A 55,917-nucleotide genomic window follows, 5' to 3' on the forward strand; every position below is an offset into this window, starting at 1 on the left:
CCCGCCGAGTTCCGGCCCTTCTGCCTGGCCCACGCCGACGGGCTCGAGGCGCTTCGGGCCGAAGGCGCCGCGCTGGACTGGGTGTATGTCAGCCCGGTCGGCGACTTCGACCATGAGGGGGAGCGCACCGGCCGTTATGAGATCCACGAACACGGTGACCTCGCGGCGCGCATCTCCTACGCGGACTTCGCCCTCGTCCTGCTCGACGAGGCCGAGACCCCACGGCACCACCGCAGCCACCTGGCCGTGACATGACGACCGCGACCTGGTGACACCCCCGGATGCTCGGCCGGAGTCACCGATCTGCCTGGGCGAGGTTGCCGTGTGCCTCGGCGGAGAGGTCCTGCCAGTCGGCCCAGGTCTTGAGCCGGTCGGCGTAGGCCTGCCGGAGCATCTGGTAGAAGCCCTGGCCGAAGAGCACGCGCAGGGGCGGGTTGTCGGAGTCGACGATCTTGAGGAGTGCCTGGGCTGCGGCGGCCGGGTCGCCGGAGGGCTGCTTGCCCATGACGCCGGCAAGGCGCCGGCGGAGGCTGTCGTAGACCGGGCTGGGCTCGGACATGTGGCCGTTGGCGAGGGGATCGGGGTTCTTGCCGTCCCTGGTGGCGAAGCCGGCGGGCTCGATGACGGTCACCTTGATGCCGAAGCCGGCGACCTCCTGGGCGAGGGTTTCGTTCAGGGCTTCGACGGCCCACTTGGAGACGTGGTACGCGCCGCCGAGCGGCATGGCGATGAGCCCGGCCGCCGAGGACAGCTGGATGATGTGCCCCGAGTCCTGCTCGCGCAGGTGGGGCAGCGCGGCCTGGACGACCCACACCGCGCCGAACAGGTTGGTCTCCAGCTGGTCGCGCAGATCCTGCTCGGTCAGCTCCTCGATCGCGCCGATCTGGGCGTAGCCGGCGTTGTTGACGATGACGTCGAGACGGCCGAAGTGCTCCTTGGCCCGCTTCACGCTCTCGAAGACGGCGGCCTTGTCGGTCACGTCCATCGGGAGCGGGAGCACCGCGGCGCCGTACGTGGAGACCAGGTCGTCGAGGCTTGCGGTGGTCCGGGCGGTCGCGGCCACCTTGTCGCCGCGGGACAGGGCGGCCTCGACGAAGCAGCGGCCCAGGCCGCGCGAGGAACCGGTGACGAACCAGATCTTGCTCACGATGTCGTTCCGTTCTGTCGTTGGTGGCTGCTGCACCAGGTACGTGATTGCCCCTGAGACACCGGCGATCCGATCCCTGTGACAGCGCACCTGTGTGACGCGCGCCATAGGCGGGTGTCGGCGGCCGGCCGTGGTTTTGGTCAGCTGGCGGAACGGGCCGAGGAACCGGCCGCACGCGCTGCCAACCGTGACCTGATGACCTGGCTGAACCGCTGACCCGCCAGGCGGGAAAACCCTTGGACCAACACGTGTCGATCCGGCACCCTCCCCGGCATGAGCACGCCCGTCTTCATTCCCGGCCTGGAGCTCTCCCGCCGCTTCTACCTGGAAGCCGTACGTCCCGTGCTGGACGAGGCGGCCCCGGGGGTGGCGCACTCCGCCGCCCGTCTCGGCAGCGGCTCGGAAGTCCTCGGATTCGACACCGCCCGCTCCGCGGACCACGAGTGGGGTCCCCGCCTACAGATCTTCCTGCCCCCGCAGGACGCCACTCGCCACGGCGAGCGGCTCAGCGCACTGCTCGCCGAGCGCCTGCCGAAGACCTTCTGCGGCTACCCGACCCACTTCGCCTCCACAGGCGAGGTGGGCATCGGGGTCATGCAGGTGACCGACGGGCCCATCCACCACCGCGTCGACATCACCGACCCGGCCACCTGGTTCACCGCGCACCTGGGCTTCGACCCGCGCAAGGACGTCACCCTGGCGGACTGGCTGGCCACACCCACCCAGCGCCTCGCCGAGGTCACCGCTGGTGCCGTCTTCCACGACGGGCTCGGACAGCTCGCCCCGGCCCGCGCCAACCTCGGCTGGTATCCCCACGATCTCTGGCTCTACCTGCTCGCCTGCCAGTGGCAGCGCCTCTCCCAGGAAGAAGCCTTCGTCGGCCGCTGCGGCGAAGTGCGCGACGAACTCGGCTCCGCTGTCGTTGCCGCACGGCTGGTGCGCGACCTGATGCGGCTCTGCCTGCTGATGGACCGCCGCTACCCGCCCTACAGCAAATGGCTCGGCAGCGCGTTCGCCCGCACCCCCCAAGCGGCCGCCCTCACCCCGCACCTCACCGCCGCCCTCGCCGCCACCGACTGGCACACCCGCGAACAGCACCTGGCCTACGCCTACGAAGCCCTCGCCGCCCTGCACAACCAACTCGCCCTCACCGACCCGGTCGACCCGGCCACACGGCCCTACCACGGCCGCCCCTTCCAGGTCCTGCACGCCGAACGCTTCACCGCCGCCCTGACCGCCCGCATCACCGACCCCACCGTCCGCGCCCTCCCGGTGATCGGGACCATCGACCAGTTCATCGACAGCACCGACGTCCTCAGCCGCCCCGAGCTGACACGCACCGCCGCCCACGCCACGCTCAGGGGGTAGCAGCGTGCCCATATGACGACGGCCCCTCGAATCTGCCATCCCAGGCCGCTACCGCACTGCTACGGCTGTTGTCACCGCCGTCGGCGGCGGAGTGCGTGATCGCCTCCGCCGCGGCGTTCCGCCCAGTCTCCGGCCCACCGGACGGCCACGGTGCCGACATGGTGCGGTCCTACGTCGTGGCCGACGAACAGCGGAGCGAGGATCGCCCGCGGGTGGAGTTGGTGCGTGCGCCGCACGGGATGGTGGTGATCCGGTGACCGCCGACGGCTGGATCAGGCCCGTCCCGTCCGCCGGAGCCGAAGCCCTCGACCTGGCCGACGCCGCGCCGGAAGAACTGGCCTACCACCTGGGCGCGGTGAAGCGGAGCCTGTACAGCCTGCTCCAGCTCTACGTGCTGGTCGGGGGAGAGGAGGGCCGCTGATGGCCGACAACCAGCCGGACCGGGACGAGCGGCCGAAGATGAACGACGCGCGTCTACACCATGGCGCACGACGGGATCGTCACCGCGCGGCGCGCGATCGTGACCGTCCTCGCCGCGGGCTGGGGCTGGACGGTCCCGTCGCCGGGTCGCTCCCGGCCCCCTTTACGACTCGTGGGAGCAGCAGTGGAAAGAGCAGCGTGAGCCTCGTCCGCATCGGCGACGTCGAGTCCGTGTGGGATGACCTGGTGGGCCTTTACAAGGAGTGCTGGGCGCACAAGCTTCACCTGCCCCACCACGCCCCGGAGACGTTCGGGCCGGAGCGGATGACCGCTGGTGGCACCGCACCCGCCCGGAGCCCGAGCCGACCGTCACAAGGGCTTCTACGGTCGCGGTCAAGAGATGATGGTTCGCCGGCAGTGGCGCAGACAGGGGTTCGCCCGCAGGCTGCACGACGCGCTTTAGGCCGGGTGGCCCGAGAAACAGGTGTCCTTGATGGTGAACCCGCTGAACCAGGACGGGAAGGTGCAGGCCCTGTACGCGTCGTGGGGATACGCGGTGGTGGGCACTGCGCGGTCTTCGCCGGAGGCGCCGGTCCTGACGGTGATGGTGCGCCCTGTGCGGCCTGAGACGGCCGCCGGGTAGCGCACCGCAGCAGCGTCAGTCAGCCGCCACCGGTTTCCGCCTCGTCGGCCGCCTGGCAGCCCTGGTGAGGGATCCGCGCAGCTTGTGTGCGGCACGGGCGCAGCCGTCGCCGACGCGGGCCAGGAAAGAGGTGGGCAGGAAGACGGCGTCGCAGACGATGATGGTCAGCGACATGAAGGGGATACCGATGAGGATTCCGATCCCCGCGTGCTCCAGCGTCAGGAGCACCAGCATGATGTTCTTGGCTCTGCGGTTGAGCAGGGTGAAGGGGAAGGATGCCTGCACCAGCACCGTGCCGTAGGTGAGCAGGAAGACCACCAGCATGTTGGACGAGAGCAGGTCGCTGAGCCACGGCCATGGACGGTAGTAGTCCAGGTGCAGTGCGTAGTAGACGGCGGTGCCGTCCTGCCAGCGGGAACCCTGGATCTTGTACCAGCTCGACGTCAGGTAGATCAGGCAGATCTGGCCGGCCACCACCAGCATGGCGCAGTTGTGCAGCATGGCGGTGGCGCCGTTCAGCAGGGCGCGGGTCCGGTGCCAGGGGAACCAGCGGTTCGCCGCGTACCACAGCCCCTGGGCGCCCCAGAGCGTCCAGAAGAACACGGACCAGGCTTCCGCCCGGGTTCCGTACACCCAGAGCAGCAGCAGTCCGAGCAGCTGCCACATCGCCACGCCTGCCCGCCGGCAGCGGGCCTGAGGTCCGTATCGCCGATTGCGGCGCGCGTCGAGTGACCAGACCGCCCCGCAGCGGACGAACACCAGGTAGATCGCCAGGAGGTGGACGGCGTTGTCGCCGCCGTCCATGACGAAGGGGTTGCGGGCATGAATGGAGAGGACGCCGACCATGAACAGCACGGATGTTCCGCGGGTGTGCCAGCCGAGCATGAGCAGCACGGCCACGATGATCGTGGCGTGGTAGACCAGTTCGAACCACCACCGCCCGTCCCACCAGATCAGCACGGAGAAGGCGTGGTTCTCGGCGAGCACCGAGCCGGCCATGTCCCACGACCAGGGGCTGCGGTCACCGAACAGCACCCGGCGGTGGGGCCACTCCCGGAGCAGCCCGGCGGCGACGACGAAGGCGAGCCCGATCCGCAGCACCGCGGCCTGATGGGGCACGTGGACCCGGGCGGCCCAGGCGACGAGTGCCGCCAGCCGACCGGGGAGACCCGTGTCGGGCGGGGCGGCGGCATTCCCGGGCAGGGCCGCGGGGGCGGTGGGGCCGGGGACCCGGGCCGGGCCGGAGGGTGCGGGGAGGGCCGAAGCCCTGTCAGTGGTCTCGGAGTGCACGTCAGAGCCCTTGATAATCCTTGCTCTGTACCCGCCACCAGGGCAGCACCTTGGTCGCGGGTCGGTTGGTGGTGGTGGTCGGGGAAGCCCAGTGCGGCGGTGGCACGGGGTCGAACCGGAGCCGCAGCTGCAAGCCGGTGATCTGCCGCCCGCGCTGCCGAGGCACGAGGCGTTGCAGAGCGGTGCGCTTCAGGTTCGCGGCCATCAGCCGGGCCTGCCGGGGGTGCCCGGTCAGCCGGTCGTGCCAGAGCGTGTAGTAGTCCCAGGCGTAGAGGAGAAGGTCCTGGTCCGCGCGGCTGGGCAGCAGATTGCTCCGGAGGGCGGCGACGTCGGGGGCCGTGAGGTCGGTCCAGCCGCCCGTGTGTCGGGCACCTGTGCCGTTCACCGTCCTCACCCGGGCCTCGATCTCTGTGTTCGTCTGCGGTGGTTCCGGGGCGAACAACTTCCAGTTCTGCTCCAGCTCCGGGTGGATGTGGTCGGCGATCCACTGCGGATAGTGCCTGCTGAGCGAGTTCGGCGGCGCGACGCTCAGCGAGACCGCTGCCAGGTGCCACGCGGCGGCGCCGATCAGCGCGGTGCCGAAGGCGACGAGCACGGCCATCGAGGAACGGGACCACGCCACCGGGGCGCGGTTGTCCTGCTGCTTCACCCTGCTCCCTGAAATCTCTGCTCGCTGCTTCAGACCGGCTTCGGCACCGGGACGGGCCCGGGCTTGCCTCCTACGGGCGAGGGAACGCTGCTGCGGCTGTCGCAGTCGTTGCGCTGGAGCCCCTCGTCGGAGTTGACGTTGGCGCAACGTGAGCCGACACCGCTGGTGGGGTCGTGGGTGGGGAAGGGGGAGAAGACGGTGCCCGCTCCGGAGAAGGGCCACCGGTATGTCTCGGCGTGACTGGCGACGCCTCCGTACGCCAGCGCTCCTACGGCTACGACGAGTGCACCCAGCACACGGAAGTACTTCTTCATTGGACAGCCTCTTGTCGGGAAAGGGGGAGTTCTGCCGTCGTAGCCTCCACTTGGCAGGCGGCCAGGCGGGGGATCGACACCTGAGGGGGCGGTGCGTTCGCCCGGACGGCGGTACGGGGCCGGTCGCGTGGCTCCCTGGCGGCTCACAACCGCTCGTGGTCCCGGTCCCGCACCGGCCACCAGGGAAGTACCCGGTAGTCGGGGCGGCGAGCCGTGACCGGCCCCCTGTCCCACGGCGGCGGTGGCACCTGGTCGGTCCGGCACCGGACCTGTAGGCCGGTGATCTGCTCTCCCTTGTACCGCCCCATCAGGCGTTGCAGCACCGCCCGTTTGAGATGCGTGGTCGACAGCCGGCCTTCCGAGCCCAAGGGCTTTTCGTGCGGGGTGTGCCACACCTGGTAGAAGGACCATGCCATCGGAAGGACGTCCTCGTACGCGTGGCTCGGCAGCGTGCCCCTCATCGCCGCCAGGTCGGAGGCGCTGAGGTCCAGCCACCGTCCCGTTCGGGCAGGGCCCTCGCCTCCGGTCGTCCGTACGCGGGCCTGGACCCGGATGGTCTCCTGGGGCGGATCGGGTGCGAAAAGCTTCCAGTTCTGGTCCAGCTCGGGATCGACGTAACTGCTGACCAGCGGTGCGTAGCGGTGGCTGACGTGGTTCGGGGGCACGGTGGCCAGGATCACCGCGGCAAAGTGCCAGCCCACAGCACCGAGCAGGACGGCTCCGAACACCACCAGCGCGGCCAGGGACGAACGATGCCGTACCGCCGGGGCACGGTCGGACTGCTGCACCACGATGCTCCTCGCCGTCTCCCACACCAGTGGACATGCTGCGCCGGTAGCTTTCCCGCGATGGGCACGGTCGGCCGGGCGACACGTCCCCAGTCGCCCGGATTGCTCCGATTGGAGCAGTGCGGGTGATGATATGGCCGACCGCGGGGTGGCCGGGCAAATGGCGAGGGCTGTCAGCCGACCGAAGGGCCCTTGTCGCCTCGTGATCGCCGCCGCCCCCGGCCACTGACCGTGACTCCGGGTGTTGGTGAGTGCGCATCAGCGCCCGTCTCGGCGCGTTCGTCGGGATCTCGTCCGCCGATGACGACAGCGGCCGCGTGCAAGCCGTCGAAGGAGGTCACAGCGCTGTGAGCGGAAACGCTCGAGGGCAACACCGCACCCCGGAAAACAATATCTGTGGTCGCGGGGTAAGAAATGGACACGGCGCGCGAGAAATATTCCTGAGGCGGCAGGCGGCGTGGAATTGTTCACCGCGCAGGGTCGATGGTGACGTGCTACTGTCGGCATCAGTTGCAGGTGTGGTTGCCAGAAGATTTTTTCGACGGCTGATCATCACGGCGACACGGAATCCGCACAGTGCGTATTCCTGATACCGCCTCCGAAGGAGAAATCAAATGGCTACTGGCACTGTGAAGTGGTTCAACGCGGAAAAGGGCTTCGGCTTCATCGAGCAGGACGGCGGCGGCGCCGACGTCTTCGCCCACTACTCGAACATCGCCGCCCAGGGCTTCCGCGAGCTGCGGGAAGGCCAGAAGGTGTCGTTCGACATCGCGCAGGGCCAGAAGGGCCCGACGGCCGAGAACATCGTTCCCGCCTGACGCACCGGCACTGACGCATACTTCGCCGTTGGGGCCCGCACCTTGGGGTGCGGGCCCCAACTGGCTTTATTTTGAGGGTGATTCAACCCTGCCATTTCCGGCTCGTTCTCGCGATTCTCTGCGCCGCTCGGTTTGCTGCGGAAATTCCTTGATACGTGCCCACGTCGAGGAAGGTCCCGTATGAACCGCACCCGCACCACTCGCACATATGACCGCTTCGGAGGAAGCGCTGCCGCAGGCCGCTCCGGCGTTCCGCGCCGTTCCAACGGTTACGGAAGCCGACAGGCCGCGCAGGGCGAGTTCGCGCTGCCGAAGGCGGTCAGGCCCGCGTTGCCCGCTGTCGAGTCGTTCGCCGATCTCGTCATGCCGGCGCCGTTGCTGACCACGCTCGGCCAGGAAGGCCTGACCGTACCGTTCCCGATCCAGGCGGCGACCCTGCCGAACTCCCTGACCGGCCGTGACGTACTCGGTCGCGGCCGCACCGGGTCGGGCAAGACCCTCGCCTTCGGCCTCGCGGTACTGGCCCGTACGGCGGGTCGGCGCGCCGAGCCGCGCCGGCCACTGGCGCTGGTCCTCGTCCCCACCCGTGAACTGGCCCAGCAGGTCACCGACGCGCTCGCTCCCTACGCCCGCTCCGTGAGACTGCGGCTCGCCACCGTCGTCGGCGGAATGTCCATCGGCAGGCAGGCCGGGGCGCTGCGCGCCGGCGCGGAGGTGGTCGTCGCGACGCCTGGTCGGCTCAAGGACCTCATCGACCGGGGCGACTGCCGCCTCGTCGACGTTGGCATCACGGTTCTCGACGAGGCCGACCAGATGACCGACATGGGCTTCATGCCCCAGGTCACCGCCCTGCTCGACCAGGTGCGCCCCGAGGGGCAGCGGATGCTCTTCTCGGCCACCCTGGACCGCAACGTCGACCTGCTGGTCCGCCGCTACCTGACCGACCCGGTGGTCCACTCCGTCGACCCGTCGGCCGGTGCCGTCACCACGATGGAGCACCACGTACTCCACGTGCACGACGCGGACAAGCACCGCACGACCACTGAAATCGCGGCCCGGGACGGCCGGGTCATCATGTTCCTGGACACCAAGCACGCCGTGGACCGGCTGGCCAAGCACCTGCTGAACAGCGGTGTCCGCGCCGCGGCCCTGCACGGTGGCAGGTCGCAGCCGCAGCGCACCCGGACCCTGGCGCAGTTCAAGGACGGTCACGTCACGGTCCTGGTGGCCACCAACGTCGCGGCCCGTGGCATCCACGTCGACAGCCTCGACCTGGTCGTCAACGTGGATCCGCCCAGCGACCACAAGGATTACCTGCACCGTGGCGGTCGTACGGCCCGCGCCGGCGAGTCCGGCAGCGTCGTCACCCTCGTGACCCCCAGCCAGCGCCGAGCCATGAGTCGGCTGATGGCTTCGGCCGGAATTACCCCGCACATCACCCCGGTCCGCTCGGGCGAGGCGGAGCTGAGCCGCATCACAGGTGCCCAGGCGCCCTCCGGCGTCCCGGTGGTCATCGCCGTGCCGGTCGTGGAACGCCCCCGCCGCGCGTCTTCACCCTCCGGAGACCGCCGGGGCCGCACCGGCAAGGGCGGCCGACCAGTCGGCGTGGGGGTGCGCCGCAGGGCACAGCGGAGGCCCGGCAACGACTCGGCTGCCTAGGCCCGGCGCGGTCCCCGGGGCCACCGTGGTCTCCCTGGAACCACCGTGGTCTCCCTGGGGCCGCAATGGCCGCCAAGCCGACCAACCCTTACCGCAGGAGGCACCCTTGACGCCGACTCAGACGCAGTACCGCATGCCGGACCCCGCCCCCGTGACCGTGGTCGACGACATCGAAGCGTACGGGCCTCGGGTTTGTGACGACATGACCGTCGAGGTGGCTCTGGCCGTCATGGCGGGTGCCCGTGTCGAGTACCTGACCGTGTGCGACAGGGACGACCAGAGCACGGGCTTGATCACCCTGGTCCGGCTCACCGTTCTCCGCGACAGTTCCACGTACACGGACCGGATCCGTCTGCGGGACGTCCTCGGCGGATCGCTGCCCTCGCCCTCTTCCACCGATCCGCCCCGCCCGTCGGACAGCCCGTTCTCCTTTTCTCCGCGACTTCTCTCCTGTGAGGCATCATGCGCTGTGTCATCGCCCGGTATCCGTTCGACCTGACCAAGGCCGGGGTGCTGGCCTCGATGAAGGGCGTCAGGCCCGAGCTCGTCACAGGTGAGTCCGTGACCATCGGCCGCCGCCGCTACCCCGTCATGCAGGTGGGCCAGGTCATCACGCGACAGGACCGCCGTGACTTCACCGTCGGCGAAGTCACCCGGGCCTTGGCGCGCCTCGGCTTCACCTGCCACGACCGCCCCGAGGCCGCGCCCGTGGGCGTGGGCACTCCGCTCGGGACCGCGTCGGCACTGTTCGGCGGCACCGGTTCCGTGGGCGTATGAGGACGGGCGGGAAACCGCCTTCAGGATCTTGGTGGGGCCCTGCCGACGCGCGTCGGCAGGGCCCCACCGCTGTGTCGTCGTCCGCTCGGGAACTCCTGGCCGGGCAACGGGGCAAAGACGGCGCCTCACCGGTCGAAGTAGCTGAGATCGCCCACGGTCCATGCGCTGACGTCCTTGATCGCGACTCGGTACATGCCGCCCGTCTCCGGGATCCCGAGGCTGCCCTGCAGGATCCGGGCGAGATGAAAGTGCAGATGCGTGGGAGCCTCGCCGCGACCGGGCCGGTTCTCTCGCGGGCCGCGGGCGAAGACGTCGGAGAACGGGCCGAGACGGTCCGAGTCCTCGAGGACCTCCGCCACCCGCTCCCTCCACACGGCCTCGGGAGCCAGCCGACCGGTGATGACAGCACCACCGACGACGACGGTCAGCGACATCTGATTGCTTCGTTCGGACTCCACCGCGGCGGAGATGGCGACGAGCAGCTCATCAGTGTTCGACATGGCAGCACAGCTTATTCAGCCGACTGCCCCTGAACCGCCCCGCGGGGCGTGAAGTGGTTGCGCGGGCGACAGAAGGCGGCTCCCGATCGAGCGGTGAGGGCCGATCCGCCGCCGCATCGCCGCGCACGACGACCTGCGCGAGTCATTGCCGCAGGTGGCAAAGTTCTTCCTCCCCCGGAAAGGTGAAATCTACTCTTGGCAGAGTAGACATTCGTTTCCGGCATGGTTACGCTTCATCTCGTAGACACGGTCGAATGAGACCCGCCAGACACGAACTGGCGGGTGGCTGAACACGAAGTTCGCAGGTCAGTGCGGCTCTCGAGCCTCGAAGCCAAGGTTGTTCCCAGAACGGTGACGGGACTGAGAGCCGCACTGGGCGGCTCGCATGTCGAGGAGCCGCCAACAGCAGTACCGATTCGCACAGTGGTTGGTTCGGAGAGGAACGGAGGAGCAGACGCCATCAGGATCGCCCGGTCCGAGAAGCACTCGGCCCGGGTACCGCAAGACCCCGGAATGGATGGTGGTCCCCGGTCACGCAGCTGCGATCCCCCGCTTCCTCCCCCTCTGCCGGGCCGAGGTAGCGGAAACAGAAGGTCGGCACAGCAGTAGGGCCGACAGATGGTGTTGAATTCCCTTCGGGGCCCTGGTGCCGTACGGCACCAGGGCCCCTCGACGCGTTGCACAGCGAGGTGACATGACAGCGGATAACCCTCTTAGTGATCGTCTGGACGACGACGACTACCCCGCGTACACGATGGGCCGGGCAGCCGAGATGCTCGGCACCACCCCAGGCTTCCTCCGAGCCATCGGTGAGGCTCGTCTGATCACCCCGCTCCGCTCGGAGGGAGGACATCGCCGGTACTCCCGCTACCAACTGCGGATCGCCGCTCGCGCCCGCGAGCTCGTCGACAGGGGGACCCCGATCGAGGCTGCCTGCCGCATCGTCATCCTTGAGGACCAGCTCGAGGAAGCTCAGCGCATCAACGCCGAGTACCGCCGTGCCGCGAGCGAGGCGGCGGACAGTTCCGGTTCCGGCTGATCACGCGGGCGCGAGCCGTATCCGGAACGCCTTGTTGCGGCCGAACGAGAACGCGGCCCGGAAGTCCCGCCGGCCGGGGCGAGGACAGTGTCGGTGTCGTAGTCGGCCCAGGTCTTGAGCCGGTCGGCGTATGCCTGCTGGAACATCGGGTGGAAGCCCTGGCCGAAGAGCACCCGCAGGGGCGGGTTGTCGTAGTAGACGATCTTGAGGAGTGCCTGGGCGCGGCGGCCGGGTCGCCGAGACAGCGGCGACCGGATCCCCGTGACAGCGCGCCTATGTGACGCGCGCCATACACAGGGGCCGGCGGCCAGTCGTATGTGCGGTCAGCTGACCGCGGGGCCCTCGTCGCGTTGGGGGGCTCGGGGGGCGGGGATGGGCCTTGCCATGAGCAGGGCGACGCACCGCTCGGCGAGATCGCCGGGCTCGGGCGGGCCGAGTAGGGCCCCGAGCCGGCCGTCGCCGGGGTTGCCGGGGTCGGGGAGGCCGACGCAGACCGGCCCGGCCGGGCCCGTGGCGCCGCTCAGGGAGCCGACGAGGACGCAGGGCCGCCCCAGCCCGCGCAGCAGCGGCAGGGGGGCGTCGTGCGGACGGGCGGCCACGATGATGATGCCGTCCGCCATCGCGCTGTCCGCGACGCGGCGCAGCCCCTCCTCACCCTCCTCCTGGGTGAGCAGCAGAACGTCGTGGTCGTGCCGCCGGGCGGCGGTGACGACGTGGGCGGCGAACCGCATCGCGGCCGTGACGTCGCCGCCCTCGCGCAGCGGGGTCACCAGCGCCAGGACCCGGGTGCGGCTGCTGGCCAGGGCGCGGGCTCCGGCGTGTGGGCGGTAGCCGAGTTCGCGGATGCTGGTGTGGACCCGCCGCCGGGTGGCCTCGGAGATCGGCCGCTTGCCGCTCAGCGCATAGCTGACGGTGCTGGGCGAGACCCCGGCGTGCCTGGCCACATCCGTGATCCTGACCATGGAGCCCCCTCCTTGGCGGGGTTCATTTGACGGCGCCCACGGCGATGCCGCGGGCCAGCGTCCGCTGGAAGATCAGGAAGAACAGGAACGCGGGCAGAACACCGAGCAGGGCGGCCGCGTTGGTCATGGTGGCATCCATCAGCCGCTGGCCCTGGAGGACGCCGAGGGCCACCGACACCGTCTGGTTGTCGTTGGAGATCAGCATGACCAGGGGCAGCAGAAACTCGTTCCAGGTCCAGATGAAGAAGAAGACCAGCAGCACCCCGATCGTGGGCCGGCTGACCGGCACCACGACCCGCCACAGCACCTGCCACTTGTTCGCACCGTCGATCCTGGCCGCCTCGATGACCTCCTTGGGAAAGGCGCCGAGGACGGAGGAGAGCAGATAGGTGCCGAAGGCGGACTGGATGACGGTGAAGACGAGGATGACGCTGAGCCGGGTGTCGTACAGGCCCACCTCCTTCAACAGGTAGTAGATGGGGTAGACCAGCGCCTCCTGCGGCAGCATGTTCGCCAGTACGAAGAAGGCCAGCACCCAGGGGCGGCCCTTGATCCGGCCGATGCCGATCGCGTACGCGTTGAGCACCGACAGCACCACCGCGAACACCGCCACCGAGCCGGAGATCAGCACCGAGTTGAGCAGCTTCTGGCCGAAGTCCACCCGTTCCCAGAAGTCCTTCAACCCGTCGAGATACAGCCCGTCGGGCAGGCTCAGCGGTCCGTGGGCGGAGTACTCGGTGGGTGACTTGACCGCGTTGAGCGCGACGATGACGAACGGCGCCACCATGAAGAGGGCCGCCACGACCAGCGCGGCCAGTACCGGGTATCGCGTGACGGCCTTCACCGGTCCTGGTCCTCCGCCCGGGTCTGCAGGCTTAAGCCCACGAGGGCCAGCGCCAGGATGAGTACGGTCAGCACGGTCGACACCGCGGAGCCGTAGCCGACCTGCGTCTTCTCGAAGAAGCTCTGGAAGGAGAAGTACGAGGGCACATTGGTGGCCCCGCCGGGTCCGCCCTTGGTCAGTACGTAGACGGCGCCGAAGACCTTGAGCGCGGCGATGGTGCACCACAGCAGCACGACGTAGATCTCCGGGCGGATCTGCGGCAGCGTCACATGCCACAGCCGCCGCCACCAGGAGGCCCCGTCCAGCTCGGCGGCCTCGTGCAGGGCCGGGTCGGCGCGCTGCATTCCGGCCATGAAGACCACCAGCGGAAAGCCGAGCTGGACCCACACCATCACGCCCATCACGCTGTAGAGCGCGAGATCCGGGTCGCCCAGCCAGTCGTGCCGGAGGGAGCCGAGGCCGACCGCGTCCAGCAGCTCGTTCAGGGCGCCGTTGTCGGGGGCGAGGATCCAGCTCCATACGATGCCGGCCACCGCGATCGGCAGCACCTGCGGCAGATAGAAGCACGCGCGCAGCACGGTCGCGACGCGGGTGCCGATGTGCTTGGCGATGTAGTCGAAGAGCGCGGCGGCCAGGACCAGGCCGAGGGCGGTGGGGATCACCGCCATCGCCAGGACCATCGCGAGGCTGTGCCGGAAGGACTCCCAGAAGGCGGAGTCGTCGAGCAGTGTGCGGTAGTTGTCGAGCCCGGCCCAGGAGGGGGTGCCGACGCCCTGCCAGTGGGTGAAGCTCAGCCCTGTGTTCATCAGGAACGGGACGACGATGACGACGAGGAAGGCGAGGGCGCCGGGGATCAGGAAGAGCGCGTACGGGTACTCGCGGGGCGGCCGCCCCGCGCCTTTCGTGGTTGCGGCGGGGTTTGTGGTTCCGGCTGTTCTCGCGCCATCAGCGGATTTCACGCTTTCGGCGGGTTTCATGTCTTCGGTGCGCCAGAGTCGTACGCTGTCTTCAGCGCGTCCAGATAGTCGTCGGGATCCGTGCTGTCGTTGATCAGCTTCTGCGTCTCGGAGACGAGGGTGTCGTAGAAGCCGGAGACCGGCCAGTCCGGGTAGAAGGCGAGCCCGTCGTCCTTGGCGAGCTTGTCGAAGTTCTCGATCAGGCTCTTGGACTGCGGGTCGGTGATCGCCGAGGAATCGGCGGCCACGGGTACGCCGCCCTTGTTGCCGAGGACGTTCTGGATGCCCTTCTTCATCGTGATGTCGATGAAGTCATAGGCGAGCTTCTTGTTCTTGGCGCCCTTGGGGACCACCCACAGATTGCCGCCGGAGCCGAGCGTCAGCTTGGAGCCGGGCCACAGGAAGGTGCCCCACTGGTCCTTCATCTCCGACTTGAAGCGGCCGAACCACCAGCTGCCGGAGAAGAACATCGGATACTTGCCCGAGATGAACGCCGTCCCCGCGTCCTCGGCCTTGGCGCCGCTGGTGCTCTTGGCGATATAGCCCTTCTTCACCCAGTCGGCGAAGGTCTCGGCGCCGTATGTCCAGGCCGCGTCATGGAAGTTGGGCTTGCCCTTGTAGAGCTCGTACGAGTCCACCCAGGAGCGGTCCGCTTTGCTGAGCGCCAGTTGGTAGACGTACTGGTGGGCGGGGTATTCGGCGCCCGCGTTCGCCAGCGGGGTGACGCCCTTGGAGGTGAAGGTGTCCAGGGCGGCGGTGAATTCCTCGAAGGTGGACGGGACCTTCACCTTGTACTTGTCGAAGAGGTCCTTGTTGTAGAAGACCATCGTGTACTCGGCGTAATTGGGCACCCCGTACCAGTTGCCGGAGCCCATCACGCCCTGCGCGTCGTACCGGCTGGTGGTCTGCACCCCGGCGCTCAGCGGTTTGTCCCAGCCGCGCTTGGTGACTTCGGGCGTGAGATCGGTGAGCAGGCCCTGCTTGGCGGCCAGACCGGCCGTGGCGTTGCCCTTGTTGTACTCCAGGACGTCCGGGGCGTCGTTGGAGTTGAGCACCATCGAGGCCGTCTTCTGGATCTGTTCGAAGCCCTTCTCCTCGAACTTCACTGTGACGCCCGGGTGGCTCTTCTTGAACTCCTCGATCGCCTGCTTCCAGGCCGCGCCCATCGCGCCGTTCGGGGCCTCGTAGTGCCAGAGCTTGAGCGTCTTGCCGTCGCTGTCCCCGCTGTCCGAGCCGCACCCGGTGAGCGCCGCGGCTCCCACCAGGGCGGCGGCCAGGAGGGCTGCCGTCCGTTTCCGTGCCTTCAACATCCGCTGCCTCCGGGAGGGTTGGAGGGGTCACGCACGATCGTCGAAGCGCTTCGATGGAGGAAGGTAAGGGGGTCCTATGGGTACGTCAATGGCGTTGACAAAATGACTGGGTGTATCTGGGCTGTCGTCTTCCGAGCCGGTCGGGATCCGTACGAACCGTATTGGCCGCGTGTCACCCCCACGCAACGCGAAAACGCATGCGCGGCGTCAGGCCCCGCCTGGCGACCGCCGCAGCCGCCCCGCGCCCCCCGCCGCGGCCAGCAGGGCCAGCGCCGCCGCCGTCGCGGGGGCCGTGTAGCCCGCGGTTGGGCCGAGGTGGTCGACCGTCCAGCCGGCTGCCGCCGCGCCCGCCGAGATGCCGATGAGGAGGCCGGTGTACGCGGTGGTCATGCCCTCGTTGAGGCGGGCGGGCGGGGTCAGCCGGTGGACGAGGGTCATGCCGCTGATCATCGTCGGGGCGGTCGCCATGCCCGCGACGAACAGCAGCGGTGCCAGCGTCGCCAGCCCAGTCGCCGTCAGCAGGGGGAGGATGGCCACGGCCATGGCCGCCACCCCCGCCAGGAAGCGCGTCACCGCCGACCCGCGCATCGGCAGCGCGCCGAAGACCAGGCCCGCCGCGCAGGAACCGGCCGCCTGCAGCGCGAGGACCGCGCTGCTCGCCGAGCCGTGGCCGTACGACTCCACGGCCGCGACCGTCGCGACCTCCATCGAGCCGAAGACCGCGCCGGTCGCCAGGAAGGTGATGACCACGATCCGCAGGCCCGGCGAGCGCAGCGGCGATCCGGCCGCAGTGTCCGTACGCGGCTGCGGCGGGGGTTCGGTGCGGCGCTGCGCCGCGAAGAGCAGGGTGCCGACGACCAGCAGCACCGCCGCCGTCGCCAGCCCCGCCTCCGGGAACACCGCCGTGCACAGCACCATCGCGAGCGCCGGACCGGCCATGAAGCAGACCTCGTCGACGACCTGCTCGAAGGAGTTGGCGGTGTGCCGTGCGGCCGCGTCGTCGCGGTGGACGTCCGCCCAGCGGGCGCGCGTCATCGAGCCGAGGCTGGGTACGCCCGAGGAGCCCGCCGCGCAGACGAACAGCGCCCACGCGGGCGCCCCGTAGTGGACGCACAGCAGTGTCGCCGTGGCCCCCAGCGCGAACACGGCGACCGCCGGAACCGCGACCCGCGCCTGCCCGTGGCAGTCCACGAGCCGGCCCAGCAGCGGCCCGGTCGCGGCCGTCACTGCGAGGCCGGTGGCCGAGACCGCGCCCGCCAGGGCGTACGAGTCCCGGACGGTGGCGATCATGACCACCATGCTGACCCCCAGCATCGCCCCCGCCACCCGCCCCGCGAGCGCGGCGAGCGTGAACGCGAGCGCCCCGGGCGCGGCGAACAGCCGACGGTAGGGCGCGAGGAACGGGCGGCGGGGCGGGCGGCGGCCGGGGCCGCGATCATCCGTTATTTGTTGTGCGGGAGCGGGCGTGCCGTCCACGGTGCGGGGCGCCGGGCCGGGGCCGGAAGCGGCACCCGTGCCGCGCGGTCGGCCGAGCGCGGTGTCCGTCGTGGTACGGGGCGTGGGGGCGGCGCCGCGCGCCGCGCCGCTCTGCGGACGGCGGACAGTCGGGACCACGGGCCGGGAGGCGAGGAAGAGGATCACCGTTCTACGGTCGTGGGCGGGCCCGCGGCCGGTCCAACACCTGATGCGCGGCCATTCACGCACCCGTGTTGTAAATCCCGTGCATGCGGTTGACTGCACCGTATGCCCCAGGACATCGAGCCGCGCCTGCTGCGTGCCTTCGTCGCCGTCGCCGACGAGCTGCACTTCACCCGCGCCGCCGCGCGGCTGTACGTCGCCCAGCAGGCGCTCAGCCGTGACATCCGGCGGCTGGAGCGCGAGCTGGGCGTGGAGTTGTTCCTGCGGACGACCCGCCAGGTGGCGCTGACCGCCGAGGCGGAGCGGCTGTTGCCCTACGCGCGGCGGGTGTTGGCGGCGCAGGAGGAGCTGGTTGCCGCGTTCGGGGGTGGTGGAGCAGGGACAGAAAGGCCGTTGGTCGTGGATATCAGTGCGCCGATGTCCACCGGGAACGAGGTGCTGGCCGAGGCGCGCGGGCGGATAGCGCCCGAGGGGGAGCTCGTGGCGCACTTCCACAGTGGGCTGACCGGGGCCGCCGCCGAACTGCTCGCGGGGCGGCTGGATGTGTCGTTCGGGCGGGTCGGCGGGCTCGACCCGGCCGTGCTCGCACGCCTGGACCACCAACTGGTCCGCTACGAGCGGATGGCCGTGGTGCTGCGCGAGGACCACCCGCTCGCCCGGCTCCCCGAGGTCCCGCTGGACGCGCTCGCGGGGGAGACGCTGTACGCGGCGGCGGGCAACGCCGCCACCGCGGAGTGGACGGATCTGGCCGCGCAGCTGTTCGCGGGGCGCGGCATCGTCATGGCCGAGCCGTTTCCGCAGATCGAGGGCGCCGAGGAGTTCACCCGGGTGGTGGCCAAGCGGCGCTGGTCGGTGCTGGCGAGCACGGTGTTCATCTCGATGCCCGGCACCGTGCTCCGGCCGCTGACCGGCCCCGTGCCGCTGTCGCCCGTCTCCATGGTCTGGCGGCGCGGGCTGCGCCACCCGGGTCTGGACGCCCTGCGGGCGGCCGCGGCGGCGCTCGGGGCGGCCGGGGGCTGGCTCGACGCCCCGCCCGGCAGCTGGCTGCCGAGCCCGGAAGCAGCGGCGGAGGCGGCGGAGGCGGCGGAGGTCGTCAAGTCAGCGGGCGTGACCAAAGTTACACGCGGGGCGGAGGCGGCCGGGATCGCCGAGCCGGCCCAGGTCGAAACCCTCACCGCGCCCCGCGCTCCCGGGTGAGAGCAAGGTTTCGTCGGTGTCACGTGCCGCCACAGCCCGGAAATCCATCATTTCTACGGTCGTCGGACAGCGAAACTGCGCACCAGGGCTACACCCGACAACTGTGGAGGCGTGATGACCGCTCCGACCACCACCCCCGCACGCAGGGGGGGCCACTGGATAGAACAGTGGGACCCGGAGGACGAGACCTTCTGGAACGAGAAGGGCGAGAAGATCGCCACCCGCAACCTTGCGTTCTCCATCCTCTCCGAGCACATCGGCTTCTCCATCTGGAGCCTGTGGTCGGTGATGGTCCTGTTCATGGGGCCGGAGTACGGGGTGGACCCGGCCGGGAAGTTCTTCCTGGTCGCGATGCCCACCCTGGTCGGCGGGATCCTGCGCGTTCCCTACACCTTCGCCGTCGCCCGCTTCGGCGGCCGTAACTGGACGATCGTCAGCGCGCTGCTGCTGCTGGTGCCGACCGTCGTCGCCGCCGTGGTGATGAAGCCCGGCACCTCGTACACCACCTTCATGGTCGTCGCGGCGCTCACCGGCGTCGGCGGCGGAAACTTCGCCTCCTCCATGACGAATATCAACTCCTTCTACCCGCTGCGGAAGAAGGGCTGGGCGCTCGGCCTCAACGCGGGCGGCGGCAACATCGGCGTACCGGTCATCCAGCTGATCGGCCTGCTGATCATCGGCACGGCCGGCGCGGCCCATCCGCGTGTGGTGCTCGGCGTCTACATCCCGCTGATCGTGGTCGCCGCGCTGCTCGCGGCCCTGTTCATGGACAACCTGGCGCCGGTACGGAACGACACGGGCGCGGTGAAGGAGGCGGCCAGGGACGCACACACCTGGATCATGTCGTTGCTGTACATCGGCACCTTCGGGTCGTTCATCGGCTACAGCTTCGCCTTCGGGCTCGTCCTGCAGAACCAGTTCGACCGCACCCCGCTGCAGGCCGCCTCGCTCACCTTCATCGGCCCGCTGCTCGGCTCCCTCATCCGCCCCATCGGCGGCCGTCTCGCCGACAGCTACGGCGGCGCGCGGATCACGCTGTGGAACTTCGCCGCCATGTCCGTCGCGGCCGTGGTGGTCGTCTACGCCTCCGCGGAGAAGTCCCTGGCCGTCTTCCTCGTCGGCTTCATCGCCCTGTTCGTCTTCAGTGGGCTCGGCAACGGCTCGACGTTCAAGATGATCCCCGGCATCTTCCAGGCCAAGGCGGCCGCGCGGGGCCTTACGGGCGAGGCGGCCGCGACGTACGGGCGGCGGCTGTCGGGCGCCTCGATGGGGCTGATCGGCGCGGTGGGCGCGCTGGGCGGGCTCGGCATCAACCTGGCCTTCCGCCAGTCCTTCCTGAACGCGCACACCGGGACCCCGGCGTTCGTGTCCTTCCTGGCCTTCTACGCCCTGTGCTCCGCCGTGACCTGGGCCGTATACCTCCGCGGCGCCCGGCCGGCCGGCCGCATCGCCGCGGCGGGGGCGGCTGAGCCGCATGGCGCGCGGCAGGCCGCGTACGCGGACGTCTGAGCCGAGCCGCCGAGGCGGAAACGGCCCTGGACGGGGCCGGTCGGCCGGGGAGCGTACGGCGCACAGGGCGCGCGCTCCCCGGCCGTACGCTCCGTTACACCCGGGAAACCTCCGCGAACCGTGACCGTCACCGGGGGGCCACAGGATGGCCGCCGAGATGAGGTCGCGGAGGGCGCCCATACAACAGCGGATCGGGACGAGAACCATGCACCGAGACCACAACGCCGCGACCACGGCCTCGACGGAGTCAAGGGGAGCGAAAGAGCCGGAGGAGTCGAAGGGGACAGGGGCATCCGGCCTGGCCATGCCCGGGTCCACGCCTACGCCTGCCGCCCCCGCCGCCACCACCGGCCCCGCCACCCCCGCGCCCGCCCCCATCGGGCCGCTCGCCGGGTTCACCGTCGGCGTCACCGCCGCCCGCCGCGCCGACGAGCTCGCCGCGCTGCTGCGGCGGCGGGGCGCGGCCGTCATGCACGCGCCCGCGCTGCGCATCGTGCCGCTCGCCGACGACGCGGAACTGCTCACCGCCACCAAGCAGCTGCTCGACCACGCCCCCGACTTGGTGATCGCGACCACCGCCATCGGCTTCCGCGGCTGGGTCGAGGCCGCCGACGGATGGGGCCTCGGGGACTCGCTGCTGGCCCGGCTGCGCGGCGCCCGGCTGCTGGCGCGCGGGCCCAAGGTGCGGGGCGCGATCCGGGCCGCCGGGCTGACCGAGGAGTGGTACCCGGCGTCCGAGTCGCTGGCCGAAGTGCTCGACCGGCTGCTGGAGGAGGGGGTCGACGGCAGCCGGATCGCGGTGCAGCTGCACGGCGAGCCGCTGCCCGGCTTCGTCGAGTCGCTGCGCGCGGCGGGCGCGGAGGTGGTCGGCGTACCGGTGTACCGGTGGATGCCGCCCGAGGACATCGGCCCCGTGGACCGCCTCCTCGACGCGACCGTCGCCCGCGCCCTGGACGCGCTCACCTTCACCAGCGCCCCGGCCGCCGCGAGCCTGCTGGACCGGGCCGAGCGGCGTGGCATGCGCGACGAGCTGGTGGACGCGCTGCGCCATGATGTGCTGCCCGCCTGCGTCGGGCCGGTCACCGCGCTGCCGCTCGAGGCCCATGACATCCCCACCAGCCAGCCCGAACGCTTCCGCCTCGGCCCGCTCGTACAGCTGCTGACCCATGAACTGCCGGGCCGGGTACGGCCGTTGCCGGTCGCCGGGCGCCGCCTGGAGATCCGTGGCCACGCGGTCCTGGTGGACGGCGAGCTGCGCGCCGTACCGCCGGCCGGTATGGCGCTGCTGCGCGCCCTGGCCCGCCGCCCGGGCTGGGTCGTCGCCCGCGCCGACCTGCTGCGCTCCCTGCCGGGCGCGGGGCGCGACGAGCACGCCGTCGAGACGGCCATGGCCCGCCTCCGTACGGCCCTCGGCGCCCCGAAGCTCATCCAGACGGTCGTCAAGCGCGGCTACCGGCTGGCGCTGGATCCGGTCGCGGACACCAAATACGCCGACGTATGACCGGCTACTGATCGGCCGCTGACCGGCCGCCGGGGCCGAACTCCCTTGTCTTCATGGGGTGATGGGCGGGTCCGCGGGGTTCCGGGCTCGGGCCGGGACGGGCACTCTGGGACTGCGTGCATGTCCATGTGACCGCTCAGCCCCGAAGGAGTGACAGGAACATGGCGTCGGCGTCGGCCTACGACCTGCGGTTCGACTCCGGGCGGCTCTGTCTGGACCTGGTGGCCACGGTCGGCGGGCGGCTGAGCGAGGCGCCGGTCGAGCGGCTGGACGGGGTGGACCGGCTGAAGGCGTGGCTCGTCGACGCCGGTCTGGTGCCCCGCGGCACCGCCCTCGACATCGTCGACGGCGCCTGGCTCGCCCGCTTCCGCGCCGCCCGCGATCTGCTCCACCGCATCGTGCACAACGAGGTCGAGGGCCGCGCCGCGGGCGCCGACCTGGAGCGGGTGAACGCCCTGGCCGCCACCGCCCCGCCCGCCGTACGGGCCGTACGCGCCGCCGACGGCGCCCTCGTGCGCAGGCTCGCCACCGTGCCCGACTGCGGCGCGCTGCTGGCGCAGGTGGCGCGGGACGCAGTGGAACTGCTCACCGACCCGGTGGCGCGCGGGCAGCTGCGGCAGTGCGAGGGGGAGACCTGCTCGCTGGTCTACCTCGACACCTCGCGCGGTCGCCGCCGCCGCTGGTGCTCCAGCGAGGTCTGCGGCAACCGCGAGCGCGTGGCCCGGCACCGCCGCCGCGTCACCCGGGCCTGACCGAAGCAGCTGCCCGAGCCATCTGATGCCGCGTCAGCCCAGGTCAGACTAGCGGACATACGCGCGACAAGAATGCTGTATAGCGCAATTGAGCACACCTCGCGGCGTTTTTGTTGAACCTGGAAGTGTAACCGCACGTACCCCCTCGACCGCGCGGTGGAGATTACGCAAAGATGCTCCCGTGACCGAGAGGACGACACCGGACGACGCGCTCATGCGCGCGCTCTATGAAGAGCACGCGGGCCCGCTTCTCGCCTTCGTCCTGCGCCTGGTCGCGGGCGACCGGCACCGGGCGGAGGACGTGGTCCAGGAGACGCTCCTGCGGGCCTGGCGCAACGCTGACCAACTGCGGACCACCGGCGGATCGCTGCGCCCCTGGCTGGTGACCGTGGCCCGGCGCATCGTCATCGACGGTCACCGCGGCCGCCGGGCCCGCCCCCAGGAAGTGGACGCCGCACCGCTGCACGCCGTGCCCGCCGCCGACGAAATCGACCGGGCGCTGCGCATGATGACGATCTCCGACGCGCTCGCCGATCTCACCGATGCGCATAGGGAGGCGCTGGTCGAGACATACTTCAAGGGGCGTACGGTGAACGAAGCGGCTGAGGTGCTGCGCGTACCGCCCGGGACCGTCCGGTCCCGGGTCTTTTACGCGCTGCGTGCCCTGCGGCTCTCGCTGGAGGAACGGGGGGTTACGGCATGATGCCGGCAGCGGAGGATCAGCAGCACACCGCCGTCGGCGCTTACGCCCTCGGCGTCCTGGACCCGGCGGAAGCCGCCCGCTTCGAGGAGCATCTGCTCGGCTGCGACCGATGCGGCGCGGAGCTGGATCAGCTGATGGGCATCCCGCCGCTGCTGGCCGAGTTCGCCACCTCCGACGACGGCCGGACCGTACTGGACCCCGCCACCATCACCGCACGCCCCGGACCCGAACTGCTCGGCCGGCTGATGGACGACGTCGCCACCAGCCGCCGCGGGCGCCGCAAGCGCCGGCTGTACCTGGTGGCCGCGGCCGCCGCCCTGATCATCGGCGGTCCGTTCGCCGGTGCCGCGCTGACCTCCGGCGACGGCGATGGTGGCGGCGGGGGTGACGGCAAGGTGGTGGCCAGCCCCGCGAAGGCGGCGTTCGACCAGGGCCAGAAGACCGGCTCGGTCGACCCCACCACCAAGGTCGACGCCACCGTCTCGCTGCAGGCGAAGGGCTGGGGTACGTCGGTGGCCCTCAAGCTCGGCAATGTGAAGGGCCCGAAGGCCTGTGACCTGGTCGCCATCGGCAAGGACGGCCATGAGGAGACCATCACCACCTGGGCGGTGCCCAGCACCGGCTACGGCATCAAGGACGGCGACGCGTCCCGCTGGAGCAAGGACCCGCTGTTCGCCCTGGGCGGCGCGGCCATGAACCCCGACGAGATCGACCGCTTCGAGGTCCGCACCCTGGACGGCCAGCGGCTGGCGGTCGTGAAGGTCTAGGCGCTGCACGAAGGTCTGGCCGGTGAAGGTCTGGAGCGTGTTGTGAAGGTGTACGGTTGACGGCTGCCCTACGCACACAGAAGGGGGCTTGGGTGGCCGCGCACAACGCCACGCACGCGAGCCGGAAGGCGAGACCGGACGGGGCCGGCGAAGCCGGGAAACCCGGCGGAGCTGAGAAAAGAGACGCCGGGCCGCGGGACGCGCGAAAGCAGGACGCCGTGGACGGGATCCGCGAGCGGGAGATGCGGATCGAGCAGGCGCATCTGGACCGCGTGTACCGCCGCCTCGAGGAGAAGATCCACGAGGCGGAGTTCCTGATGAACGACGCCGCCAAACACGTCCAGGTCGGCACGCCCGGTGCGCTCGCAGAGCGGGACGCCCAGGTCTTCCGGGCCGGGGTGCACCTCAACCGGCTCAACAGCGAGTTCGAGGACTTCCTCTTCGGCCGCATCGACCTGCTGCTCGGCAAGGACGGCGAGCGCGGCCCGGACGGCGCGTACACCTCCATCGAGCCCGCCGACGACGCGATCCGCCCCGGCGAGGACGGCGAGGACGGCGGCGGCCGCGCGGAGATCGCCGAGACGCTGCACATCGGCCGCATCGGCGTCCTGGACGCCGAATACGCCCCGCTGGTCATCGACTGGCGCGCGCCCGCGGCCGCGCCCTTCTACCGCTCCACCCCCGTCGCCCCCGGCCGGGTCGTGCGCCGCCGGGTCATCCGCAGCAAGGGGCGCCGGGTGCTCGGCGTCGAGGACGATCTGCTGCGCCCCGAGCTGACCGCCACCCTGGACGGGGCGGAGCTGCCGGTCGTCGGCGACGGCGCGCTGATGGCGGCGCTCGGCCAGGCCCGCGGCCACACCATGCGCGACATCGTCGCCTCCATCCAGGCCGAACAGGACCTGGTGATCCGCGCGCCCGCCGCCTCCGTCACCGAGGTGGAGGGCGGCCCGGGCACCGGCAAGACCGCGGTCGCGCTGCACCGCGCCGCGTATCTGCTCTACCAGGACCGGCGCCGGTACGCGGGCGGGATCCTGATCGTCAGCCCCACCCCGCTGCTGGTCGCCTACACCGAGGGCGTGCTGCCCTCGCTCGGCGAGGAGGGGCAGGTCGCGATCCGCGCCGTCGGATCGCTGGTGGACGGCGCCGAGGCCACCACGTACGACGAGCCGGCCGTGGCCCGCGTCAAGGGCTCCTCGCGGATGACGCGGGTGCTGCGCAAGGCCGCCCGCGGCGCCCTGGAGCTGCCCGCGGGCCCCGGCCGGGCGGCCGGGCCGCCGGAGCGGCTGCGCGTCGTGGCGTTCGGCGCGCGGATCGAGCTGGACGCCGAGGAGCTGCGCCGGATCCGGCAGGCCGCCCTGGGCGGCACCGCGCCCGTCAACCTGCTGCGCCCGCGCGCCCGCCGGCTGCTGCTGGACGCGCTGTGGGCCAAGTCTGCGATGTCTGGGGATGCCCGCCGCTACACCGACCCCGAGCTGGCCGCCGAGGCGCGCGAGGGGTTCGACGAGGACATCTCCACCGAGGACGACTTCCTCGGCTTCCTGGACGCCTGGTGGCCCGAGCTGACCCCGCGCGCCGTACTGGCCGCGATGGCCGACGAGAAGCGGCTGGCCCGCTGGTCGCGGCGGGAGCTGAACCAGCGCGACGCGCGCCGGCTGGCCCGCTCGCTGACCCGCCTGGGGGCGGACGGCAAGGGCCCGCTGTCGGTGCACGACGTGGCGCTGCTGGACGAGCTGTACACCGTCCTGGGCGCCCCGGCCCGGCCCGCCAAGCCCCGCGAGGCCGATCCGCTCGACCAGCTGACCGGGCTCGAGGAGCTGACGACCTTCGCCGACCGCTCCGCGCCCCGCCGCACCCGCGCGGACCGGCTGGAGCAGGAGCGCGTGGACTACGCCCATGTGATCGTCGACGAGGCGCAGGACCTGACCCCGATGCAGTGGCGGATGATCGGGCGGCGCGGCCGTCACGCCACCTGGACGGTGGTCGGGGACCCGGCGCAGAGCTCCTGGTCGGATCCGGAGGAGGCGGCCGAGGCCCGCACCGAGGCGCTGGGCAGCCGCCCGCGCCGCCGCTTCACGCTGACCGTGAACTACCGCAACCCGGCGGAGATCGCCGAGCTCGCCGCCAAGGTCCTCGCGCTCGCGATGCCCGGCGCCCGGGCGCCCGAGGCGGTCCGCTCCACGGGCCTGGTGCCGCGCTTCGCGCCGCTGCCGGACGGAAGCGGCGGGTCGGCCGACAGGGGTGCGGGAGACCTGGCGGCGCGGGTGCGCGAGGAGGCGGGGCGGCTGCTGGACGAGGTGGACGGCACGGTCGGCGTGGTCGTCGCCATGCGGCGGCGGGCCGCGGCGCGCCGCTGGCTGGAAGGGCTCGGCGACCGGGTGGTGGCGCTGGGCAGCCTGGAGGCCAAGGGCCTGGAGTACGACGCGACGGTCGTGGTCTCGCCGGCCGAGATCGCCGACGAGTCCCCGGCGGGGCTGCGGGTGCTGTACGTGGCGCTGACGCGCGCGACGCAGCGGCTGACCGTGGTGCCGGGGGAGCGGGACGACCCGGATGAGCACGGCGTCCCCGATCTGCTGCGGGACTGATGAGGGGCTGAGGCAGGGACTGAGGTACGGACTGAGGTAGGGACTGATGAGGGGCTGAGGCAGGGACTGATGAGGGGCTGAGAAATCAACCCGTGGGGGAGGAATCACTTCCGGGGATGGTTTGTTAGCCTTGCTGATGGCACCGGCCCGATCCAAGCCCCCGGGCCCAACCTTCGTCGCTTCGAGCGACCACTTGCCGCGAGGCGAGCATGGCGGGTCGGTGCCACCTAAGACTTTCAAGAGGTCCGCGTCAGCTGTTGGGGACGTGGGCCTCTTCTGCGCATCTCGGCGGATTCGCGGGGCTGAACAATATCTCCGAAACTCGAGCCCGGTTACCCGGTACCCGAAGGTAGGTGTAACCATCTGAAGACCACCGTCCGAGGGCAGACCGGCGAACCACCACCGCGGCCCGGGACAACCTGGAACAAGGGAAAGCAGAGGAAGTCGGCCATGGCAACGGCGCCCAGCGTCTCGTACTCGATGACGGTCCGGCTGGAGGTCCCCGCGAGCGGCACTGCGGTCAGCCAGCTCACCACGGCCGTGGAGTCCTCCGGCGGCTCGGTCACCGGCCTCGACGTGACCGCTTCCGGCCACGAGAAGCTGCGGATCGACGTCACCATCGCCGCGACGTCCACCGCGCACGCCGACGAGATCGTCGAGAAGCTGCGCGGTATCGAGGGCGTCTCGCTCGGCAAGGTCTCCGACCGTACGTTCCTGATGCACCTCGGCGGCAAGATCGAGATGTCGTCGAAGCACCCGATCCGCAACCGTGACGACCTGTCCATGGTCTACACCCCGGGCGTCGCCCGCGTCTGCCAGGCCATCGCCGAGAACCCCGAGGACGCCCGCCGGCTGACCATCAAACGCAACAGCGTCGCGGTGGTCACCGACGGCTCCGCGGTCCTGGGCCTGGGCAATATCGGCCCCAAGGCCGCGCTGCCCGTCATGGAGGGCAAGGCGGCCCTCTTCAAGCGTTTCGCGGGCATCGACGCCTGGCCGCTCTGCCTGGACACCCAGGACAGCGATGCCATTGTCGAGATCGTCAAGGCCATCGCCCCCGGCTTCGCGGGCATCAACCTGGAGGACATCTCCGCCCCCCGCTGCTTCGAGATCGAGGCGCGGCTGCGCGAGGCCCTGGACATCCCGGTCTTCCACGACGACCAGCACGGCACCGCCATCGTGGTGCTCGCCGCCCTGACCAACGCGCTGCGTGTGGTCAACAAGAAGATCGGCGATGTGCGGGTGGTCATGTCCGGCGCGGGCGCGGCCGGCACCGCCATCCTCAAGCTGCTGATCGCCGCGGGTGTGCGGCACGCGGTGGTCGCGGACATCCACGGCGTGGTGCACGCCGGGCGTGACGACCTGGCCGGCGTGAACGGCAACTCCGACACGACCGCGCTGCGCTGGATCGCCGACAACACCAACCCCGAGGGCGTCACCGGCACCCTCAAGGAGGCCGTGCGCGGCGCCGACGTCTTCATCGGCGTCTCCGCCCCGAACGTGCTGTCCGGCGACGACGTGGCCGCCATGGCCGACGGCGCGATCGTCTTCGCGCTGGCCAACCCCGACCCCGAGGTCGACCCGGCGATCGCCCGCCAGACCGCCGCCGTGGTCGCCACCGGCCGCTCCGACTTCCCGAACCAGATCAACAACGTGCTGGTCTTCCCGGGTGTCTTCCGCGGCCTGCTGGACGCGCAGTCGCGTACTGTGAACGACGACATGATGCTGGCCGCGGCCCGGGCGCTCGCGGATGTCGTCCACGACGACGAGCTGAACGCCAACTACATCATTCCGAGCGTCTTCAACGACAAGGTCGCGGGCGCGGTGGCCGGCGCGGTACGGGTCGCCGCCAAGGCTGTGACCGGTACCACGGCGGTCTAGGCCGGGCTCGGCGCGTCGTACGGCGCGTCGCATGGCGTTCAGCCGATCGGGCCCCCATAGGGTGTCGGGCAGAAACGGCCGCCACGGCGCTTTTCGCGCGACTCACCAGGGCACCGGATTGGCTTTCCCGCCACAGGTGGGGGCAGGATGCGTTCCGGGCGCGAGGGTCTGAACAGCAGACCCGGGTCCGGGGACTGTCCGAGGGCCCTGGCAGCATCGGCTTCGATCTCACGCCTAATGGCAAGATGAACACGGGAGTACAACATGAACCGCAGTGAGCTGGTGGCCGCTCTGTCGGAGCGCGCCGAGGTGACCCGAAAGGACGCCGACGCCGTTCTGGCCGCCCTCGCCGAGGTGACCGGAGAGATCGTCGCCAAGGGCGACGAGAAGGTCACCATCCCCGGCTTCCTCACCTTCGAGCGCACCCACCGTGCCGCTCGCACCGCGCGTAACCCGCAGACCGGTGAGCCGATCGAGATCCCGGCCGGCTACAGCGTGAAGGTCTCCGCGGGCTCCAAGCTCAAGGAAGCCGCCAAGGGCAAGTAAGGCCCCATACGAAGGGGCGGCCACCTCATCGGAGGGTGGTCGCCCCTTTCGGCGTTCCTACGGCCTCTGGAGGCCCTTCCCGGGCCCTTAGGAGGCTTGGGAGGCGCCCTCGGCGCCGGGGAGCTCGACCTTGGCGCCAAGGTCGCCCAGCTTGCTCATGCTGTGTCTACCCGGGGGATAACCCCCGGACCCCCAGCCGGGGGCGCCGACGTGGCTCAGGCGGTTTTTTCTGCGCCGGGGAGCTCGACCTTGGCGCCAAGGTCGCCCAGCTTGCTCATGAAGTTCTCGTATCCGCGGTTGATCAGATCGATGCCGTGGACCCGGGACGTGCCCTGGGCCGCCAGGGCCGCGATCAGGTACGAGAAGCCGCCGCGCAGGTCGGGGATGACCAGGTCGGCGCCCTGGAGCTTGGTCGGGCCCGACACGACCGCCGAGTGCAGGAAGTTCCGCTGGCCGAAGCGGCAGGCGGAGCCGCCCAGGCATTCGCGGTAGAGCTGGATGTGCGCGCCCATCTGGTTGAGCGCGGAGGTGAAGCCCAGGCGCGACTCGTAGACCGTCTCGTGGACGATGGACAGCCCGGAGGCCTGGGTGAGGGCCACGACCAGGGGCTGCTGCCAGTCGGTCTGGAAGCCGGGGTGGACGTCCGTCTCCAGGGCGATGGCGTTGAGCTTGCTGCCCGGGTGCCAGAACCGTATTCCCTCGTCGTCGATGTCGAAGGCACCGCCGACCTTGCGGTAGGTGTTGAGGAAGGTCATCATCTCGCGCTGGCTGGCGCCGCGTACGTAGATGCTGCCCTCGGTCGCGAGCGCCGCGCTCGCCCAGGAGGCGGCCTCCAGGCGGTCCGGCAGGGCACGGTGGTTGTAGCCGCCGAGCTTGTCGACGCCGGTGATCCGGATCGTACGGTCGGTGTCCATGGAGATGATCGCGCCCATTTTCTGCAGGACGCAGATCAGGTCCTCGATCTCCGGTTCGACGGCCGCGTTGGAGAGCTCCGTCACACCCTCGGCGAGCACCGCCGTCAGCAGCACCTGCTCGGTGGAGCCGACCGACGGGTACGGCAGGCGGATCTTGGCGCCGCGCAGCCGGTGCGGGGCCTCCAGGTACTGGCCGTCCGCCCGCTTCTCGATCGTGGCGCCGAACTGGCGCAGCACGTCGAAGTGGAAGTCGATCGGCCGACCGCCGATGTCGCAGCCGCCCAGACCCGGGATGAACGCGTGGCCGAGGCGGTGCAGCAGCGGGCCGCAGAAGAGGATCGGGATGCGCGAGGAGCCGGCGTGCGCGTCGATGTCGGCGACGTTCGCGCTCTCCACGTGGGTCGGGTCCAGCACCAGCTCGCCGGCCTCGTCACCCGGCCGAACCGTGACGCCGTGCAGCTGCAGCAGGCCGCGCACCACCCGCACATCGCGGATGTCGGGGACGTTGCGCAGCCGGCTCGGCCCACTGCCGAGCAGCGCGGCGACCATGGCCTTCGGCACGAGGTTCTTCGCGCCTCGGACACGGATCTCGCCTTCGAGCGGGGTGCCGCCATGGACGAGCAGGACATCGTTCGAGCGGGTCATCTGGTCTCGCGTTCCTGGGACGGTCGGGGGGCAAGAGAAAAGAGTAATAGCCGTGGAGAGCACCGCTGTGTGACCGACGTACCCACCGAACGGACATGAATGTGTCACAACACGTTCGGTTCAGAGCAGAAAGCGTACGGTTACGTGCGCCGTTCCTGCTGTCGTACGCCCCGACCTGCTCTCACATGGGACTCGTCTTCCACTCCCCCTCCGGGGCGAACATGCGGGATCATGTGTCCATGACCGAGGTGTCCTCGCTCACAGGACGGCTGCTTGTCGCGACACCGGCGCTGGCGGACCCGAACTTCGACCGTGCGGTGGTGCTCCTCCTCGACCACGACGAGGAGGGGTCGCTGGGCGTCGTGCTCAACCGCCCGACCCCGGTGGGGGTCGGCGACATCCTGGAGTCCTGGGCCGCGCTGGCCGGGGAGCCGGGGGTGGTGTTCCAGGGCGGCCCGGTGTCGCTGGACTCCGCGCTGGGGGTCGCCGTGGTCCCCGGCGAGGCCGGAAGAGCCGCCGAGGCCGGAAGGGTCTCCTCGCGGACCGAGGACGGCCCGCTCGGCTGGCGCCGGGTGCACGGCGCGATCGGGCTGGTCGACCTGGAGGCGCCGCCCGAACTGCTGGCCGCCGCGGTCGGCTCGCTGCGGATCTTCGCGGGCTACGCCGGGTGGGGGCCCGGACAGCTGGAGGACGAGCTCTCCGAGGGCGCCTGGTACGTCGTGGAGTCCGAGCCGGGCGATGTCTCCTCGCCCGCCCCGGAGCGGTTGTGGCGGGCGGTGCTGCGTCGCCAGCGCAGCGAGCTGGCGATGGTCGCCACGTACCCGGACGATCCCTCGCTCAACTAGGGCCAGTGCCCAACTGGAGGCAGTGTTTGCCGGGTGGCGGCGACACCGGGCGACGCCGCGGGAGGCGCTGATCCGTCGTTCGCTCGGCGCGTGAGTACCCTAGGGCTGTATGAGCACTCTTGAGCCCGAGCGCGGGGCAGGCACGGGGACCCTCGTTGAGCCGACACCTCAGGTGTCGCACGGTGACGGCGACCACGAGCGCTATGCCCATTACGTACAGAAGGACAAGATCATGGAGAGCGCGCTCTCCGGATCTCCGGTGGTCGCACTCTGCGGCAAGGTCTGGGTCCCGGGCCGCGACCCGAAGAAGTACCCGGTCTGCCCGATGTGCAAGGAGATCTTCGACGGCATGGGAGCCGGCGGCGACAAGGACAAGGGCAAGGACGGCGGCGGCAAGAAGTAGCCCCGCCGCCCCGGCCCCACCCGCCGGAGCCCTCGCGCGCACCACGCCCGGCCCGCGCCCCTCTCGACCAGGGGGCGCGGGCCGGGCGTAGCGCGCTGTACGCATTATTTGGCATATGCCGCGCACCTCGCGGCATACGGCTCCGGCGGTGCGGAGTGCGCCGTTAGGGTCGCCTCCATGAGCGGGCGCGGGGAGAGCGGTGCCGAGCGGGCGGCGTACCTGGTGTTCGGGGCGCGAGAGATCGACGAACCAGACGAGCCCGACGGGGAAGCGGCGGGCCGGTTCCGCCAGTTCGAGAAGGACTGGGACGCCCAGCTGGAGCGGTGCGAGCGGCTGGCCGCCGAGCGCGGCTACAGCCCGGCGGGCAGCTGTGTCGTCTCGGCCGCCCAGCCCACCCTGCCCCGGTTGCTGGAGTGGGCCGACGAGCCGGACTGCGAGATCGTGCTGATCGCCGGCCGCGGGGTGCTGGAGCGGATGCGGAGCTGCTGGCCGGACTGGGACCAGTTGGTGGTCCGTCTGGCGGCGGCGGGTGCGCGCGTGGAGGCCGTGCCGTATCCCGAACCGGCCTGTCCGGCCGACGAGTCGCCCTCGTAGCCGACGACTCTCCCTCGTAGCCGACGAGTCGCCCTCGTAGCCGACGAGTCTCCCTCCTGGACGACGAGTCTCCTTCGTAAACCTGGTTTAGACCTCTTGTGGGCGGACGGACCCACCCTTAATCTCCTGCGTGTTGTGCATGGTGAAATGTGCGTTGCACAGGGTGCAACGCAATGCCGTAGGGGTTGTTCTGCCAATGAAGCGATCAAGCGTCTCGGAACTCTGTGTGTGCCTGTGGGTTTCAGGCTTTTCGGGCGCGGCGTGGCCGTGCGTCGTCACGGTGGGGTCCGAACCTCGGGGTGAGGGTGTGGACTTGGGTGGCGTGCGCGTGGTGGAAGCCGGTCCGCTCGGCGGCGTGGGTGCGCCGTCGACAGGTTTCGCGGGAGAGCCGTCCCCGCCGGGCCGGAGGAGGCTCCGGCCCGGCGGGGGTGGGTACTCCACGACCTGGCCCGCGCCCCGGGAAGGGGGTGGGGGTCTGGGTGCCATGCCCCGCCGGACGCTGTACCGCCCCGGTGGGGGTGGTGGCGGGGACCGTACGCACGTCGGGCATACGGCGGGAAGACTTCAACGCCCCCTGGACGGCCGCCGTTCGGGGCCTGTCAGGGGTGCGGGTTCGGCGCGAGTGCGCGGGCCGGGTGGGGGTGGGGCGGGTCTTGCCGGGGGTGGTACGCGGTCCGCGTGGCCGGGTGGGGAGGGTGGTGGTGCGGCGGGCGCGGCGCAGGTGGCGGGTGGTCTTCTTCGGGCGGCGCACCACCGTAACGGTGCCCTCGGCGGGGGTGCGGATGGTGCGGATACCGGTGGCACGCTCGGTGGTGGTGTGGGCCTGGCCGAGCAGGCCGCGGGAGACAATGCGACGGGCGGCTGCGTGGTCGCGGTCCAGGGACAGGCCGCAACCGGGGCAGTGGGCCCATGCCCAGCCGCGCTCGCCCAGCCGGTCGGGAGCGGGATGGTGGCCGAGTGGCCCCACGCATTGGGGGCACCGTGCGGAGGTGCCCCGAGCGGGGACGGTGACCACCGTAATGCCTGCTTTGGCGGCCAGGTGTCGTATCGCGTCGGTGACGGTGCCCCGTACCTGCCCGGACAGCCGGGCATTGCCCCGGCGCTTCCCACGGGCTTCGAGGGTGGTGAGGTCTTCGAGGTAGATCACGGACGCACCGAGCGCGGTTGCCTGGTTGACGGCCCAGCAGGCGGCCGACCACGCGAGTGCGTGGTTGAGGTGCCGGATGCGGGCGCACACCCGCTCATGCTCGCGCTCCAGCACCGCCGCCTTGTCCAGCAGGACACCCCAGGCGCGGTGCGGGGCGCCAAGCGGTTCGGCGAGCGCGAGGTAGTGGTCGCGCTTGGCTGCCAGGTCTTCGCGGTGGCCGCGCAGCCGGTGCAGTTTCGCGCTGATCGCGGTGGCGTCGAAGATCAGCGGACGGCCGTCGGTGACCACGCGGGCCGCCTCGCCCCGGCCCGTCAGGCGGCCCACCGCTCCGGTCAGCAGGGTGTTCACGCCCCAGTCGAAACCGACCCCGACGGTGTGCCCGGTGGCCTGGGTGGCGGGGTGGGGTCGGGAGTGGGGCAGGTCGACCGCGACCCGGCCGCCTGGGGTGGGGCGCAGGGTCGGGGCGTGCAGCAGCGCGTCCGCCTCGACGGTGGCGGGTAGGCGCAGGTCGATGACGTGCCAGGCCCAGTCCCTGCGGGAGCGGGGAGCGGCGCACAGCGGGAGCTTGACCCGCAGCCGGGCCCGGTCCGCGTCCAGGCGTTCCAGGGTGGTCTGCTGGCGGTCCATCGCTGCCAGCAGCGCCTGGCAGGCCACCGCCGGCGGCCCCTCCAGCACACACAGCCCCGACGGCAACCGCCCCGCATGCGCCCGGGTGAACTCACGGATCTGCCGGGTCCGGTTACGGATCTCCGCCGCGCCGACCCCGGCGGGCAGCATCGCGCGCAACGCGGCCCACTCCGCCCCGGTGCGCCGGGAAGGGTCAACAGGCCACGTCGCCAGGAGTGCCATGACAACGGCCCGGCGGTGCAGGGCCAGCCGCAGGGTACGGGCCGCCTGCTCCTCACCCGCCCGCCGCACCCGATCCGACACATACACCCCCGCCCGCCCGCCCGCTCCCGCAGTCCCACCCGCTGCGGCACACTCAGCAGAAGCAGAAGCAGAAGCAGCAGAGGCCGGAGCGGGGGTGTTCCAGCCCAAGCGGCGCAAGGCCATCCAGCCCTTGGACGGCAACGCCTCGCCCCGCCCGTCCACCCCGGCGGCCAGCACATCCAGCGAAGCCTCATCCCACCGGGCCGCGACCAGCCCAGCCGTCAGACCCCGGCACAAAACACTGAGGAACCCCACCCGTTCATACAGCACCCGCTGCCCAACCTGCTGCTCGCTGTCCTCCAGGACCGCACCGAAAGCGGTACACGTCGCCGTCGCCATCAACCTAGCCACGAGCCTCCCCACGCCCGGTAGCGGGGAAGCGCCCCGGACCTCCGCTGCCGGTGCAGGGGATCGGATCGCCGATCCTCAGCCGCAGTGCCCCTGGGCGTACACCCACCCTGCGCGCGGCCAGCACCAACCGAAGAAGCTCCATGACCACACCCTATGACCGCATCATCACCGAACAGCCAAAACCAACGCGAACCACGCACAATCGCATGACAGTTCGCCGAATTGCCCACACATCCACGCCAGCCTTGATATGCACCATCAACAATCACCAGGTCTTCGTGCAGCAGGACTTCGGCCGCTACTTCGTCAACAGCCTCATCGTGGCGGGGGCCGTGGTGGTGCTCTCGGCGCTGATCGCCTTCCTGGCGGCCACGGCCGTCGCCCGCTTCCGGTTCCGCTTCCGCACCACGCTGCTGATCATGTTTCTGATCGCCCAGATGGTGCCGGTGGAGGCCCTCGCGATCCCGATGTTCTTCCTGATGCGCGACCTCGGCACGGCCGTCCCCGGGGTCGGCCTCAACACCCTGGGCTCGCTGATCCTGCCGCACCTCGCCTTCTCGCTGCCGTTCGCGATCTGGATGCTGCGCGGATTCGTCAAGGCGGTGCCGGAGACCCTGGAGGAGGCCGCGATGATCGACGGCGCGAGCCGGTCCCGATTCCTGTGGCAGGTGCTGTTCCCGCTGATGCTGCCCGGCCTCGTGGCGACCAGCGTCTTCTCGTTCATCAGCGCCTGGAACGACTTCCTGTTCCCGAAGTCCTTCATCATCAGCGCCACCGAGAACTCGACCCTGCCCATGGCGCTGCTGGTCTTCTTCAAACCCGAGCAGAACGACTGGGGCGGGATCATGGCCGGATCCACCGTTATGACCCTCCCCGTCCTGGTCTTCTTCGTGCTTGTCCAACGTCGGCTGGTCTCCGGGCTCGCCGGGGCCGTGAAAGGGTGAACCTCGCCATGAACGCCACAGGTCTGATCCCGGCGCCCCGCCTCGCCCGCGAGTTGCAGTTCGGCGCCCTCTACCCCGTGGACTCCGAGACCGTGCTCGGCGCCGGTCCTGGCACCGAGGCCGCGGCGCGCTGGCTGAGCGCCACCGTCGGCGCCGCGACCGGCCTGCCGCTCCCGCTCGGCGAAGGCCACGACTTCTTCCTCTCGATCAGCCCCGAGGTCGAGCGGAAGCTCGGCCCCGAGGGGTATCGCATCGTCGTTGACGGCTACGCGATCCGGATCGAGGGCGGCGGCCCGGCCGGGGTCTTCTGGGGCGCGCAGACCTTCCGCCAGCTGCTCGGCCCCGACGCCTTCCGCCGGGCGCCGATCGCGCCCCGGGAGACGTGGTGGGTGCCGTGTGCGCTGATCGAGGACGCCCCGCGCTTCGGCTGGCGCGGCCTCATGCTGGACGTCGCGCGGCACTTCATGCCCAAGGGCGATGTGCTCGCGTATATCGACCTCTTGGCCGCGCACAAGCTCAATGTGCTGCATCTGCATCTGACCGACGACCAGGGCTGGCGTATCGAGATCCGCCGCTACCCCAGGCTCACCGAGGTCGGCGCCTGGCGCGAGCGCACCAAATTCGGGCACCGCGCCTCACCGCTGTGGGACGAGCGCCCGCACGGCGGCTACTACACCCAGGACGACATCCGCGAGATCGTCGCCTACGCCGCCGAGCGGCACATCACCGTCGTCCCGGAGATCGACATCCCCGGACATTCGCAGGCCGCCATCGCCGCGTACCCGGAGCTGGGCAACACCGACGCCGTCGACACCGCCTCCCTCGGCGTCTGGACCACCTGGGGCGTCAATCCGAACGTACTCTCACCCGCCGACACCACGCTGCGCTTCTACGAGAACGTCCTGGACGAGGTCCTGGAGCTCTTCCCGGGCAGCTTCGTCCACGTCGGCGGCGACGAGTGCCCCAAGGAGCAGTGGCGGGCCTCCCCGGCCGCCCAGGCGCGTATCCGGGAGCTGGGCCTGGCGGACGAGGACGAGCTGCAGAACTGGTTCCTGGGTCACTTCGGCCGCTGGCTGGCCGAGCGCGGCCGCCGCCTGATCGGCTGGGACGAGATTCTGGAAGGCAGCGCGGCCAGCGCCCTGGGGGCCGATCTGGCCGAGGGCGCCGCCGTGTCGTCCTGGCGCGGCTACGCGGGCGGCATCGCTGCCGCCCGCGCCGGCCACGACGTCGTCATGTGCCCACAACAGCAGGTCTACTTCGACTACCGCCAGGCCGCCGGCGACGATGAGCCGGTCCCCATCGGCTACGTGCGCACCCTGGAGGACGTCTATCGCTTCGAGCCGGTTCCACCCGAGCTCACCGGCGCGGAGGCGGAGCGCGTACTCGGCGCTCAGGCCAACGTCTGGACGGAGGTGACCGAGGACCGGCGGCGCGTCGACTACCAGACCTTCCCGCGCCTCGCCGCCTTCGCCGAAGCCGTCTGGTCGCCGCTTCCGCCCCCGCCCGAGCGGGACTTCACCGGCTTCCAGGAGCGCATGACGGCCCACTACGCGCGCCTGGACGCGCTCGGCGTGGACTACCGGCCCCCCGGCGGCCCGCGTCCGTGGCAGCGGCGCCCTGGCGTATCCGGACGTCCGATCGACGGGTCGCCCCCGATCGTGTGAGGTACGCCGGAAGGTGCGCCCGCAGGCGGCGCACCCCTGGGACCGTAGGGCCCCGGCTCAACCCCAAGTCGTACAAGGGTCCCTGAAACGTGGCAATCCACACCTGGCGGAGACGTCGCCCTAAACCCGTACCATCCCCCTGGTCGGGGACGGATCCATGCTTCACGGACCCTCGCGACGGCGGACTCGGAAGATGTGCCAGAGTTGCCACGTCCGGGCTGTCAGCACGTACCGTACGGCGCAACAGCCGGGACACCGGGGAAGGGGCAGCTGGGTTGACCACGCACGCACCGCAGACGGCGCACACGGTGACGTTGCCGGGCACGCTCGACGAGGCCGTGGCGGCGCTGGCCGCCATGCCCGCCGCCGTGCCCGTCGCGGGCGGCACCGATCTGATGGCCGCCGTCAACTCCGGGCTGCTGCGGCCCGCCGCACTCGTCGGCCTCGGCCGGATCACCGAGATCCGCGGCTGGCGCTACCTGGACGGCCACGCCCTGCTCGGCGCCGGACTCTCCCACGCCCGTATGGGCCGCCCCGACTTCGCCGCGCTCATCCCGGCGCTGGCCGCCGCGGCGCGCGCCGCCGGGCCGCCGCAGATCCGCAACGCCGGCACCCTCGGCGGCAACATCGTCACCGCCGCCCCCTCGGGCGACGCGCTGCCGGTGCTCGCCGCGCTGGAGGCCACGGTCATCATCGCCGGGCCCGAGGGCGCGCGCCGCGAGATCCCGGTCAGCCATCTGCTGGCCGGGGTCGAGATGCTGCGCCCCGGCGAACTCGTCGGCTTCGTACGCGTGCCGATCCTGCACGCCCCCCAGGCCTTCCTCAAGGCCACCGGGCGCACCGGCCCGGGCCGGTCCACGGCCTCGTGCGCCGTCGTGCTGGACCCGGCGCGGCGGGGTGTGCGCTGCGCGGTCGGCGCGGTCGCGCCCATGCCGCTGCGGCCGCTGGAGGCCGAGCGCTGGGTCGCCTCGCTCATCGACTGGGACGGCGACCGGGGGCGCCTCGACCCGCAGGTGACGGCGGCCTTCGGCGAGTACGTGGCCGCCGCCTGCATTCCCGACCCGGCTCCGCCGGCGGACGGCTCCGAGCCGGTGCCCCTGCCGCCCGCCGCCATCCATCTGAGGCGTACGGTGGCAGCCTTGGCCCGCCGAGCATTGGGGAGGGCACTCGCGTGAGTGACGAACAGCAGCCGCACCGGCCGGAGCCCGGGAGCGGGTGGCAGCCGATGCCACACGGCCCCGAGTACGACGCGGAGGCCACGGGGTTCGTGCAGCTGCCGCCCGACCACTCGCTTCAGGACCCGGCCGCCCTCGCGGGCGGGTGGGACCCGCTCGCGGCCCCCGGCACCGGCTACACCCCGCCGCCCATGACGGGTGGTCCGGGCGCGCCCTCGGAGGGCGGCCAGTGGCAGCCGACGGCCCACGCCCCTGGTTCCGGGACCGGGCACTGGGCCGTGCCGATGGAGGCCGGCGCGGACGACTCCGGCCAGTGGACCCAGCCCGGCCCGGCGGGCGGATCCGGCGATACGGGCGAGTACGCGTACGGCGAACACCAGAACCCGCACGCCCCACACGGCGCACATGACCCGCACGGCCCGCACACGACCGCGCAGTGGCATATGCCCGGCGCGGGGCAGCCCGGTCAGCCGGGCCAGACTGGGCAGACCGGTCAGACCGGCCAGTGGTCGATCCCGTTCGCCGCCGACGACGGCGTCGACGAGACCGGCGTGTACCAGGTGAACGACCCGACGGCCGCGGCCCAGTGGCAGGTGCCCGAGTCGGCCGACGGCCAGTGGGCCGTCCCGGCCGCGGGTGACGACGGGGTCGACGAGAGGTCGACGCATCCGTACGGGGCGCAGGACACCGCGCAGTGGACGATGCCCTTCGCGGGCGGCGCACAGGAGCAGCAGGGCCTGCACCAAGACCAGCCGCAGGGCGAGCCGGGGCAACCTGGCCAGCCCGGTCAGCAGCACGGCCAGACCGGTCAGTGGTCGATTCCGGTGGCCGGTGACGACGGCTCCGCCGAGGAATCCGGCGAGTACGCGCTCGGCGACCACGCCGTCCGCCGCGCCCCCGCGGCCCCGACGCAGCAGGGCAGGGGCCCCGCCCGGCGGCGCCTGAGGCTGCCCGGCGGCGCCGACGTGCCCGTCGAGCACCGCGGCGCCCCCACCCCGCCGCACGGCAGCACCGCCGCGTCCGGCGCGCTGTCCACTCCGGCGGCGGGCACCGAGGTGCCCGAGGTGGACGACTGGCCCGAAGAGTTGACGCACGGCGGCCAGGGCCGCCCGGCCGGGTCCGACGGCGGCCATACGGGCCAGACGACCCCGCCGCACGGCGTGGCGCCCGTGGGTGTCCGTGGCGGGTTCGTCGATGACGGTGCCGAGGGTGCCGACGGGTACGAAGCCCATGGCGCTCTGGCGGGCGAGGGCGTGGCCGGGCCGGAGGCCCATGCGGGCCTGGCGACCCCGCCGCACGGCGTGGCGCCTGCGGGTGGCCGTGGCGGGTTCGTCGATGACGGTGCCGACGGTGACGGCGGCTTTGACGGCCATGGCGGTCCGGCGGGCGAGGGCATGGCCGGGCCCGAGGAGCACGCGGGCCCCGCGACCCCGCCGCACGGCGTCGCGGCCGACGGCGCTCCCGAGGCCCCCCAGCCCCCCGCGGACCCCGGACACGCCGGGGACGCGGCCGAGTTGGCGCTGGACAGCCAGGGCGTGCCCCTCGCCCAGCCCGACCCGTCGGCCGAGGCCCCCGAGCCCGCCGACGGCGAGGCGCAGCCCACGGTGGAGGCGGCCATCGAGGCCCCCGCCGAGCAGCCCGCCGCCGCCCAGACCGACACCCCCGACACACCGGATGCACCGGGCACACTCGACACGCCGGATGCCCAGGCGGAGCCGCATGCGGCCCCCCAGGCCGACAGCGAGCACCCCAGCGCCTCGTACGTCCTGCACGTCAACGGCACCGACCGCCCCGTCACCGACGCCTGGATCGGCGAGTCGCTGCTGTATGTGCTGCGCGAGCGCCTGGGCCTGGCCGGGGCCAAGGACGGCTGCTCGCAGGGCGAGTGCGGGGCCTGTTCCGTCCAGGTCGACGGGCGGCTGGTCGCCTCGTGCCTGGTGCCCGCCGCGACCGCCGCGGGCTGTGAGGTCCGTACGGTCGAGGGCCTGGCCGTGGACGGGCAGCCCTCGGATGTGCAGCGCGCGCTGGCCGCCTGCGGCGCGGTGCAGTGCGGGTTCTGCGTACCGGGCATGGCCATGACCCTGCACGACCTGCTGCAGGGCAACCACTCCCCGACCGACCTGGAGACCCGGCAGGCGATCAGCGGCAACCTGTGCCGCTGCTCCGGCTACCGCGGGGTGGTCAACGCGGTCCGCGAGGTCGTCGCGGGCCGGGAGGCGGCGGCCGCTGCCGAGGCGGAGGAGGCCGCGGCGGCGGACGACGGGCAGGACGCTGCCGGCCGCATTCCGCACCAGGCGGGCCCGCCGGGGATACACGGCACCGGCGACGGCGGCTTCGACGGCAGCGGCAGCGGGAGGGCGACGGCATGACTGGAATCGCGGACGGCACCGGCGCCGCCACCGCCACCCCCGCCGCCGGGGTCCCCCTCACGCCCAAGGAGCCGCCGACCATCGGCCTGGGGATGTCGCTGCAGCCCGCGGACGCGGCGGCCAAGACCTCCGGCACCTTCCCGTACGCCGCCGACCTGTGGGCCGAGGGGCTGCTGTGGGCCGCCGTGCTGCGCTCCCCGCATCCGCACGCCCGTATCGTCTCCATCGACACCGCGCCCGCCGCCCAGATGCCGGGCGTACGGGCCGTGGTGACCCACGCCGACGTGCCCGGCGACGCCGCGCACGGCCGCCGCGTCGCCGACCGCCCCGTCTTCGCCAAGGACCTGGTCCGCCACCACGGCGAGCCGATCGCCGCGGTCGCCGCCGACCACCCCGACACCGCCCGGCTGGCCGCCGCGGCCATCGCCGTCGAGTACGAGGTGCTGGAGCCGGTCACCGACCCCGAGCAGGCGTTCGGGGCCGAGCCGCTGCACCCCGACGGCAATCTGGTCCGCCACATCCCGCTGAGCTTCGGCGACCCGGACGTGGTCGGCGAGGTCATCGTCGAGGGCCTGTACCGGATCGGCCGGCAGGACCCGGCGCCCATCGGCGCCGAGGCGGGCCTGGCCGTGCCGCGCCCCGACGGCGGCGTGGAGATCTACACCGCCTCCACCGACCCGCACGCCGACCGCGACCTGGCCGCCGCCTGCTTCGGCCTGGAGCCGGAGCGGGTCAAGGTCGTGGTCACGGGCGTGCCCGGCGCCATGGGCGAGCGCGAGGACCCCGGTATGCAACTGCCGCTGGGCCTGCTCGCGCTGCGCACCGGCCACCCGGTCAAGCTCGCCGCGACCCGCGAGGAGTCCTTCCTCGGCCACGCCCACCGCCATCCGACCCTGCTGCGCTACCGCCACCACGCCGACGCCGAGGGCAAGTTGGTGAAGGTCGAGGCGCAGATCCTGCTGGACGCGGGCGCGTACGCGGACTCCTCCGGGGACGCGCTGGCCGCCGCGGTGTCCTTCGCCTGCGGCCCGTACGTCGTACCGCACGCGTTCATCGAGGGCTGGGCGGTGCGCACCAACAACCCGCCCTCCGGCCATGTCCGCGGCGAGGGCGCGATGCAGGTGTGCGCCGCGTACGAGGGCCAGATGGACAAGCTGGCGGCCAAGCTGGGCCTCGACCCGGCCGAGATCCGGCTGCGCAACGCCATGGCGACCGGCGATCTGCTGCCCACCGGCCAGACCGTCACCTGCCCGGCCCCGGTCGCCGAACTGCTGCGCGCCGTACGGGACACCCCGCTGCCCCCGCTCCCCAAGGACGACCCCGAGGAGGAGTGGCTGCTGCCCGGCGGCCCCGAGGGCGCGGGCGATCCGGGCGCGGTGCGGCGCGGCGTCGGCTACGCCCTGGGCATGGTGCACATGCTCGGCGCGGAGGGGGCCGACGAGGTCTCCACGGCCACGGTCAAGGTCGTCGGCTCGGTGGCCACCGTCATCTGCGCCGCCGTCGAGACCGGCCAGGGGTTCACCACCCTGGCCCGCCAGATCGTCCAGGAGGTCCTGGGCATCGAAGAGGTGCATGTCGCACCGGTCGACACCGACCAGCCCCCGGCCGGGCCCGCGGCGCGCGGCCGCCACACCTGGGTGTCGGGCGGCGCGGTGGAACGGGCCGCGAAGATGGTCCGCACCCAGCTGCTGCAGCCGCTCGCGCATAAGTTCGGCATGTCGACGGAGCTGTTGACCATCGCCGACGGCAAGATCACCTCGTACGACGGGGTGCTCAGCACGACCGTCGACGAGGCCCTGGAGGGCAAGGAGCTGTGGGCCACCGCGCAGTGCCGCCCGCACCCCACCGAACCGCTGGACGAGACGGGCCAGGGCGACGCCTTCGTGGGTCTGGCCTTCTGCGCGATCCGCGCCGTGGTCGACGTGGACATCGAGATCGGCGCGGTGCGCGTGGTGGACATGACGATCGCCCAGGACGTGGGCCGGGTGCTCAACCCCCGCCAGCTGGCGGCCCGGATCGAGGCGGGCGTCGCCCAGGGCATCGGCGCGGCCCTCACCGAGAATCTGCGCACCTCCCGCGGCGTGGTCCGGCACCCGGACCTCACCGGCTACACCCTGCCGACCGCCGTGGACGTCCCCGACATCCGTATCGTCAAACTCGTCGAGGAACGGGACGTGGTCGCCCCCTTCGGCGCCAAGGCCGTCAGCGCGGTGCCGGTGGTCACCACCCCGGCGGCGGTGGCCGCGGCGGTCCGCTCGGCGTCCGGCCGCCCGGTCAACAGGCTGCCGATCCGGCCTCAGGCGGCAGTCGTCAACAGAGCCTGACCACGGGCTGAGCCTGATCACGGGCTGAGCCTGATCACGGGCTGAGGGGGATTTGAGGGGGCTGTTGAGCGCGCGCATCCTGGTCGCGGAGGACGACGAGAAGCAGGCGCGGCTGATCCGGATCTATCTGGAGCGGGAGGGGAACGCCGTCCAGACCGTCCACGACGGCCGCTCGGCGATCGACCGGGCCAGGACCACCCGCCCCGACCTCATCGTGCTCGACGTGATGCTGCCGCAGGTCGACGGCCTGGACGTATGCCGCATCCTGCGCACCGAGTCCCAGGTGCCGATCCTGCTGCTGACCGCGCGCGCCACCGAGGAGGACATGCTCCTCGGGCTCGACCTCGGCGCCGACGACTACATGACCAAGCCGTACAGCCCCCGGGAGCTGACCGCCCGCGTCAGGGCCCTGCTGCGGCGGTCCCGGGCCACCTCGGGGGAGCCGACGGTCATCCGGGCCGGGGCGCTGGAGATCGACACCGCACGCTACGAGGTGCGGCTCGCGGGCGAGACGATCGCGCTGACGGGTAAGGAGTTCGCCATCCTGGCCCTGCTGGCGGGCGAGCCGGGGCGCGCCTTCACCCGGGCGCAGATCATCGACCGGGTCTTCGGCTTCGAGCAGGACGTATTGGAGCGCACCGTGGACGCGCATGTGATGAACCTGCGCCGCAAGCTGGAGCGCGGGCCGGGGGCGCCCCGCATGGTGGAGACCGTCTACGGGCGCGGCTACCGGCTGGCCGACCCGGACTCGGACGCCGACCCGGGCCCGGACTCGGACGCCGACCCGGGCCCGGACTCGGACGCCGACCCGGGCCCGGACGCCGACCCGGGCCCGGACCCGATGCCGAGCCCGGGCCCCGCGCGATGAGCTTCCGGCTGCGGGCGCTCGCCCTCGTCATGCTGCTCGTGATCGCCGCCACCGCGGCCACCGCCTGGCTGACGCTGCGCCAGGCCACGCGGCAGGCGAACGAGACCGCCGCCGCGGACCGGGCTGATATCAACCGGATCACCGGCGAGCTGCGCCAGTACGGCCTGCGGCACGGCACCTGGGACGGCGTCGCGTCCGCCGTGCGCGAACTGGCCGCCGACACCGGGCAGCGCATACAGGCCTCCACCACGACCGGCTCCGGTGCCCCGCTGGCCGACTCGGACGTGCTGATGGGTCATAAGCCCCGCAAGACCGGCACGGGCGCACCGCTCCTGGTGGACCCGCGCCCCGAGTTGCGGCTGCCCGAGGGGCTGGTTCCGGTGGCGGCGTTCAAGCTCACCGCTACCGAGATCGCCAAATACCGCTCCGGGACGGCGTACGCGGCGTGTCTGACCCGCAACGGCTTCGAGGTGACGGTCGGGCGGGACGACCACGGCGTGCCGACGTACGCGGCGGGCCGGAAGACGGGAAGCGGCGGCACATCGGCGTCGCGCGGGTCCTGCCGGCGTCCGAAGCCGACATCGGCGCAGTACGCCCGGTACGCAAAGGCCGCGAGGCCCTGCCTGTCGGCCACGGACGAGGGCATCGCCCCGTGCCTCCAGCGGGTCTTCGCCGAGCAGATCAGCGACGCCGCCCCGCCGCCCCTCCAAGTCCGCCTCGGCGCCCTCGACGAACCGCCGTCCGCCCTCGCCGCCGCGCCCGCGGTCACCGTGGCCGTAGCCGTCGCGGTGGCGGCCATCCTCGGCGCGCTGCTGCTCAGCCGGACGGTGCTCCGCCCCGTCAGCGCCCTGACCGCCGCCTCCCGCGGCCTCGGCGAGGGCGACCTGGCCCGGCGGGTGTCCGTGACCGGCCGGGACGAGATCGCCGAACTCGGCCGCTCCTTCAACCGCATGGCCGCGTCGCTGCAGGACAGCGAGGAGCGTCAGCGCCGGCTCGTGGGCGACGTCGCCCACGAGCTGCGCACCCCGCTGGCCAATCTGCGCGGCTATCTGGAGGCGCTGCGCGACGGGGTCGTCGACCCGGAACCCGAGCTGTTGGACTCGCTCCACGAGGAGGTCCTGCTCCAGCAGCGGATCGTCGACGACCTACAGGACCTGGCGCTCGCCGAGGCGGGCGCGCTCAGCTACCACCGCGACCACATCGATCTGGGCGAACTGCTGGAGACCTGCCGCACCGCCCACCGGGCCCAGGCCGAGCGCGCCAGGGTCGCCCTCACCGTCGAGACGCCGGGCGGCGACCCCGTGTACGCGCACGCCGACGCGGACCGGCTGCGGCAGGCCATCGGCAATCTGGTGAGCAACGCCGTACGGGCCACCGGGCCCGGCGGCACCGTTCGGCTGTCCCTGGCGCGTCGCGGCGCGGGGGCCGTGGTCCAAGTCGGCGACACCGGGCACGGCATCCCCGCCGAGCATCTGCCGCACGTCTTCGACCGCTTCTGGCGGGCCGACGCCGCGCGGGGGAGGGCCACCGGCGGCAGCGGGCTCGGGCTGTCCATCGCCCGCCAGATCGTGAAGGACCATCAGGGGATGATCGGGGTGGAGAGCGCGGCCGGGGTCGGCACGACGTTCACCATCGAGCTCCCCACGACCGCCGCGCCCACCGCTTGACGCGGGACCCGCTCAGGACCCGGCGAGGGCCTGGGTCGGGGCCAGCCGTCCGGCCCGTATCGCCGGATACAGCCCGGCCAGGGCTCCGATGGCGAGCGTCACCCCGACCCCGGCCCCCGTGGCCCACAGCGGCACCTCGGTCGGCCAGCCCCGCACCCCCGCGTACACGGCGGTGATGCCCGTGCCCAGCACCGCCCCGGCCGCCCCGCCCAGCGCGCACAGCAGCAGCGACTCGGTGACGAACTGCCCCCGGATCTGCCCGCTGGTGGCGCCCAGCGCCCTGCGCAGCCCGATCTCCGGGCGGCGCTCCAGCACGGAGATGACCATGGTGTTGCCCACCCCCACGCCCCCCACGAGCAGAGCCACCCCGCCGAGCCCCAGCAGCAGCCCGGTCAGCGTCGACTCGGCCGCCTCGCGCGCGGCCAGCGCGTCCGAGGGCCGCGAGACCACCACCTGATTCGGATGCTCGGGGTTCGCGGTCGCCGCGAGCACGTCCCGTACGGCCGTCACCCGGTCTTCCTCCGTGCGGACATACACGGTCGACGGGTGGCCGTCGAAGCCCAGGTACCGCTGGGCCGCGGGCCAGCCGACCAGCGCCGCCTGGTCGATCTCGGGCGCGAGCGGCACCGGGTCCACGATGCCCACCAGCGAGAACCACGTGCCGCCCAGCCACAGCCGGGTGCCCGGGGTGTGCACGTCCAACCGCCGGGCCGCCTGCCGGCCGAGCACCACCCCCGGGTACTCGGCGGTGGCCGAGTCCAGCCACCTGCCCGTACGGACCTTCCCGCCCACCGACGCGAGCAGCCGCGGTTCGGCCGCCAGCACCTCGATGCTGCCGGTGCGCCCGCTGGGCATGTGCTCGTTCCGGTACACCTTGGCGTCCTTGACCGCGCCCGTCGCCGCGACCTGTAGCACCGGGCCGATCCGCCGGATCATCGCCGTGGACTCCTCGGGCAGCTGGGAGCTTTGGCCCGTGGACTGGCTGGGGGAGACGCGCAGCAGATTGGTGCCGAGCCGGTCCAGACGGCGGTCCACCTCGGCCCGCCCGGACATGGAGATCCCGACGACCGCGAGCATCGCGGCCACGCCGATCGCGATGCCCAGCGCGGACAGGAGCACGCGCAGCGGGCGGGTGCGCAGACCGGTGCCACCCAGGCGGACGACGTCGGCGGGCCGCAGCCGGGCCGGTCGCAGTCCCCGGCTCATGGCCGCCTCCCGAAGACCGCCGGGTGCGCCGGGCCCGCCGCATCCGCCCTGCCGGGCTCATCCGCCCTGCCGGGCTCATCCGCCCTGCCGGGCTCATGTGCCCCGCTGTCGGCGACGATCCGCCCGTCGTGGATCTCCACCCGCCGGTCAAGCGCCGCGGCCAGCTCCCGATCGTGGGTGATCACCACCACCGTCGTACCGGCCGCGTGCAGCTCCCGCAGCAGCTCCAGCACCGCCGCGCCCGAGGCCGAGTCGAGATTGCCGGTCGGCTCGTCGGCCAGCAGCAGCGCCGGCTCCCCGATCACCGCCCGCGCCACGGCGGCCCGCTGGCGCTCGCCGCCGGACAGCTGATGGGGCAGATGGCCGGACCGGTGGGCCAGCCCCACCCGGGCCAGCGCCGCCGAGGCCCTGCGGCGGCGCTCCCGCAGGGGCACGCCCGCGTACAGCAGCCCGTCGGCGACCGTGTCGAGCACCGGCACGCCCACCGCCAGGTGGAACTGCTGGAACACAAAGCCGATCCGCTGCGCGCGCAGCGCGGACAGCTCCCGGTCGGACAGCCACGCCACGTCGTGGCTGTCGATGGTGACCCGCCCGGCGGTCGGCCGGTCGAGCGTGCCCATGAGGTGCAGCAGACTCGACTTCCCGGAGCCGGACGGGCCCACGACGGCGACCAGTTCCCCGGAGCGGACGAGCAGATCGGCGTCACGGACCGCCGCGACCCCGCCGGGGTAGGTCTTCGTGACCCCCTCGAAGACGACTACGGGCCTCATTCGGGGATCCTCACCTTCAGGCCCTCACGCACGCTGGCCCCGCTCACCTCGACCTTGCCGTTCGCGAACAGACCGGTCTTGACGGCGACGAAGCGACTGCCCTTCCCGTCCCCGTCGGCACCCCCGGCGTCGGCGATTTCCAGCCCGTGGCCGCCCTCGGCGAGCGCCACCAGGGCGGCCACGGGAACGGTCAGGACGTTCTCGCGCTTGCGGCCGACGTAGCGGACGGTCACCGGGGTGCTGTTCAGCCGCCCCAGGGCCTCCTGGTCCTCGATGCGGATGAGGACAGGAACCTTGGCGTTCTTGGCCGCGTCCCCGTTGCCGCCCCCGTCTCCGCCCTCGCCGCCCCCGTCGCCCTGTGCCGGGGAGGCGTCCTGCCCGACCTCCGCCACCCGGCCCTTGACCGTATGCCCGTCCGGCAGCTCGACGGTCACCCGATTGCCGCGCTCCGCCCAGCCGGTCTCCCCGGCCGGTGCCTCGACGGTCACTGAGCGTGCGGTGCTCGTGTAGGTCAGCACATTCCCCGTGGCCCGGGCGCCCACCCGGACGCTCGTGCGGGCGATCCGGATCGGCCCGGACACGTACGCGATGTCCCCGGTCCTCACCTTGCCGGTCCTGGGCCTGCCCAGGTCCCTCTGCCAGCGCTTGACCGCATCGGCGGTCAGTTGGGAGTACGTGTCGTCCACGGTGAAGCCCGAGTAGCCGAGCATGGCCAGGTTGGACTCGAACTGCTTGACGTCCAGGCCCCGGAGGGGCCGGTCCCGGTCCCGGCCCACCGCCAGCTCCCGGTACATCGGCAGGTCCCCGTACAGCAACACGACGGGCTTCTCGTCCACCCGCAGCAGCGTCTGGCCGCGCGTGACGGTCTTCTCGGCCTTCGGCAGCCAGGTGATGGTGCCCTCCGCCCGTGTCTCGAACGGCACCTCCGGCCCGTGGTCCAGCGTCCCGTCGACCGCCGTCTCTTCGACCAGCGTGCCGCGGGTGACCCGTACCGTTCTGTCCCCGCGCCCGGAGTCCGACCCGCCGGAGTCCGAGCCGTCCCCGCCGCCGAGCCCCAGCGCGCCGACCACCGCCACGGCGGTGACCGCCACGGCCCCCGCCGCCACCAGGACGGACCTGCGCCCGATGCCCATCAGCCCTTGCCCTTACCGGGGTTGACCGGGTCCCCGATGATCGGCGCACAGATGCGGATGGCCCGTTTGGCGCGGGCCGACGTCGGGTCCCACGACATCTTTCCGTCATTCTGGAAGTCCTCGTCGGAGTAGCCGTCGTCGCCCACGTCCGGGGCCTCGGGAACCCCGTTCTCCTGCATGCACTTCGCGTAGCGCTTCCTGGTCGCGATCTCCTTGGCGGACAGCTTCGGCCTCTCCTGCCGCTCCAGCTCCTCGGGCACCGGGAGCGAGAACTTCTCGCACTTCACCTGGGCCCGGGTGAACTTCGGGTCCGCCTTCAACTCCCGCGCGTCGCCGAAGTCGATGTGGCCCTTCGCATCGGGGTCGGGGACCTCAAGCCCCTCCTCGCGGAGACACTTGACGAACCTGCGCTGCCCCTCGACGTACCGCGCGATCTCGCCGTCCCCGGCCTTCGACGAACCGGCCTTGGTCCTTCCGTCCCCCGCCGAGGCCACCTCGTCCCCGCCTCCGCCGCCCCCACCACAACCGCTCAGCCCCAGCGCCACCACCGACACCACCACGGCCGGCCACGCCCGAGCCGCGAACCGTCGCCGCGCACATGCCTTCATGGACACAGATCCCTCAATCACTCGTGACCGCCCGGACGCTGGTGCGGCCGGGCGGGCTCGAACGTATGAGGGGCCCTATGAAGAACCTATGAAGAAGCCATCAAGAACCGACGCGGGAGCCGCCACCGCCACGCGTCACCGCCGTACATCACCGCCGTACATCACTGCATCCAGGCGCTGAAGGCCTGCTGGGTCGCCGTGCGCAGCAGCTCGTCCTCCACCGCCCGCAGCGTGCCCCCGGCGGCCACCGGCGACGCCCCGTACGGCCGCCCCTTGGCACGCCACAGCTCCTTGGCGTCCGGCGTGGCGACCAGGCACTGCGAGCGCAGGTCCCCGGCGATCCAGAGCATGCCGCGGCCGTCGGGCGTACCGTGCCATACGGTGTCGGGCACGGCCGAGTCCAGCTCCCGGGCGACGCTGCCGTCGGGCGCCAGCAGCAGGATCAGCCGCTGGTGGTCCTTCGTCTCCTCCAGCTGACACGGCCAGGCCTGGAACGGGTGGCTGAGGGCGACGGTGAGCTTCGGCGCGGTCACGGCGAGGCCGACCGCACCGCCAAGACCGGAGAAGAACGCCAAGGTCCCCGCCAGGCCGGCCACGGCCACGCCCGCGTTCAGCGAGACCGGCACCACCCACTTCACGGCGGCGACGGTCGCCGCCACCATCACCACGGCGAACAGCATGCCGTTGCGGGCCGCGGTCCTCTCGCGCCGCAGCCGCTCGTAGACCCCCGGATGGGTCGCCGCCGTTCCGCCCGACACCTGATATCCGTACTCGTCCGCCAGCATGATGCCCCTCCGTCCGTCGCCTTGCGGCCCTGGAAGGGATGTTGACGGGGCGCGGTGGCGCCCTGCCAGGTTCTTCAGGCGTCCCGGACAGTCCCGGACACCCCAAGGCATGGCAGGGCGCCTGGCCTCACCATATGTCCGGGGTCGGGACCGCCTGGCCGAAGTCGCCGATCCGCAGCGCGTCGGTGGGTATCGCCCAGTGCATCCAGCCGCCGTCGCCGCCGATGGACCACTCTTCGTGCCCGGACAGCTGAAGCAGATGGTGGTAGCGGTTCGGGTCCTTGCCGAACGGCACCATCGGCGAGCTGCCGGTGGGGAACTGGGGCCTGCCGAAGGCCATGTCCTCGGAGTCGAGCGCGCCCGGCCGCTCCGACCACTCGGTGAGCCGATTCTCCACATAGTCGCCGGGCATGGCCCTGGCCATGTCGTCGGCGTCGGGCCCCACATCGAAGCCGTTCCAGGCAGGATCCCAGGTGTCGGGGAACGCGAACCCGGGCTTCGCCGCCCACGGGATCGGCTCGAAGACGCTCGACCGGGCGGGCGGTTCCGTCTCGACGGCGTGCGCGAAGCGGGCCGGGATGACGCTGCTCACCTCGGCCTCGTAGTGGCTGTATTTCTGCATCAGGTCGTAGGAAACGGGGTCGTGCTGCTCGGATTCGGTGTCGAGATAGAAGAAGTTGAGCAAGCCCGTCCCGGCGGGGAGGACATCGCCGAGCCAGGGGGAGAGGGTGTCGGCGTCGAGGACGGCGATCAGGCTCAGCGGAAAGCCGTCACAGGTCGGCCAAGGAGTGCCCGGTTCGAGCATCGCTCTGCCCCCGAAGCGACTGTGCCCGGCGGCCTCCCCGGGGTTCTCGGCCGCGGTGAGCGCGAAACCCGGCCGGGCCAAGTCCACGTAGCGGGCGGCGAGTTCCGGGCCCAGGCGCTCGGCGCAGAAATCGCGAAGGGCGGAGAGTGTGCTCTCTGGATCCATGGCCGCATTCAAGCACCCGCCCCCGACAGGCCGCCCCCGACAGGCCCGTCTCCCGGCGCGAACGCTATCGGCTCCGCCCGACAAGTAGGGGGTGTGACAGTCCACTTGGGCGGTCGGAGACGGAGGCCCTGTGACCAGGGAACAACATACGGACGATACGGACGGCGAGCTGCTGCGGCGCTCGCAGCGGGACCCGACCGCGTTCGAACCGCTGGTGGCCCGCCACTCGGCGGCGCTGCACGGCTATCTCGTACGGCGTGCCCCGGGCGCGGCGGACGACCTGCTGTCGGAGCTGTGGCTGCGCGCGTACGCGAGCCGGGACGGCTTCGACGCGGCGCGCGGGACGGCCAGAGCCTGGCTGTTCGGGGTGGCCCGAAACGTCCTGGCGGCGCACTGGCGCCGACTGGAGACCGAGGCGCCGCCGGGCTCGGCGCGGTTCGCGGAGGGCATCGCCAGCGACCCGTGGCAGGCCGTCGACCAGCGGCTGGACGCCGCGGCGGTCGCGCCGGTGCTGCGCCACGCGCTGACCAAACTGCCCGCCGTCGAACGGGAGTTGCTGCTGCTCATCGCCTGGGAGCAGCTCACCCCCACCGAGGCCGCCTCGGTCATCGGTGTCCCTCCGGGCACCGCCCGCTCCCGGCTGCACCGCGCCCGTACCCGGCTGCGCGAGCGGCTCGGCGCCCTCGTCTCCTCCGCCCAGATGTCCAAGACAGGAGAATCCGCATGACCCGCACCGACACCTTCGGTTCCGACACCTTCGGTTCCGACCGCCCGCAGGACCACCTCGACTTCCCCGGAGCGGAGACCCTGATGGCCGCCGGCCGGGTGGCGCCGCCGAAGGCCGAGACCGTGGCGGCGGCGCAGGCCGTCGTCCGCGCGGCGATCGAGCGGGACGCCGAGGTCGCCGCTCTCACCCCTGCCGCCGGCACCCCCGCCGCCGGCACCCCGTCGGCCGCGCGCCCCCGCCGCCGCGCGGGCTTCGCCGGGCTGTTCTTCCGCCCCCGCGTCGTGGTCACGGCGCTGGCCGCGGCCGTTGCCGCCGGGGTCATCGCCTACCCGGCCCTCACCGCGACCGACAGCGCACCGTCGCAGCCCCCGCGGGCCGTCTCGGCCAAGGCGTTCCTCAACGACATGGCACAGGTCGCGGCCGCCACCCCCGCCACCAAGGCCCCGTACTGGAAGACCAGCCTCACCGTCACCGTCCCGGCGGACGGCGAGAAGGAGCGCACCCACACCAGGTATCTGGACCGGAAGGGGAAGTCCACCGAGGTGAACCCGGACGGGTCCACCCAGGTCACCCTCACGGCCCGCGCATACGCCGTCGGTGACCGGACCCTCGGCTGGAACCAGCTCGACAAGCTCCCCACCGACCCCAAGGCCCTCGCCGCGCTGCTGCCCTCCCCCAACTCCGCCGACGGCAAGGCCAAGAGCACCTTCGACAACGCCACCGCCCTCCTCGGCGAGTCCCCGGCGCGCCCCGACCTGCGCGCCGCGCTCTACCGCGTCCTGGCCGGCCTCCCCGGCGTCGAGGTCGCCGGCCCCGCCAAGGACGCCACCGGCCGCACGGGCACGGCCCTGGAGTGGACCACCGACTCCGGCACCCTCCGCCTGATCGTCAACCCCAGGACCGGAGACCTCCTGGAGGAGACGGAGACCGCCCCCAGGACCGGCGCCCTCCAGGCCCGCTACACCTACCTGTCCAACGCCCCCGCGGACAGCATCGGCTGATCCCTGGCCCGCCTGCCGCGCCCGGGGGCTCAGGGCGCGGCGAGGTGTCCCTGGCCGGAGTCGGCGCATCGCGGGGGTATGCCACCGGCGACGGCCAGGGCGCGCCGCCGGCGTGACGTTCGTACGGGGCGCACCTGACCACGCGGGCGGACGCGTCGGCCGCGAGAATGTGCTCCATGCCGCCTCACCACCTGCGCTTCTTCTTCGAAGCCGGCGTCCCGCACACCCCGCTGTGGCCGGACGACGTCGACAGCCCGTACGGCTCCCCCTGCGAGCTGGAACGACTGCCGATCAGCCCGGCCACCCAGGCCGAACTGGCGAGGCTGTGCGAGTGGTACCAGTCGTCCCTCGACTGGGATTACCCACCGGATCCGTCGCCGTGGCCCCAAGAGGAATGGGACCGGTTCGGACAGCAGGCGGACGCGGCATTGGCCGCCCTGCGCCGGGAGTTGGGCGAAGGATGGACGGTCGAGGACCGGCGCTGACCGGCCGCCCCGGGGCACCGCCGCCCGCCGATGGGCCGCTAGTAGGATCGGGCCCATGGCCCTGACCATGAGCGACGTGGACCGGTTCGAGGCATCCAGGCCCCGTCTGGAGGCCATCGCCTACCGCCTCCTCGGTTCCGCGAGCGAGGCCGAGGACGCCGTGCAGGAGGCGTTTCTGCGCTGGCAGGCCACCGACGTCGACCGTATCGAGGTCCCCGAGGCCTGGCTGACGAAGGTCCTCACCAACCTGTGCCTCAACCAGCTCACTTCGGCCCGCGCGCGGCGCGAGACCTATGTGGGCCAATGGCTCCCCGAGCCGCTGCTCGCCGGGGACGTGATGCTCGGCCCGGCCGACACCGCCGAGCAGCGCGAATCGGTCTCGTACGCGGTCCTCACCCTCATGGAGCGCCTGTCCCCCAACGAGCGGGCGGTGTACGTGCTGCGGGAGGCCTTCGACTACCCGCACCGGGAGATCGCCGAGATCCTGGACATCACCGAGGCCTCCAGCCAGCAGATCTTCCACCGCGCCAAGAAGCATGTCGCGGACGGCCAGGCCCGTACCGAGGTCGACGAGGCCGCCGCCCGGCGGATCGTCGAGGAGTTCCTCGCGGCCGCCACCAGCGGCCGGACCGAGCCGCTTGTGCGGCTGCTCACCCAGGACGCCATCGCGATCGGCGACGGCGGCGGGAAGATCCCGGCCCGCACCAAGCCGTTCGAGGGCGCCGTCGCGGTCGCGAAGTTCATGTGGGGCCTGTTCAAGCCCAGCAAGGCCAAGCGCGCCTATGCCGGCGGCTCACCCGAGGTCTACGCCACGACCGCCAACGGCGACCCCGCCGTCGTGGCGGTCGTCGACGGCCGGGTCGTCGGCGTCGTGTGCCTGGAGGTCACCGCCGAGGGCATCGCCGCGTTCCGTAACCAGGTCAACCCCGACAAGCTCGAACGTGCGAGCGAGCAGTGGGCGGCCGTCGACCACGGGGAACCCCTGCTCCACGCCTTCTGATCCGCTGACCCGGTGTGAGGTGCTTCACATCGCCTTCCTGTCAGGAAACGGCGGGCCGCCCGGTTCAAGGGGCGACTCGCTGAAGACAGGAACGGACAGGAACAGACAGGAGCAAGGACATGCAGCACCGCATCATCGTCCTCGGAGCCGGATACACCGGAGCCAGCGCCGCCGGCCGCCTCGCCAAGCGGCTGCACCGCGAGGACGTCGCCATCACCCTCGTCAACGCCGAGCCCGACTTCGTCGAGCGCGTCCGGATGCACCAGCTGGCGGTCGGCCAGGACCTCAAGCTCCGGCCCTTCGACGAGATGTTCGCGGGCACGGGCGTCGAACTGAAGCTCGCGAGGGTCACCGGCGTCGACGTCGACCGTAAGACCGTCGCCGTCATCGACGCGAACGCCGCCGAGGAAGGGGAACTGGGGTACGACACCCTCGTGTACGCCCTCGGCAGCGGCTGGAACGACCAGGGCGTCCCCGGCACCGCCGAGCACGCTCATGAGGTCGCCGGCCGCCCCGGAGCGCTCCAGCTGCGCGAGCGCCTGGCCCGCCTGGGCGCCGGACAGTCCGTGGTCGTCGTCGGTGGCGGCCTCACCGGTCTGGAGGCCGCGACCGAGATCGCCGAGGCCCGCCCGGACCTCGCCGTCGCCCTCGCCGCCCGCGGCGGCCTCGGCGACTGGCTCTCGCCCAAGGGCCGCCGGCATGTGCGGAAGGTCTTCGACAAGCTCGGCATCACCGTGCACGAGCACAGCGCCGTCACCGCCGTCGAGGCCGACCGCGTCGCCACCGCCGACGGCAAGGCCATCCCGGCCGCGGTCACCGTGTGGACCACCGGCTTCGCGGTCCACCCGATCGCGAAGGCCACCACCCTGGAGGCCACCGGCACCGGTCAGATCGTGGTCGACGCGACCATGCGCTCGGTCTCGCACCCGGATGTGTACGCCATCGGTGACGCGGCCATGGTGATGGGCCCCGGCGACAAGCCGCTGCGGATGTCGTGCGCCTCGGGCGTCCCCACCGCGTGGCAGGCCGCCGACGCCATCGCGGCGCGCCTGACCGGCGGGAAGCTCCCGAACGTGTCGCCCCGCTACTTCAACCAGTGCATCTCGCTGGGCCGCAAGGAAGGCGTGATCCAGTACGTCACCGCCGACGACCGCGCCGTCCGGGCGGCCCTGACCGGACGGCTCGCCGCCGTCTACAAGGAGCTGGTCTGCAAAAGCGCGGCCTGGGGCGTCGCCAACCCGACGCTCGGGATGCCGAGCCGGCGCCGCCGCGTCGTACGGGAGCGGGCCCAGGCGGCATCGGCGGTCTGAAGGAGCGAGACCCGGCTACCGAGGGCTGCCGTGGAAGCAGGTCTCACCGTCGATCCGGACCGGCCGGCCGGGCGGCAGGGGCGGGTCCAAGGGCTCGCCCTCCGGAAGCCCCGACCAGTCGATGAGGAACGACGCGTTCAGGGGCTTGGCCGGGAAACGGGTGATGGGCTGTCCCGGTCGGTGGATCTCCAGGGTCAGCTTCAGCATGGTCGGGAGGTCTTCAGGGTCGAAGCCCCCGTTGTCGCAGGATTTCAGGGTCTCGTCGGCGTCGCGCCGCGCGGCGCCGACGGACCCGAAAACGCACGCTGTCGAGGACCACTCCGAGTTGCTGATCCGGGCCTCTTCGTGGACCAGGGCGAACGCGTAGCGGTCCGGGGACTCGGTGCCGTCGAAGTCGTCCTCCTCGGGCACCTCTTCGCCGAGTTCGCCGTGTTCGCCGAGTTCGGCGAGGCTGTCGCGCGCGACATGGTCCCCCGGGTCGCGCCGCAGGGCCTCCGCGTACGCGGCGACGGCGCCGTCGCG

At 71.9% G+C, this 55,917-nt stretch carries 51 protein-coding genes and 1 pseudogene (2 of these 52 running past the window's edge); 32 read left to right on the forward strand and 20 right to left on the reverse strand.

Annotation, left to right across the window (positions count from 1 at the left end; genetic code table 11):
* Nucleotides 1-255, forward strand: partial view of an NAD(P)-dependent oxidoreductase gene (locus ACH4U7_RS42120; protein ID WP_398533080.1) — the final stretch only. The gene continues 372 nt to the left of window position 1, outside the view; the window shows 255 of its 627 coding nt (coding positions 373-627); the start codon falls outside the window, past its left edge; its stop codon occupies nucleotides 253-255.
* A 40-nt stretch (nucleotides 256-295) separates the two neighbouring features.
* On the opposite strand, the gene ACH4U7_RS42125 is transcribed toward ACH4U7_RS42120, so the two are convergent.
* Nucleotides 296-1,147 carry an SDR family NAD(P)-dependent oxidoreductase gene (locus tag ACH4U7_RS42125; protein ID WP_398533081.1) on the reverse strand — a complete coding sequence of 284 codons (852 nt, stop codon included), beginning with the start codon at nucleotides 1,145-1,147 and terminating at the stop codon, nucleotides 296-298.
* Nucleotides 1,148-1,420: 273 nt separating this feature from the next.
* Here ACH4U7_RS42125 and ACH4U7_RS42130 point away from each other — a divergent pair, with 273 nt between their 5' ends.
* The 3 genes from ACH4U7_RS42130 to ACH4U7_RS42140 all read left to right on the forward strand — a co-directional run bounded on the left by ACH4U7_RS42130 (nucleotide 1,421) and on the right by ACH4U7_RS42140 (nucleotide 3,578).
* Nucleotides 1,421-2,515 (forward strand): DUF4037 domain-containing protein, encoded by a 1,095-nt coding sequence (locus tag ACH4U7_RS42130; RefSeq protein ID WP_398533082.1) that lies wholly within the window; start codon nucleotides 1,421-1,423, stop codon nucleotides 2,513-2,515.
* 253 nt (nucleotides 2,516-2,768) lie between these two features.
* Nucleotides 2,769-2,936 carry a hypothetical protein gene (locus ACH4U7_RS42135; protein ID WP_398533083.1) on the forward strand — a complete coding sequence of 56 codons (168 nt, stop codon included), beginning with the start codon at nucleotides 2,769-2,771 and terminating at the stop codon, nucleotides 2,934-2,936.
* Between the two features lie 492 nt (nucleotides 2,937-3,428).
* A complete protein-coding gene (locus tag ACH4U7_RS42140) occupies nucleotides 3,429-3,578 on the forward strand; it encodes a hypothetical protein (protein ID WP_398533084.1) in 150 nt (49 codons plus the stop codon).
* Nucleotides 3,579-3,593: 15 nt separating this feature from the next.
* Here ACH4U7_RS42140 and ACH4U7_RS42145 read toward each other — a convergent pair whose 3' ends face one another.
* The 4 genes from ACH4U7_RS42145 to ACH4U7_RS42160 all read right to left on the reverse strand — a co-directional run bounded on the left by ACH4U7_RS42145 (nucleotide 3,594) and on the right by ACH4U7_RS42160 (nucleotide 6,622).
* Entirely contained in the window at nucleotides 3,594-4,868 is a 1,275-nt protein-coding gene (locus ACH4U7_RS42145) for an HTTM domain-containing protein (RefSeq protein ID WP_398533085.1), read from the reverse strand.
* A 1-nt stretch (nucleotide 4,869) separates the two neighbouring features.
* The gene (locus ACH4U7_RS42150) at nucleotides 4,870-5,517 is read right to left on the reverse strand and encodes a DUF5819 family protein (protein ID WP_398533086.1); all 648 of its coding nucleotides are present in this window, start codon (nucleotides 5,515-5,517) and stop codon (nucleotides 4,870-4,872) included.
* A gap of 29 nt (nucleotides 5,518-5,546) precedes the next feature.
* Complete coding sequence (locus ACH4U7_RS42155) at nucleotides 5,547-5,831, reverse strand: hypothetical protein (RefSeq protein WP_398533087.1); 285 nt, start codon at nucleotides 5,829-5,831, stop codon at nucleotides 5,547-5,549.
* 143 nt (nucleotides 5,832-5,974) lie between these two features.
* Complete coding sequence (locus tag ACH4U7_RS42160; RefSeq protein ID WP_398533088.1) at nucleotides 5,975-6,622, reverse strand: DUF5819 family protein; 648 nt, start codon at nucleotides 6,620-6,622, stop codon at nucleotides 5,975-5,977.
* A 611-nt stretch (nucleotides 6,623-7,233) separates the two neighbouring features.
* On the opposite strand from ACH4U7_RS42160, the gene ACH4U7_RS42165 reads away from it, so the two are divergent.
* The 3 genes from ACH4U7_RS42165 (at nucleotide 7,234) to ACH4U7_RS42175 (ending at nucleotide 9,873) form a co-directional block, all read left to right on the forward strand.
* On the forward strand, nucleotides 7,234-7,437 hold the full coding sequence (locus tag ACH4U7_RS42165) for a cold-shock protein (protein ID WP_398533089.1): 204 nt from the start codon (nucleotides 7,234-7,236) through the stop codon (nucleotides 7,435-7,437).
* Between the two features lie 180 nt (nucleotides 7,438-7,617).
* Complete coding sequence (locus ACH4U7_RS42170) at nucleotides 7,618-9,096, forward strand: DEAD/DEAH box helicase (RefSeq protein WP_398533090.1); 1,479 nt, start codon at nucleotides 7,618-7,620, stop codon at nucleotides 9,094-9,096.
* Between the two features lie 462 nt (nucleotides 9,097-9,558).
* Nucleotides 9,559-9,873, forward strand: a complete 315-nt coding sequence (locus ACH4U7_RS42175) for an SCO5918 family protein (protein WP_398533091.1) — start codon at nucleotides 9,559-9,561, stop codon at nucleotides 9,871-9,873.
* 125 nt (nucleotides 9,874-9,998) lie between these two features.
* On the opposite strand, the gene ACH4U7_RS42180 is transcribed toward ACH4U7_RS42175, so the two are convergent.
* Nucleotides 9,999-10,373, reverse strand: coding sequence for a hypothetical protein (locus tag ACH4U7_RS42180; RefSeq protein ID WP_398533092.1), 375 nt, complete (start codon nucleotides 10,371-10,373; stop codon nucleotides 9,999-10,001).
* Between the two features lie 694 nt (nucleotides 10,374-11,067).
* Here ACH4U7_RS42180 and ACH4U7_RS42185 point away from each other — a divergent pair.
* Nucleotides 11,068-11,412: a MerR family transcriptional regulator gene (locus ACH4U7_RS42185; protein ID WP_398533093.1), complete on the forward strand. Its 345-nt coding sequence runs from the start codon at nucleotides 11,068-11,070 to the stop codon at nucleotides 11,410-11,412.
* A 422-nt stretch (nucleotides 11,413-11,834) separates the two neighbouring features.
* Here ACH4U7_RS42185 and ACH4U7_RS42190 read toward each other — a convergent pair.
* From ACH4U7_RS42190 to ACH4U7_RS42210, 5 genes and pseudogenes are all read right to left on the reverse strand, one after another.
* Nucleotides 11,835-12,374, reverse strand: a pseudogene (locus tag ACH4U7_RS42190) (LacI family DNA-binding transcriptional regulator); the annotation flags it as partial.
* 22 nt (nucleotides 12,375-12,396) lie between these two features.
* Nucleotides 12,397-13,161, reverse strand: coding sequence for a carbohydrate ABC transporter permease (locus ACH4U7_RS42195; protein WP_398533243.1), 765 nt, complete (start codon nucleotides 13,159-13,161; stop codon nucleotides 12,397-12,399).
* 53 nt (nucleotides 13,162-13,214) lie between these two features.
* Nucleotides 13,215-14,195 carry a carbohydrate ABC transporter permease gene (locus tag ACH4U7_RS42200; RefSeq protein ID WP_398533094.1) on the reverse strand — a complete coding sequence of 327 codons (981 nt, stop codon included), beginning with the start codon at nucleotides 14,193-14,195 and terminating at the stop codon, nucleotides 13,215-13,217.
* The gene (locus ACH4U7_RS42205; RefSeq protein WP_398533095.1) at nucleotides 14,192-15,484 is read right to left on the reverse strand and encodes an extracellular solute-binding protein; all 1,293 of its coding nucleotides are present in this window, start codon (nucleotides 15,482-15,484) and stop codon (nucleotides 14,192-14,194) included. The genes ACH4U7_RS42200 and ACH4U7_RS42205 overlap by 4 nt, the downstream gene beginning before the upstream one ends.
* Before the next feature lie 207 nt (nucleotides 15,485-15,691).
* Complete coding sequence (locus ACH4U7_RS42210) at nucleotides 15,692-17,125, reverse strand: MFS transporter (protein WP_398533096.1); 1,434 nt, start codon at nucleotides 17,123-17,125, stop codon at nucleotides 15,692-15,694.
* 102 nt (nucleotides 17,126-17,227) lie between these two features.
* Between ACH4U7_RS42210 and ACH4U7_RS42215 the strand changes: the two genes are divergently transcribed.
* The 9 genes from ACH4U7_RS42215 to ACH4U7_RS42255 all read left to right on the forward strand — a co-directional run bounded on the left by ACH4U7_RS42215 (nucleotide 17,228) and on the right by ACH4U7_RS42255 (nucleotide 28,560).
* Nucleotides 17,228-18,319, forward strand: a complete 1,092-nt coding sequence (locus ACH4U7_RS42215) for a LysR family transcriptional regulator (RefSeq protein WP_398533097.1) — start codon at nucleotides 17,228-17,230, stop codon at nucleotides 18,317-18,319.
* A 114-nt stretch (nucleotides 18,320-18,433) separates the two neighbouring features.
* Nucleotides 18,434-19,828, forward strand: coding sequence for a nitrate/nitrite transporter (locus ACH4U7_RS42220; protein WP_398533098.1), 1,395 nt, complete (start codon nucleotides 18,434-18,436; stop codon nucleotides 19,826-19,828).
* Nucleotides 19,829-20,132: 304 nt separating this feature from the next.
* Nucleotides 20,133-21,329 carry a uroporphyrinogen-III synthase gene (locus ACH4U7_RS42225; protein WP_398533099.1) on the forward strand — a complete coding sequence of 399 codons (1,197 nt, stop codon included), beginning with the start codon at nucleotides 20,133-20,135 and terminating at the stop codon, nucleotides 21,327-21,329.
* Nucleotides 21,330-21,490: 161 nt separating this feature from the next.
* Nucleotides 21,491-22,081, forward strand: coding sequence for a CGNR zinc finger domain-containing protein (locus ACH4U7_RS42230; protein ID WP_398533100.1), 591 nt, complete (start codon nucleotides 21,491-21,493; stop codon nucleotides 22,079-22,081).
* Nucleotides 22,082-22,295: 214 nt separating this feature from the next.
* Complete coding sequence (locus ACH4U7_RS42235; protein WP_055414278.1) at nucleotides 22,296-22,784, forward strand: sigma-70 family RNA polymerase sigma factor; 489 nt, start codon at nucleotides 22,296-22,298, stop codon at nucleotides 22,782-22,784.
* Nucleotides 22,781-23,551 carry a zf-HC2 domain-containing protein gene (locus tag ACH4U7_RS42240; RefSeq protein WP_398533101.1) on the forward strand — a complete coding sequence of 257 codons (771 nt, stop codon included), beginning with the start codon at nucleotides 22,781-22,783 and terminating at the stop codon, nucleotides 23,549-23,551. Before ACH4U7_RS42235 ends, ACH4U7_RS42240 begins: the two co-directional genes overlap by 4 nt.
* A 242-nt stretch (nucleotides 23,552-23,793) precedes the next feature.
* Complete coding sequence (locus ACH4U7_RS42245) at nucleotides 23,794-26,133, forward strand: HelD family protein (protein ID WP_398533244.1); 2,340 nt, start codon at nucleotides 23,794-23,796, stop codon at nucleotides 26,131-26,133.
* Nucleotides 26,134-26,583: 450 nt separating this feature from the next.
* Entirely contained in the window at nucleotides 26,584-28,014 is a 1,431-nt protein-coding gene (locus ACH4U7_RS42250) for an NAD-dependent malic enzyme (RefSeq protein WP_398533102.1), read from the forward strand.
* A gap of 264 nt (nucleotides 28,015-28,278) precedes the next feature.
* Complete coding sequence (locus ACH4U7_RS42255; RefSeq protein WP_014179130.1) at nucleotides 28,279-28,560, forward strand: HU family DNA-binding protein; 282 nt, start codon at nucleotides 28,279-28,281, stop codon at nucleotides 28,558-28,560.
* Between the two features lie 215 nt (nucleotides 28,561-28,775).
* Here the strand turns inward: ACH4U7_RS42255 and murA are convergent, their stop codons facing one another.
* The gene (murA, locus tag ACH4U7_RS42260; RefSeq protein WP_398533103.1) at nucleotides 28,776-30,119 is read right to left on the reverse strand and encodes a UDP-N-acetylglucosamine 1-carboxyvinyltransferase; all 1,344 of its coding nucleotides are present in this window, start codon (nucleotides 30,117-30,119) and stop codon (nucleotides 28,776-28,778) included.
* 239 nt (nucleotides 30,120-30,358) lie between these two features.
* Here murA and ACH4U7_RS42265 point away from each other — a divergent pair, with 239 nt between their 5' ends.
* From ACH4U7_RS42265 to ACH4U7_RS42275, 3 genes are all read left to right on the forward strand, one after another.
* Nucleotides 30,359-30,964: a YqgE/AlgH family protein gene (locus tag ACH4U7_RS42265; RefSeq protein ID WP_089512461.1), complete on the forward strand. Its 606-nt coding sequence runs from the start codon at nucleotides 30,359-30,361 to the stop codon at nucleotides 30,962-30,964.
* Nucleotides 30,965-31,073: 109 nt separating this feature from the next.
* On the forward strand, nucleotides 31,074-31,367 hold the full coding sequence (locus tag ACH4U7_RS42270; RefSeq protein ID WP_089512320.1) for a DUF3039 domain-containing protein: 294 nt from the start codon (nucleotides 31,074-31,076) through the stop codon (nucleotides 31,365-31,367).
* 177 nt (nucleotides 31,368-31,544) lie between these two features.
* Nucleotides 31,545-31,961, forward strand: a complete 417-nt coding sequence (locus ACH4U7_RS42275) for a hypothetical protein (RefSeq protein WP_398533104.1) — start codon at nucleotides 31,545-31,547, stop codon at nucleotides 31,959-31,961.
* A gap of 241 nt (nucleotides 31,962-32,202) precedes the next feature.
* Here ACH4U7_RS42275 and ACH4U7_RS42280 read toward each other — a convergent pair whose 3' ends face one another.
* Nucleotides 32,203-34,389, reverse strand: a complete 2,187-nt coding sequence (locus tag ACH4U7_RS42280) for a zinc ribbon domain-containing protein (RefSeq protein WP_398533105.1) — start codon at nucleotides 34,387-34,389, stop codon at nucleotides 32,203-32,205.
* Between the two features lie 245 nt (nucleotides 34,390-34,634).
* On the opposite strand from ACH4U7_RS42280, the gene ACH4U7_RS42285 reads away from it, so the two are divergent.
* From ACH4U7_RS42285 to ACH4U7_RS42315, 7 genes are all read left to right on the forward strand, one after another.
* Nucleotides 34,635-35,333, forward strand: coding sequence for a carbohydrate ABC transporter permease (locus ACH4U7_RS42285; RefSeq protein ID WP_398533106.1), 699 nt, complete (start codon nucleotides 34,635-34,637; stop codon nucleotides 35,331-35,333).
* 8 nt (nucleotides 35,334-35,341) lie between these two features.
* A complete protein-coding gene (locus ACH4U7_RS42290; protein ID WP_398533107.1) occupies nucleotides 35,342-36,997 on the forward strand; it encodes a beta-N-acetylhexosaminidase in 1,656 nt (551 codons plus the stop codon).
* A 275-nt stretch (nucleotides 36,998-37,272) separates the two neighbouring features.
* Nucleotides 37,273-38,172: an FAD binding domain-containing protein gene (locus ACH4U7_RS42295; protein WP_398533108.1), complete on the forward strand. Its 900-nt coding sequence runs from the start codon at nucleotides 37,273-37,275 to the stop codon at nucleotides 38,170-38,172.
* On the forward strand, nucleotides 38,169-40,541 hold the full coding sequence (locus ACH4U7_RS42300) for a 2Fe-2S iron-sulfur cluster-binding protein (protein ID WP_398533109.1): 2,373 nt from the start codon (nucleotides 38,169-38,171) through the stop codon (nucleotides 40,539-40,541). Before ACH4U7_RS42295 ends, ACH4U7_RS42300 begins: the two co-directional genes overlap by 4 nt.
* A complete protein-coding gene (locus ACH4U7_RS42305; RefSeq protein WP_398533110.1) occupies nucleotides 40,538-42,865 on the forward strand; it encodes a xanthine dehydrogenase family protein molybdopterin-binding subunit in 2,328 nt (775 codons plus the stop codon). Before ACH4U7_RS42300 ends, ACH4U7_RS42305 begins: the two co-directional genes overlap by 4 nt.
* Nucleotides 42,866-42,929: 64 nt before the next feature.
* The gene (locus ACH4U7_RS42310; protein ID WP_398533111.1) at nucleotides 42,930-43,733 is read left to right on the forward strand and encodes a response regulator; all 804 of its coding nucleotides are present in this window, start codon (nucleotides 42,930-42,932) and stop codon (nucleotides 43,731-43,733) included.
* Complete coding sequence (locus ACH4U7_RS42315; protein WP_398533112.1) at nucleotides 43,730-45,400, forward strand: sensor histidine kinase; 1,671 nt, start codon at nucleotides 43,730-43,732, stop codon at nucleotides 45,398-45,400. The genes ACH4U7_RS42310 and ACH4U7_RS42315 overlap by 4 nt, the downstream gene beginning before the upstream one ends.
* Nucleotides 45,401-45,412: 12 nt before the next feature.
* On the opposite strand, the gene ACH4U7_RS42320 is transcribed toward ACH4U7_RS42315, so the two are convergent.
* The 6 genes from ACH4U7_RS42320 to ACH4U7_RS42345 all read right to left on the reverse strand — a co-directional run bounded on the left by ACH4U7_RS42320 (nucleotide 45,413) and on the right by ACH4U7_RS42345 (nucleotide 50,872).
* Nucleotides 45,413-46,606, reverse strand: coding sequence for an ABC transporter permease (locus ACH4U7_RS42320; protein WP_398533113.1), 1,194 nt, complete (start codon nucleotides 46,604-46,606; stop codon nucleotides 45,413-45,415).
* Nucleotides 46,603-47,376 carry an ABC transporter ATP-binding protein gene (locus ACH4U7_RS42325; protein WP_398533114.1) on the reverse strand — a complete coding sequence of 258 codons (774 nt, stop codon included), beginning with the start codon at nucleotides 47,374-47,376 and terminating at the stop codon, nucleotides 46,603-46,605. The genes ACH4U7_RS42320 and ACH4U7_RS42325 overlap by 4 nt, the downstream gene beginning before the upstream one ends.
* Nucleotides 47,373-48,509: a peptidoglycan-binding protein gene (locus ACH4U7_RS42330; RefSeq protein WP_398533115.1), complete on the reverse strand. Its 1,137-nt coding sequence runs from the start codon at nucleotides 48,507-48,509 to the stop codon at nucleotides 47,373-47,375. The genes ACH4U7_RS42325 and ACH4U7_RS42330 overlap by 4 nt, the downstream gene beginning before the upstream one ends.
* Complete coding sequence (locus ACH4U7_RS42335; protein ID WP_398533116.1) at nucleotides 48,509-49,117, reverse strand: hypothetical protein; 609 nt, start codon at nucleotides 49,115-49,117, stop codon at nucleotides 48,509-48,511. Before ACH4U7_RS42335 ends, ACH4U7_RS42330 begins: the two co-directional genes overlap by 1 nt.
* Nucleotides 49,118-49,278: 161 nt before the next feature.
* Nucleotides 49,279-49,902, reverse strand: coding sequence for a hypothetical protein (locus ACH4U7_RS42340; protein WP_398533117.1), 624 nt, complete (start codon nucleotides 49,900-49,902; stop codon nucleotides 49,279-49,281).
* Between the two features lie 127 nt (nucleotides 49,903-50,029).
* A complete protein-coding gene (locus tag ACH4U7_RS42345) occupies nucleotides 50,030-50,872 on the reverse strand; it encodes a DUF1963 domain-containing protein (RefSeq protein WP_398533118.1) in 843 nt (280 codons plus the stop codon).
* Between the two features lie 130 nt (nucleotides 50,873-51,002).
* Between ACH4U7_RS42345 and ACH4U7_RS42350 the strand changes: the two genes are divergently transcribed.
* From ACH4U7_RS42350 to ACH4U7_RS42370, 5 genes are all read left to right on the forward strand, one after another.
* Nucleotides 51,003-51,599 (forward strand): RNA polymerase sigma factor, encoded by a 597-nt coding sequence (locus ACH4U7_RS42350; protein ID WP_398533119.1) that lies wholly within the window; start codon nucleotides 51,003-51,005, stop codon nucleotides 51,597-51,599.
* Nucleotides 51,596-52,600 carry a CU044_5270 family protein gene (locus ACH4U7_RS42355; protein ID WP_398533120.1) on the forward strand — a complete coding sequence of 335 codons (1,005 nt, stop codon included), beginning with the start codon at nucleotides 51,596-51,598 and terminating at the stop codon, nucleotides 52,598-52,600. Before ACH4U7_RS42350 ends, ACH4U7_RS42355 begins: the two co-directional genes overlap by 4 nt.
* Before the next feature lie 176 nt (nucleotides 52,601-52,776).
* On the forward strand, nucleotides 52,777-53,085 hold the full coding sequence (locus ACH4U7_RS42360) for a hypothetical protein (RefSeq protein WP_398533121.1): 309 nt from the start codon (nucleotides 52,777-52,779) through the stop codon (nucleotides 53,083-53,085).
* 55 nt (nucleotides 53,086-53,140) lie between these two features.
* Nucleotides 53,141-54,085 carry an RNA polymerase sigma-70 factor gene (locus tag ACH4U7_RS42365; RefSeq protein WP_398533122.1) on the forward strand — a complete coding sequence of 315 codons (945 nt, stop codon included), beginning with the start codon at nucleotides 53,141-53,143 and terminating at the stop codon, nucleotides 54,083-54,085.
* A gap of 119 nt (nucleotides 54,086-54,204) precedes the next feature.
* Nucleotides 54,205-55,395 carry an NAD(P)/FAD-dependent oxidoreductase gene (locus ACH4U7_RS42370; RefSeq protein ID WP_398533123.1) on the forward strand — a complete coding sequence of 397 codons (1,191 nt, stop codon included), beginning with the start codon at nucleotides 54,205-54,207 and terminating at the stop codon, nucleotides 55,393-55,395.
* 15 nt (nucleotides 55,396-55,410) lie between these two features.
* On the opposite strand, the gene ACH4U7_RS42375 is transcribed toward ACH4U7_RS42370, so the two are convergent.
* Nucleotides 55,411-55,917, reverse strand: the 3' portion of a protein-coding gene (locus tag ACH4U7_RS42375; protein ID WP_398533124.1) for a tetratricopeptide repeat protein. 441 nt of this gene lie beyond the right edge of the window; only the last 507 of its 948 coding nucleotides appear in the window; its start codon lies off the right edge, out of view; it ends in the stop codon at nucleotides 55,411-55,413.

Source organism: Streptomyces sp. NPDC020845 (genome assembly GCF_044334165.1).
Taxonomy (GTDB): Bacteria; Actinomycetota; Actinomycetes; order Streptomycetales; family Streptomycetaceae; genus Streptomyces.

Bases quoted from the DNA above. Each gene is read 5' to 3' on its own strand.
- ACH4U7_RS42130 (WP_398533082.1), top strand. From the start codon at position 1,421: ATGAGCACGCCCGTCTTCATTCCCGGCCTGGAGCTCTCCCGCCGCTTC.
- ACH4U7_RS42140 (WP_398533084.1), top strand. From the start codon at position 3,429: ATGGTGAACCCGCTGAACCAGGACGGGAAGGTGCAGGCCCTGTACGCG.
- ACH4U7_RS42155 (WP_398533087.1), bottom strand. From the start codon at position 5,831: ATGAAGAAGTACTTCCGTGTGCTGGGTGCACTCGTCGTAGCCGTAGGA.
- ACH4U7_RS42165 (WP_398533089.1), top strand. From the start codon at position 7,234: ATGGCTACTGGCACTGTGAAGTGGTTCAACGCGGAAAAGGGCTTCGGC.
- ACH4U7_RS42170 (WP_398533090.1), top strand. From the start codon at position 7,618: ATGAACCGCACCCGCACCACTCGCACATATGACCGCTTCGGAGGAAGC.
- ACH4U7_RS42175 (WP_398533091.1), top strand. From the start codon at position 9,559: ATGCGCTGTGTCATCGCCCGGTATCCGTTCGACCTGACCAAGGCCGGG.
- ACH4U7_RS42180 (WP_398533092.1), bottom strand. From the start codon at position 10,373: ATGTCGAACACTGATGAGCTGCTCGTCGCCATCTCCGCCGCGGTGGAG.
- ACH4U7_RS42185 (WP_398533093.1), top strand. From the start codon at position 11,068: ATGACAGCGGATAACCCTCTTAGTGATCGTCTGGACGACGACGACTAC.
- ACH4U7_RS42195 (WP_398533243.1), bottom strand. From the start codon at position 13,161: ATGGTGGCGCCGTTCGTCATCGTCGCGCTCAACGCGGTCAAGTCACCC.
- ACH4U7_RS42200 (WP_398533094.1), bottom strand. From the start codon at position 14,195: ATGAAACCCGCCGAAAGCGTGAAATCCGCTGATGGCGCGAGAACAGCC.
- ACH4U7_RS42205 (WP_398533095.1), bottom strand. From the start codon at position 15,484: ATGTTGAAGGCACGGAAACGGACGGCAGCCCTCCTGGCCGCCGCCCTG.
- ACH4U7_RS42215 (WP_398533097.1), top strand. From the start codon at position 17,228: ATGCCCCAGGACATCGAGCCGCGCCTGCTGCGTGCCTTCGTCGCCGTC.
- ACH4U7_RS42220 (WP_398533098.1), top strand. From the start codon at position 18,434: ATGACCGCTCCGACCACCACCCCCGCACGCAGGGGGGGCCACTGGATA.
- ACH4U7_RS42225 (WP_398533099.1), top strand. From the start codon at position 20,133: ATGCCCGGGTCCACGCCTACGCCTGCCGCCCCCGCCGCCACCACCGGC.
- ACH4U7_RS42230 (WP_398533100.1), top strand. From the start codon at position 21,491: ATGGCGTCGGCGTCGGCCTACGACCTGCGGTTCGACTCCGGGCGGCTC.
- ACH4U7_RS42235 (WP_055414278.1), top strand. From the start codon at position 22,296: ATGCGCGCGCTCTATGAAGAGCACGCGGGCCCGCTTCTCGCCTTCGTC.
- ACH4U7_RS42240 (WP_398533101.1), top strand. From the start codon at position 22,781: ATGATGCCGGCAGCGGAGGATCAGCAGCACACCGCCGTCGGCGCTTAC.
- ACH4U7_RS42245 (WP_398533244.1), top strand. From the start codon at position 23,794: ATGCGGATCGAGCAGGCGCATCTGGACCGCGTGTACCGCCGCCTCGAG.
- ACH4U7_RS42250 (WP_398533102.1), top strand. From the start codon at position 26,584: ATGGCAACGGCGCCCAGCGTCTCGTACTCGATGACGGTCCGGCTGGAG.
- ACH4U7_RS42255 (WP_014179130.1), top strand. From the start codon at position 28,279: ATGAACCGCAGTGAGCTGGTGGCCGCTCTGTCGGAGCGCGCCGAGGTG.
- murA (WP_398533103.1), bottom strand. From the start codon at position 30,119: ATGACCCGCTCGAACGATGTCCTGCTCGTCCATGGCGGCACCCCGCTC.
- ACH4U7_RS42265 (WP_089512461.1), top strand. From the start codon at position 30,359: ATGACCGAGGTGTCCTCGCTCACAGGACGGCTGCTTGTCGCGACACCG.
- ACH4U7_RS42270 (WP_089512320.1), top strand. From the start codon at position 31,074: ATGAGCACTCTTGAGCCCGAGCGCGGGGCAGGCACGGGGACCCTCGTT.
- ACH4U7_RS42275 (WP_398533104.1), top strand. From the start codon at position 31,545: ATGAGCGGGCGCGGGGAGAGCGGTGCCGAGCGGGCGGCGTACCTGGTG.
- ACH4U7_RS42290 (WP_398533107.1), top strand. From the start codon at position 35,342: ATGAACGCCACAGGTCTGATCCCGGCGCCCCGCCTCGCCCGCGAGTTG.
- ACH4U7_RS42305 (WP_398533110.1), top strand. From the start codon at position 40,538: ATGACTGGAATCGCGGACGGCACCGGCGCCGCCACCGCCACCCCCGCC.
- ACH4U7_RS42315 (WP_398533112.1), top strand. From the start codon at position 43,730: ATGAGCTTCCGGCTGCGGGCGCTCGCCCTCGTCATGCTGCTCGTGATC.
- ACH4U7_RS42320 (WP_398533113.1), bottom strand. From the start codon at position 46,606: ATGAGCCGGGGACTGCGACCGGCCCGGCTGCGGCCCGCCGACGTCGTC.
- ACH4U7_RS42325 (WP_398533114.1), bottom strand. From the start codon at position 47,376: ATGAGGCCCGTAGTCGTCTTCGAGGGGGTCACGAAGACCTACCCCGGC.
- ACH4U7_RS42330 (WP_398533115.1), bottom strand. From the start codon at position 48,509: ATGGGCATCGGGCGCAGGTCCGTCCTGGTGGCGGCGGGGGCCGTGGCG.
- ACH4U7_RS42335 (WP_398533116.1), bottom strand. From the start codon at position 49,117: ATGAAGGCATGTGCGCGGCGACGGTTCGCGGCTCGGGCGTGGCCGGCC.
- ACH4U7_RS42340 (WP_398533117.1), bottom strand. From the start codon at position 49,902: ATGCTGGCGGACGAGTACGGATATCAGGTGTCGGGCGGAACGGCGGCG.
- ACH4U7_RS42345 (WP_398533118.1), bottom strand. From the start codon at position 50,872: ATGGATCCAGAGAGCACACTCTCCGCCCTTCGCGATTTCTGCGCCGAG.
- ACH4U7_RS42355 (WP_398533120.1), top strand. From the start codon at position 51,596: ATGACCCGCACCGACACCTTCGGTTCCGACACCTTCGGTTCCGACCGC.
- ACH4U7_RS42360 (WP_398533121.1), top strand. From the start codon at position 52,777: ATGCCGCCTCACCACCTGCGCTTCTTCTTCGAAGCCGGCGTCCCGCAC.
- ACH4U7_RS42365 (WP_398533122.1), top strand. From the start codon at position 53,141: ATGGCCCTGACCATGAGCGACGTGGACCGGTTCGAGGCATCCAGGCCC.
- ACH4U7_RS42370 (WP_398533123.1), top strand. From the start codon at position 54,205: ATGCAGCACCGCATCATCGTCCTCGGAGCCGGATACACCGGAGCCAGC.